Here is a 50,974-nt window from a genome sequence, read left to right on the forward strand (position 1 = left end):
CCCCGGCGAGTGATCGCCGGGGCCGCGTCTCGTTTTTCGTGTCGCGGAGAGGCCGCGCGCGAGGAGAGACCCCAAGGAGATTCAACGCGGGACCAAGGGCGCGGTGCGAAGCAATCCCTCACGTCGCTTTCTCCCGCCGCAATGGAGGAAAACAACCTTGCCTGCCGGGAAGGGGTGCTCTACAATGCAAGAGTTGGCCGGGTGCGCGCGGGTGCGTTTGACGTTCACGTAAACTCGTTAGACGGAGAAACCTGTATGTCCAGATTTTTTCGCTTCACGCACGCGGCTGTCGTGACGGCAGCCCTGTTCTCCGGCGTTTTGGCGGCGACCGGCAAACCTGCTCCGTTGAACGCGCAGATCACGTGCTGGGTGTGTGTCTGCGACGGCTCCAGGTGCACCTGCGAACAGGTCAGGTGTCCGGACCCTCAGGCGCAGTAGGAGAAGAATCGCGGCTGGACGTTTTCTGCTCCAGGATCTGACCGGCTCCGCGTGCACCCGCTGCAGGCCGGCCGAAACCGTTTCGATCCCCTCATCGTCCGCATCCGGCTCACCATGATGATGCAGAGACCTTCGCCATTTCCGGTGTGTGCGGCTCTCGGTGCCGCACTCCTGAGCTGTGCCTGTGGCGACGCCCCTGGCGATCGGGCATTGGCCGGAGGAGCTCCAGTCGTGGAAAGCAGGGCACCGCGCCAGGCTGGGGGAAACGGCTGGGCCGTGTCGCCATCGCCGCTGCGTGAGATCGGCGGCGCGGACGAAGGGGGGGCGTACCACTTCACCACCGTGGCGGGCGCGGTTCGCCTGGGGGATGGCCGCATCGTCGTGGCCGACAAGGGCTCACAACGCCTGCACGTGTTCGATGCGGACGGGACCCACCTTCGCGGCATTGGCCGGGAGGGCGGCGGACCCGGCGAGTTTCGCGGACTCGACGGCCTGGTGCTGCTGAGGGGGGATTCCATCGCCGCGTGGGACTCGCGGCTGCGGCGCGTTTCGGTCCTCGATCCCTCAGGCCGGCTCGCGCGCGAGGTTACGCTGGATGGGCTCGGCCTCTTTCCACGCTTCAAGGGCATGCTCGACGACGGCTCCTTCGTGCTGGCGGCGGGCCTTCGGCCCGGCGCCGCCGCGCCAACCGGAGCGGCCGCGCGGCGCGATTCCGTCACCTATCTCCGCTTCGGGCCCAATGGTGCGCTGCTCGATACGGTGGGACGCTTTCCGGGCGCGGAGATGGTCACCCTGCCGTCCACCGGCGCCATGACGATGGAGCAGGTGGTGTTCGGGCGGGACTTTCACCTGGTCGCCGGACAAGACCGGTTCTATGCCGCCGACGACGACCACTACGAGGTCACGGAATACCGGCCGCCCAACACGCCGGTGCGGCGGATCCGCAAGCCGCACGAAGAAGTGCGGGTGTCAGCCGGCGACCTTGCACGCGTTCGCGAGCAGTCGCGAGACGTTTCCGGCGTGCCGCCGCAGCTTCGGGCGCAGCTGGCCCGGCGCAACCCGGATGTCCCGCACCGGCCTACGCTTCCCGCGTTCGAGTCGCTTCTGCTCGACGCGGAGGGATACCTGTGGGTCGAGTACCCGCGCGTGACGCGCGCTGAAGCCAGCCGGTGGGACGTGTTCGACCGGGAGGGCCGGTGGGTGACCACCGTGGCGACCCCCGGCGGGTATCAGGTGCTTCAGGTCGGGCGTGACTTCGTTCTCGGCACCGCGCGCGATTCGCTCGACGTGGAGCACGTCCGGCTCTACAGGCTGGCCCGTTCGCCGTAGCATCGCCCTACTCCGCGTCGGGAAGCTCGTCGGGCGCGTTCTCTTCGATCCACACGGACTTGATGTTGACGAACTCGTGGATGCCGAAGGTGCCCAGCTCGCGCCCGTACCCCGACTGCTTCACCCCGCCGAAGGGAATGCGCGGGTCGCTGGCGACCATGGCGTTCACGTACGTCATCCCCGCCTCGATCTCGGTGACGAAGCGGCGGCGCTCGGCGTCGTCGCGCGTCCACACGCTGCTCCCCAGCCCGAACTGCGAGTCGTTGGCCAGCGCGATGGCCGCGTCCACGCTTGCCACGCGAAAGAGCGACGCCACGGGGCCGAACACCTCTTCGCGGTACGCCGGCGCGTCTTCGGGGATGTCGGCCAGGATGGTGGGGGGATAGAAGAAGCCCGGCCCGTCCATCCGCCGCCCGCCCGTCAGCAGGCGCGCGCCGGCGGCGATGGAGGTGCGCACCTGCTCGTCGACCTCGTCGCGGATGGCGGCGGTGGCCAGCGGGCCCACGTCCGTGCCGTCGGCCATGGGGTCGCCGACGTTCAGCGCCTCCATGGCCGCGACGAACAGCCGCTCGAACCGGTCGGCCACCTCCTGGTGCACGATGAAGCGCTTGGCGGCGATGCAGCTTTGCCCGTTGTTGATGCAGCGCGCCCTGGCCGCCGTCCGCGCCGCCCCCTCCAGGTCCGCGCTGGGCATGACGATGAACGGGTCGCTGCCGCCCAGCTCCAGCACCGTCTTCTTGAGGTTGCGCCCGGCGCGCTCGGCCACGCTCTGCCCGGCCGGCGTGCTGCCGGTAAGCGTGGCCGCCGCCACCCGCTCGTCGTCCAGCATCCCCGCCACGGCGTCGCTGCCCACGAGCAGCGCCTGGAACACGCCCTCCTCGAACCCCGCGCGGCGGAGCACGTCTTCGATGGCCAGCGCGCACTGGGGCACGTTGGAGGCGTGCTTCAGCAGCCCCACGTTGCCCGCCATCAGCCCCGGCGCGGCAAAGCGGAAGACCTGCCAGAAGGGAAAGTTCCACGGCATCACCGCCAGCACCGCGCCCACGGGAAGAAAGTGCACCTCGGCGCGCGCGGTGCCGCCCACGTCCACGATCTGCGGCGCCAGCATCCCCGCCGCGTGGTCCGCGTAGTGGCGGCACACCCACGCGCACTTCTCCGCCTCCGCGCGGGCGGCGCCCAGCGTCTTGCCCATCTCCGTGGTCATCAGCCGCGCCAGCCGGTCCTTTTCCGCGTCCAGGATCTCGCCCGCGCGCCGCATCTTTTCCGCGCGCTCCGCCAGCGGGGTGCGGCGGTGCCGCTGAAAGGCGTCGGCCGCGCGCTGCAGCTTCTCATCCACCTCCGCCGCCGTCAGCGCGTCGAAGGTCCGGAGCGTCTCCCCGGTCGCGGGGTTGAGGGTGGCGATGGGCATGGGATCGTCTTTCCTGATGCGCGGTGCGGCGTTGGGGGCGGCCGGTGGTGGATTGTCGGATGTCGCGGCCGTCCGCAAGAATGAGGCGCCGAACAGCGTCCGGAAGAATTAGCACGGTCCTGCATCAGACCCTGCCAATCACGGTGTTCGCCGCCAGGAGCGAATGAATTCGGAAATATGTACTAGACGCACACCCGTCCCGAACAGGACTTTAGGGATTGAATTGAATCCGGATACAGCCGGACACCGCCGGATATAGCCGGATTTGGCGGCCCCGAAACGGTCCAGACGCGAGACTCTTGTGATCCCGAATCGACCGTTTTCGATCCGCCCTATACACTGAATCGTGCATAAATATGTTGGCAGGCACTAGGCGCCCGGTTACTATGACTCACCTTCCCCTGCGCGGCGAAAAAGCGGAACTGGAGTTGATCCCCGCAATTGAGGTAGAGCCGACTATCCACACGCCGCGAGATAGACGTCCTCTAGCATGCCTGTTCGTGCGGAACACGCGCCAAGGAAGCATAGAAGACTGTGAGGGAGAAGTGGTTGCTGCCTATGGCGTAATCGATGGGGAGCGCGTCCCGCTTGAAGGTCCGCCGTTCCTGCTCAGATGGGGTAAGACGCATACCGCCGATCCCCACAACCCCAAGCACTCGTTGGCGAAGTCTGCGATTCTGGAGGTTGCCAGAGCCGATTGCAATTGGGGCCGTTGCAGCCTGCGGTTACTGTCCTTCCATCCCGAGCGCATCGTTGCCGGGCGTCATGAAACCGGCGACCACTTCTTGCCCGAGCACACGCGCTACGTGCTGGACATCGAGGTTTCCGCCCGGAATACTGCTTCGGTGCGGAAGGAGTACCACGTTGAGGTTGGGTTTCCGGAGGACCGGGGGAAGCCTGATGGGGGAGGCGGGTGGACAGGTGGACAACGGGCGGAGTTGCTCGCGTTTGAAGTTCTCACGACGCCCGAAAGCCCGCACTCCCAAGACGGTGTGAAAAAGAAGTGAGTGGAGCGAGGGGGACGGCACATGAGCCGCCCCCCTTTTCTATTTCAGCCACTCCGGCGGGCTCCGTGTCGGTGCCAGACCCCACGCACGCAGACGGTAGCGATCCGCACGCTTTGGCACTATCCTGTCTGGATAGGTGACTTCATGCGTTCGCCCTTCTGCCACCCCCCGGAAAGTGCCTTCACAGCCGCGCCAACACCGCATCCCGCCGCCGCCCGCCGCGCTGGACCGCCTGCGCGTTCTTGAACAGGTAGAGAGCACGACAGGGCTTGTGCTCTGGCGTGCGCTGGTGGACGTGCGGCTATGGGCCGCCGCACCAGACGAGCGGCGCATTCTGTTCCACGCGCCAAACGCGGACGTGCGGGAGCGGTACGCACTGGCGCGTGCCGAAACTCCAGAACTGGCGCCTGCGCTGGGGACATTCGGCCTGCTTCTGCAAGCGCCTGACTTGCTGGACGCGGCGCAACTCGCGGAAGCGTGCGCCTTGGTCCACGAGTGGGCCGATGGCCGCGGGCTCTACATGACTTCCCTCCTCTTTGCCGAGGCCGCCGCATACGCAGAGCCGGACAACCCCGCGCGCGCCAACCTCGCGGCGCGGACTGCCCGAATGGTGATGGAGTACGACCGTGTTAGCGCGTGGCACCTCCGTGCCCACAAACTGTCCGTGCGCGCCAAGAACGACGGCGAGAAGGTTTCAGCGTTGATCGGATACGGTGCCATGATGAAGGCGACCGGCAGATACGCCGAAGCGCGCCGTTTCTTCCAGCGGGCTGCGAACAAGGCGACGGAGACCGGGCGGCGGAAAGAGGCGGGCATGGCGCATCACGATTTGGCGAGCATCGCGGTGGAGGTAGGCGACTTCCGGTTAGCGGAATTGCACACAAGCGCCGCGCTCCCGCTCTACCCGAACGACCATGCGCGCATTCCCGCGCTTGCGCACGACTTCGCTTTCGCCCTGATCCGTCAACACCACTACACCGCCGCGCTGTACCTGCTGGAACGCGTGGTGCCGCTGATCCGCAGGCCAGAGGAGCAGGCCGTTGTTATTTCGTCGTTGGCGTGGGCGGCAGCCGGAGCCGGGCGGCTAAACCGCCTTGCCGAAGCAGAGCGCACGGCGGCTGAACTGGTGGGCATCTTTGACGAATACGGCCCGGCGGTGTTCATCCACTTGGCGGAAGGCTGGCGCGCGTGCGCCGAATGGGAGCGCGCGGACCGTTACGCCGATGCCGCGTTGCGCGCAGCCGAACGGCGAAAGGAAGCACACCTAGCGCGCGAAGCGGCCAACCTGCGCGAGACGATCCGGCAACGCGGAAGACCGGAGCGGGATACGCAGCCGGGGCCGCGTACCAGGGCCGTGCTGCGCGACGTGTCGGCACGGCTGGGCAGGTGGAAGCAAGCTCCGGGCTAACCGCCCGGAGCTTGCCCGCATTCAGCCGCCGGAGCCGAGCGTGTGCCCGCCGCCGCGCTGCGTGGTGTCGCCCTGCGTGGTCGTGGTGCCGGGGGTGCCCCCGCCGGAGCCCAGCGTGTGCCCGCCTCCGTCGTAAGAGGGACCGGCGGGAGATAGGGGGGCGGAAGTGTCCCCACCGCACGCGGCGGCGCCAACAACCAGCGCCAAGCCAGCAACGATTCGCCTTGCTTTCACGATTGCCTCCGGAATGAGAGAGTAGGGGTTTTCGGGTAACGCACCCCTAATCTAGCCACGACACACCAAATCAGCCACGAATCCAGACTAACCCAAACCCGCCAACAATCCAAGTTACAGATGGTGCGAGCCGACATTAGCGTTGCTCGCATGGATACCAATAACCCTGCGGACAAGCCCGCACAGAGCCCGGCGGCCCCGCCGTCCGAACCGGAGCAGGCGCCGCCGCTCCCGCCCCTTTCGTCCGTCAACGTGACGCTGCATCCGATTGGCCGGTACTACAACGGCGGTTTCTTCGGTAGCGGCAACTAATGGCAGACAGGGATGCGCGCCGCATGGTTCCGGGACGGCATACTCTGGGCAGTCTGCCGGAGTCGGTGGGACGGCTTGACCCCGCAAATCTGCCCGCCCTCCCGCCCATCGTGCCCGCCGCCGAAGACGTGACGGACGGGGCCGAACCGCTCCACACGATCTACGTTGCCACATGGTACGCGGCGCGCGAGCGGGCGCCCGATGCGGGCCGCGTACTGGTGGACTTGATGGACCGTGTAGAAGCGGCGTGGCCCGCCGTGCGTGACCTGCAACAATGGTTCGAGGCGAACCATACGCGCTCGCGAGAACGGGACGCCTACGGGCACCTGCTGGCCTTCATCGGCGCCGATCTGGTGGACATGTTCCGCGAAGTGGCGGGCGGGGTGACGGACCTTGTGCCCGGCGGGCACAGGTGGGAAGCCGATGCCGATCCGGACGATGTGGCGGGGGACGTGGACACCTTCGTCCGCTACCTTGCGCTTCTGCACCTTGCGGTGCAGAAGGCACCAGTGCCGGAGCCGTTTGCCCTGTTGATTTCGTCCGTCGCGGAACGGCTCCGGGGGTGGAGTGACGAAGTGGTCGCGCTGGTGACGGCGTGCGCCGGGGATGAGTGAAGCGGGCGCGGACGCTCTGTTGGACGCTCTGGTAATGGGCTTAGCACTGTGGGTGTGCCACCGAACGCTTATCCACGACTTCGACCGACTGTACGAGGACGCGCCGCACAGGCGGGTTGCGCTGGTGCTCTGGTGGGGGCTGGCGGCGGTGTGTGCGGGGGCGCTTGCGGACGCGCTGCTGCGGCTGGGCGCGGCCCTGCGGTGAAAGGCGCACTGGGAAGTGAAGCCGAAGACGCTTGGGTGGCCTTGTTGGTGCTGGGCAATATCTGCCCCAGCCGCGAGACGGCGGGGCGCGACTTCCTGAACCTGCTTGAGCGGGAGTTTCAAGCGAGCGGAATGCAGGTGCCGGAGTGGATAGAGGAGTTGCGGAGCGGCTACCATAAACGAGCGGGGCGGCTACTTAGCCGCCCCGCTTCACGTCTACTGACCCGCCGTCCCATTCATGGGTGGGATCGGGGACGAACAAGGTCGTTTCATAATTCCCCAGCAGTACCAGCCAGCCACCGGGGACAGCCGCGCGATAGTAGTGATGCGTTCTTTGATCCTGCTCATAGGTCAGTTCCTCAAACCGGAGCGGAGGCCGTTCATCAGTCACGTTGACGCGCTCTCCCTGCCCGTCTGCCGCCCGTTCCCCGGGGCAGGTTTATGACAGGTGTTTCCGCGGATGCGGTATGCTTGGGTTTTCTGGAGACACGAGACGGGGCCGCCGCATCGCGCGACGGCCCCGTCATCATCCATCCACCAGCCGTTCAGCTCAGGAGTTCGCGGCGGCGGCCTGGGCGGACTCGGCGACGTCGCGCAGCTGGTGCACGGCGACGGCGTAGGCGGCCAGGGGGCAGTCGCCGCCGCGCAGCTCGCCCAGCAGCTCGCGGTAGGCGCGCACCTGCCGCGGGTGCTCCTTTTCCACCTGGTCCAGCGCGCGCTTCCCCTCGCCGCCGTTGTGCGAGAGCACCGCCTGCACCAGCAGCCGCTGCGCCCGCTGCACGTCATCGCCCAGGGCGGCGGCAAAGCGGCGCTCCCACGGGTCGCGCCCGGCCGTGCGCACCACCGCCTCGCGCAGCCGCGCCGTGCCAAAGCGCTCCGACACCGCGTAGAACGCCCTGGCCGTCTTTACCTCGTCGGTGCCGGCGCGGCGGGCCACCTCCACGATCTCCAGCAGCTGCGGAAGGAAGCGCAGGGTGATCAGCCGCTCGCCCAGCGTGCGGTCCACGCCCAGGTCCTGCAGCTCGCCGAGCCGCGCCATGAAGATGCTTCGGTCCTCGCCGCTCACCACCTTGGCGAAGCTGCCGCGCAGCACCGACAGCCCGCGGCGCGCGTCCTCGATGAGCGCGTCCGTCGCGCCGTCGCCCGGCACGTTGGCCAGGATCCACGCCGTGGTGGCCTCGAGCACGCGCCCCAGCCCGCTCAGCCAGCGGTAGATGGTCTCGACCGGGTGCTTGCCCTCGAGCGCCGCCATGTCGGCGCGGATTTCGGGCGCGCCGCTGATGCGGCTGGCCACCAGCCACGCCCGCACGATGTCGGGGATGGAATTTCCGCTGTCGCGCGACAGGCGGTGCAGGAAGCTGCTCCCCATCAGGTCCACCAGGTCGTTCACCAGCTGCGTGGTGACGATCTCGCGGCGCAGCCGGTGGGCGCGCAGCCGCTCGGGCCCGGCCGCCTCCACCGCCTGCGGCGGAAAGTAGTTGACCAGGTACGACTCCGTCGCCGGGTCGTCGGGCACCTTGCTGGCCAGCAGCTGCGCCTTGGCGAACATCTTGGCGTGCGCCAGCAGCACGCACAGCGTGGGGCGCGACAGCCCCTTGCCCTCCGTGCGCCGGTCCGCCAGCTCGGCGGCGCCGGGGATCCCCTCCTTCTCGCGGTCGATCAGCCGGTCGCGCTCCAGCGCCGTGATCAGCGCCAGAAAGTCGTCCAGCGACTCCGCCGAGCGCCGCTCGTCCAGCGAAACGGCCAGCGACTGGCTGACGTTGTCGTGCAGCACCAGCCGGCTCACCTCGTCCGTCATCTCGCGCAGCAGGGCGTTGCGCGACTCGGCGTCCAGGTCGCCGTCGCGGACCACCGGGTTCAGCAGGATCTTGAGGTTCACCTCGTGATCCGACATGTCCACGCCGGCGCTGTTGTCCAGCGCGTCGGTGTTGATGCGGCCGCCCTGCAGGTGAAACTGGATGCGGGCGCGCTGGGTGAGCCCCAGGTTGCCGCCCTCGCCCATCACCTTGCAGCGCAGGTCCTCGGCGTTCACCCGCACCGGGTCGTTGGTGGGATCGCCCACCTCGGCGTGCGTCTCTTCCCGGTCCTTGAAGTAGGTGCCGATGCCGCCGTTCCACAGCAGCTCCACCGGCGCCGTGAGCACCGCGCGGATCAGCGACTCGCCGTCCAGCACCGTCACCTCGTCGCCCAGCCCCAGCGCGCGGCGGGCCTCGGGCGTAAGCTCCACCTCCTTGGACCCGCGCGGCACCAGGATCGCGCCCGCCGACAGCTTCGACCGGTCGTAGTCCTCCCAGGAAGAACGGGGGAGGTTGAAGATGCGCAGCCGCTCCTCGAACGACGTCGCCGGGTCGGGATCGGGGTCGATGAAGATGTGGCGGTGGTCGAAGGCCGCGATCAGCCGGATCTGCTTCGACAGCAGCATCCCGTTGCCGAACACGTCGCCGCTCATGTCGCCGATGCCGGCCACGGTGAACGGCTCCTTCTGGATGTCCTTGCCCATCTCGCGGAAGTGGCGCTTGACGCACTCCCACCCGCCGCGGGCCGTGATCCCTTCCTTCTTGTGGTCGTAGCCGTTGCTTCCGCCGCTGGCGAAGGCGTCGTCCAGCCAGAAGCCGTACTCCGCCGCCACCCCGTTGGCCACGTCGGACAGGTGCGCCGTCCCCTTGTCCGCCGCGACCACGAGGTACGGATCATCCCCGTCGTGCCGCACGACGCCGGGGGGCGGCACCACCTTGCCGTCCACCAGGTTGTCGGTGATGTCGAGCATCCCCCGCATGAGGGTGCGGTACTGGTCCGCCGCCTCGGCGCCCATCCGCTCGCGGTCGTCGAAGCGCTTGCGGGTGATGAAGCCGCCCTTGCTGCCGTTGGGCACGATGACGGCGTTCTTCACCATCTGCGTGGTCACCAGCCCCAGGATCTCGGTGCGGAAGTCGTCGGGCCGGTCGCTCCAGCGAATGCCGCCGCGGCTGACGGGGGCGCCGCGCAGGTGCACGCCCTCCATCCGCGACGAGTGCACGAAGATCTCGTACAGCAGCCGCGTCTTCTTGAGCTCGTCCACGTCGGCCGAGCGCAGCTTGAACGACACGTACGGCACCCCGCCGCTGCGCACCTGGGGATCGGCCCCGCCGGTGCGGAAGTAGTTGGTGCGCACCGTGCCCTCCATCAGCGCCAGCAGGCGGCGCAGGGCGCGGTCGTCCGCCAGCGAGGCGACGCCCTCGAGGCCTTCCATCAGCCCCGCCCGCACCTCGGCCTCCGTTTCCTTTCCCGCCTGCGGCCCGAAGCGGGCGTGGAACAGGGCCACCAGCCCCTTGGCCACCTGCGGATACGCCGCCAGCGCGCGCGAGACGGCGATGCGGCTGGGGATGGCGCCCACCTGGAAGGCGTACTCGGCGTAGGCGCGCAGCAGGTCGGCCTCGCGCCAGCGCAGCCCGGCGGCCAGGGTAAGGCCGTTGAATGGGTCCTCCACCGCGTCGCCGGCGCGCACGGCCAGCAGCGACTCGGCGAGGACCGGCGCCACGTCGTCGGGGATCTGCGTGCCCTCGCGCGTCTGCACGGCGAAGGAGTAGATCATGAACCCCGCCCCGGGGGTGCGGACGGTAAAGGTGTCCACCTCGATCACCCGGACGCGCGCATCCTCCAGGATGGGCATGAAGTCCGAGAGCACCAGCCGCTCGCCGCGCAGGTACAGCTTGAGGAGCGAGCACCCCGCGGGCGCGGTCTCGCCCTCCAGCGGCTGGCGCAGCTGAAGCCCCACGGCCTCGCCGCGGCGGTCCAGCGCCTCCATGTGCAGCACGTCGTGCACGGCGGCGGCCGGCGAGACGGCGGCGCGGTACTCGGCGCTGAACGCGGGCCCGTAGGCGCGCCCCAGCCGCAGCGCCTCGGCGTCGTCCTGCACCATCTCGCGCAGCGCGTCGTCCAGCCGGTCTTCCCAGGTGCGCACCAGCCCCGCCACCTCGCGCTCCAGCGCGCGGGCGTCGGGCACCTGCGCGCCGGGGGCGGTGGAGAGGTAGAAGTGCAGCCGCGCCCGGTCGCCCGCGTCCATGGCCACGTGCGAGCTGAGCACCTGTCCGCCCACCTGCTGGGCCAGCCGCTCGCCCACGATGCGCCGGGCCTCGCCGCTGAACCGGCCGCGGGGCAGGATCACCATCACCGCCGCCTCGGCGCGCGCGCCGTCGGAGCGCACGACGACCCGCAGCTCCTCGCTGAAGAGCGAAGCCAGCGCCGCCTTCACCTCGTCCGACAGCTGTGCCTCGGAGGCCTCGAACAGCTCCTCCTTGGGCATGCTGTTGACGATGGTGACCATCTCCTTGTAGTCGTGCCCGCCGGGAAGCGCGCCGGACGAGTCCAGCACCCGCTGCAGCTTGCCGCGCAGGATGGGGATGTCCTCGGCGGCGGTGGCGTACGCCTGCGAGGTGAACAGCCCCAGCAGCCGCCGCTCGCCCCGGATGCGCCCCTGCTCGTCCAGCGTCTTTACGCCCACGTAGTCCATCCGGGCGCGGCGGTGCACGGTGGACTCGCGGTTGGTCTTGCTGACCACCAGCACCGGCCCGCCGAACAGGCGCGAGCGCACGTCCTCGTCCACCTGGCTCACCGGCACGCCGTGCCCGTACGCGGACGACGACGTGTCGCGCAGAATGCCCAGCCCCGAGCCGGGGCGCACGGCCAGCACGGCGTCGTCGCCCTCGCCCTGCACCACGTATTCGCGGTAGCCCAGGAAGACGAAGTTGCCGTGGCCCAGCCAGCGCAGCAGCTGCGCGTCCTCGCTCAGCACCTCGGCGCGGCCGGGAAAGCGCCGGGCGTACTCCTCGACGGAGCGCGCCAGCTCTTCCGCGGTCTGCACCATGGCGGCGAAGTCGCTGGTGGCCTCGACCACGTCGGCCAGGCTGCTGCGCACCTCGTCGCGGATGGCGTCGCGGCGGGCGGGGTCGTGCACGCGCGCCACCTCGGCGTGCGTCAGCGCCTCCAGCGTCCCCTCGTCGCCGCCCACCTCCACGATCTCGCCGGCGGCGTCGCGGCGAATGCGCAGCACCGGATAGACGTACTGGTGGATGGCCAGGTCCTGGCCGGCCAGGTACTCGCGGATGGTGTCGACGATGAAGGGCCGGTCGCCCACCTCGGCGCGCAGCACGGTGACGGGGGCGCTCCACCCCTCGTCCTCGGGGTTGACCACCTGCACGTTCACCTGGTCGGGCCGGGCGTTGCGCAGGAACTCCCACGCGCCCAGCGTCATGGCGGCCAGCTGGTCGGGGCCGCGCTCCTCGAGCAGGTGCCGCGGCGACTTGGCGAAAAAGGCGCGGGCGAACTCGCACAGGAGCGCATTGTCGGCCCGGGCCAGGCCGGTGAGGTGCGCGCAAAGCTCATCCACCGTGACGGCGTGGGCGGGCTGGGTCAGCGTTGTGCTCATGCAGCGTGCGTGCGTTGCTTTGTGCCGGTTGCATTCGCCGGGCGGTCCGGCGGGGGTGGCAATGTAATGGGTGGGTGGGGATTTGGCACGCGGGGAGAGGTTACAGGGGACAGGGGACAGGTTACAGGGGGATAGGGAATAGGGAACAGGGAATAGGGAATAGCCTGCACGATGTGGATGGAGGGCTCGCCCCGGACCCTGCCGCGACGTTGATACCCTCTCCCGCTGCGAGCTTGGGCGTGCGGGTGAGGGCCCCGCCGCGCGGCGGAATCCGTCCAGGCGCGTGCCCGCTGTCCCCTGCAACCTGTCCCCTGTAACCTATCCCCTGAAACCTCAGGCCCCGCTTCACGGTACAACCCATCCGCATCCCTGCAGCTGGCCCGCTCGTTGCCACCGAACGCATGCGCCTATTGACGCGGCGGACGTTTTCGCCAATCGTCGTGGGTTGAAGAACGCTGTACACCGTCCAGGAGTCACGCCGATGTTCTCGCAGGTTCACCGCTTCCGCACGCTGGGGATGGCCGCCCTGGCTGCGCTCGGCCTTGCCGCACCCGGCCTTGCCGCGCAGGCCCAGCCCGACACCGTTCCCGTGGACGAGCGCCCCAGCGGCCTGGTTACGCGCGAGGAGCTGATGGCCGACCGTCTGCGCCGCATCGGCGTCGACAACCCGGACCCGGCGCCCACCGCGCCCCGCAACCGCGCCGACAGCGTGGAGTGGATCCGCTGGCGCCGCGCGGCCAACGCGGCCACGGGGCGGCGCATCGTGGTGTCCATCTACGACCGCAAGCTGTGGCTCATCGACGGGCGCGACACGCTGCTCGAGGCGGTGGCGGGCGTGGGGATGGGCGTGGTGCGCGGGCCCAAGGGCATCGGCATGCGCGACTTCAGCACGCCGCGCGGGCGGCGCACGGTGCTGGCCAAGCAGGCGGACCCCAAGTGGACCCCGCCCGACTGGCACTACGAGGGGCTGCACGACGGTCCGCTGCGCCAGTTTCCCGCCGGCGGAATTCCGCTGGAGGACGGCACGCGCGTGGTGCGGCGCGGGCAGCACCTGGGCGTTCAGCGCGGCGCGCAGTTCGACACCATCCCCGCCGAGCGGCCGCTGGTGTACGGCGGGGTGATGTACATTCCCCCGTTTGGCACGGTGAACCGGCAGATCCCCGACGTGCTGGGCAAGTTCAAGCTCGACACCGGCGACGGCATCCTCATCCACGGCACCAACGACCCGCTGGCCGTGGGGTTCTGGGGCACGCACGGCTGCGTGCGCCTGTTCGACGACGACATCGAGTTCGTCTTCGACAACGCACCCGTGGGAACACCCGTCTTCATCTACTGACGACTTCAGTAGATGGAGGATGGATGACGGATGACGGATGATGGATGATGGATGACGAGAAGCCCCGTCCGCGGCAGCGCGGACGGGGCTTCTGTGTTTGCGGCGGGGGGCCGCCTCGGGCGAATGAATTCGCGGCTGGACCACGCGATGCCGGCCTTCGCCGGCGGTTTTTCGCCGCACGCCCACCGCGGTGCGCCGTTGAAGCCTCGCGCGGTTTGCGAGGCTTTCCGCTGTCGTTGCGGCGAGTTTACTCGCTCTCGGAGATGCCGGTCGGCGGCGCTCTCCCCTCCATTCCGCGGCGCCCGCCGCCCAGGCGAATGAATTCGCGGCTGGACAACGCGATGTCGGCCTTCGCCGACGGGTGTGCGCTGTTGAAGCCCCGTTCGGCGCGCGCCAGCGAGCCGGGACGGGGCTTGTCGCTTTTCCAGCAGCGGGTTTACCCGCTCATGGATCGCGAGGCGAGTCGGCGAGCTCCTCCATCACCCCCCCCGCCTCGGGCGCCAGCTGGATGGACTGCATCACGCGCTCGGCGGTGCTGTCGGTCTGGGGGTTCACGGGGCCCAGCACCTGCACCTGCCACAGCGTCTGGCCGCGCAGCACGGTCAGCATCTCGCCCATGGCGGCCTGGCCGCGCACGTCGAAGCGCATGGAGGTGCGGACGGAGGGCGCGCCGGACGTCTGCACCCGCGCCTGCGCGTGCGTGAACTTTTCGATGGCGGGGTTCTCACGCACGGCGTTCAGGGCGCTCTGGGCGGAGCTCTCGGCGCTGAGCACGGCTTGGGGGCGGTAGATGACGCGCGAGACGCGAATCTCCGTGTCGTCGATGGTCCGGCCATAGCTGTCGATGCGCTGCACCATCTCGCGCACGGCGGGGTCCAGGGCGGCGGGCACCTCGGTGGTGATCTGCAGCAGGCGCCCCGGCGTCGCCAGCGTAATGCCGGCCACGGTGACGGGCCCCCACTGCTCGCGCTTGGCCGCGGTGCGAGGGCGGTCGCAGGCGGCCAGCGCGCACAGCACGGCCAGCGCGGCGGGGAAGGCTCGGACGGATCTGGTCACGGTGTGGGGCCTGGATGTGAAAGACGCCCGCGCCGCGGAGTGCGGGCTACGCGGCGTCCAGGTCGCGGACGATGAGGATTCCGCGCTGCTCCGAAGGCACGTACGTCATCGACACCTGCACCAGCCGGTCACCGCCCGCGAAGCGGAATACGTAGCGAAAGCGCGCCACGGCGGTGGCGTTCGCCTGTACCATCTCCCGGTAGCGCCCCTCGAACTCCTTTACCGAGGTGCAGGGCGCCACGTCGCGAAAGAAGCTGCGGCCCAGCACGTCGGGGGCGGCCAGCCCGCTGTAGCTGCTTTCGAACGCGTTGAAGGCCAGGATCACCCCGCCGGGATCGATGGTGATGAACCCGAACGGCAGGCGGTTGGACGCGCCGGCATCCAGCTCCAGCAGGTGTTCCACGGGCAACATGCGCAACTCGGCGGCGCAGGTGGCGCAGAAGCCGATGGGCGGGCCGGCGTGGGGCCGGTCCGCGGGGAACGATCGGTCGCAGAGCACACAGGTGCCCCGCGCGGACAGCGGCGAGGTCTCCATGCCGCACAATCTACAGCGTCCGCCGTCGTCAGGGGAGAGCCGCCGGCGTCTGCTCGCCGGCGGAGGGAGGGTGAAGGGGTGAAGGGGTGAACGGGGAGGGACGATCGGCGCGGGTGAAACGTGGGAGGGCATTCCGCCGGTCGGTCATCCCTGGTGGCGGGTTCGGTTGCGGCGGGGTGCGGGGCGCACGATCTTGTCGAATCACGACAGTTTCTCCCACGTACGTCCTGGATGACTTTCCTCTCCGACCCGCCCCGGGCTTCGGGCGCGCGCCGGGACCGGGCCATTGCCCGTGTTCCGCTGCGCGACCAGGTTCACCACGCCATCGTCGACCGCATTCTGCGCGAGGAGCTGCGGCCGGGCGCGCGCATCAGCGACACCACGCTGGCGCGCGAGCTGGGCGTAAGCCGCACGCCCATCCGCGAGGCGCTGCTGCGGCTGGAGCGCGAGGGGTTTCTGGAGGCGGACGTGGGCCGCGGCTTTTTCGTAAAGCCGCTGAGCGTGCGAGAGGTGCGCGAGGTGTACCCGGTGCTGTGGACGCTGGAGGTGGCCGCGCTGCGCGGCACCCCGCCGCTGACGCACGAGCGGCGCGCGGAGCTGGACCGCATCAACGCGGCGCTCGAGGGCGAGCAGGACCCGGAGCGGCGGATAGACCTGGACGAGGCGTGGCACCGCACGCTGCTGGAACCGTGCGGCAACGCGTACCTGATGGGGCTGATCGCCACGCTCAAGACGGTGATCCGCCGCTACGAGTACGCCTACATGCAGAACGCCGGCTACATCCCCGTCAGCACCCGCGCACACGAGCAGATCGCGGAGCTGCTCTCCGCCGGTGACGTGGACGGCGCGGCGCCGCTGCTGGAGAACAACTGGCGGTTCACGCTGGAAAGCCTGCTGAAGTGGCTGCGCGAGGTGGTGTGAACCGAGGAGCGGGGGTCGTGCGCGTCGGCGGGCCTCTCTCCGGGACCGGCGTTGCCGCGGACGGTGGCGCGGGTTCGCCCCAGGAGCGAATGAATTCGCCGCTGGAAACGCGCAAAGTCGGCCTGCGCGGACTCGGCGGCCCGGCGGTGTGCGGCGGCCCAGGCGCCTGCGCGTCCGCAGCCGGTAAGGCCGCGCGGCGGCCCACCTCGTACATGTGCTCACGCCCCGGACTGTCATTCCGAGCGAGCGCCGCCCCGCACCTTCCACCTACCCCGCACCCGGCGCGCGACCGAGGAATCTACTGTCGGCCTCTTCCGCGTTTGTCGTAGCGCTCTGATCTCGCCCCACAGGTCCGTCACTCAGCGGGTATCGCTCACATTCCCTGAATTGACTTCCTGAGGGAGGCGCCGCCCCGTAACGCGCTTGTACACTGCACTTTGACGCCGACCGAAGGACCTTGCCGGCAGAAAAGAGGGGCCGGCTCCACGTCGTGAAGCCAGCCCCATGGTGCCGCGGAGTAGATCCTTCGGTCGCGCGCACTCGGTTGTGTGACGTCCGGTTGCACGTGGTGCGCTCCCTGAGAGCGTGTTTAAGAATCCGACGCTGCGCATCCAGGCCGATCGCAGATCTACCAGCGCTGTCATTCCGAGGCACGGCCACGCCGTAGCCTGCTTTCACACCAGAGGGTGCAGGGTCGAGGAATCCCCTGTCGGATTGCTGGAGGGCAGACGCGGTAGCCCGTGCTTCCCTTGCGGCTGCGACACGGGCGGACAGGGCCAGTGCCGGAGCGGTGCGGCGGGGCACCAGCAGCAGACAGTAGATTTCTCAGTCGGCGCGCCGGAATTTCGTGCGAGCCGATGGTGCGGTGTGGCGCCTCCTTCGAAATGACAGACCGGCGCGACCGCAGGGATTCTTGAACACACTCTCAGCCTCAGGAAGTCACGCGTTGGCATGATATCCGGAGGCCTCTCACGTGCGGGGGAGGATGGCGAGGATGCCCATCAGGCTGTTCCTGCTCTCGCGGCGCCGACCGGGGACGTGCAGCGACGAGGGCGTGGAGCCATCCAGGTACAGCCCGTCGCCGCAGCGCAGGCGGTCGCGAAAGAAGAGCGCCAGGTGCGCCCGCGTCAGCGGATCGTCCGTCTTTACCAGGTACACGGAGCGGCCGTCGACACACACGCCGTTGCGCACGACCCGCGTACCCGCAAGCATGCTCGCTGGCGTGGCGCCCGCGGCCGGGCCGGCGAGCGCGCCGTCCAGCAGGAGCGCGGGACCGGATTGCGTCGCCTCGGCCATCTCGGGGATGCGCGCGCGGGCGGCGTTCGACTCCACGATCTCCGCGCGCCCGGCGGACGTCACGAAGAACACGGCGTTGGGCTGCTCGTAGAAGTTGCCGCGCCCTTGCCGCAGGTTCAGCGGCGCGAGCACGCGGCCGCGCTCCACGTGCAGCCCGTCCGGCGCCGTGAATCCAAAGATCCCGGCGTTGCTCGCGGCCAGCAGCGTCTCGCCCTGCGCGCGCAGGGCGGTGGCGAGGCGCGCCTGGCTACCGTAGCCGCGCCCCGCCGCGTCGCGCCAGTACAGCTGGATCCGCGTCCGCGCGGGGTCGGCGCGGACGATGGCGAACCGCACGCCGTGCCACGTCTCGGTGCGATACTCGAATCCCTCGGGCTGGGCGTGGCCGCGGCCGGGCGCCGCCCGCACCGCCGCGGCGGCCAGCGCGACGGCGGCCAACGCGAGCAGCGATCCGATTCTACGCGATTGCATGATCGGCCTCCCGTGATGGGGAACGGGCACGGCAACTCTGGCGCATGCCCCCATCCTGGTTGGATGTGCTGCCCGGCGGCCTTTTCTCATCCCTCACCGCCGCACGGTGATGGGGCGCCGCGCGGTGGCGGGGGGCTGGCCGGGGGCGCGCACCGTCACCTCGAGCGTGTAGTCACCGGGGCGCAGGTCGGCGGGGATTCCGACGGCCAGCGACCGGCCGACGACCGGCCCCGCCTCGACCCCCTCGATCCACCCCAGCCGCATGGTCCGCGCGGCCTCGACGATGCCGATGGCCTCCAGCCGACGCCGCCCCCACACGGCGGTGCCGGGGATGAGCCCCACGCGCACCTCCAGCGAGTCGCTGGCCTGCACCCGGTACATCTCCCAGAACACCCCCACCCGCTCCCCCGGCGCCACCACCGCCGAGCCGCGGGCGAAGCGCGCCGCCTCCATCAGCTCCGTGGGGCGCGCCTCGGCGTGCGCCAGCAGCAGCAGGTCCGACACGCGCGCGTCCGGGTCCCACGCCACCGCCTGCCGCTGGCGCGCCACGGAACGGGTGGAATCTTCCCGCAGCTCCAGGCTGACCACCGAGCCGGAGCCGGGCACCTCGACGATCAGCGAGCCGCTGGAGGCCGTGGGCTGCCAGGGCGAAGACGCGCTCCGTCCGCCCGCGTCGTCCATCGCCACCAGCTCGGCGTGCAGGCGCGGGTCGGGCGGCAGGCTGTCTTCCGAGAGCGCGTATCCCGCCACCACCATCGCGCCGCCGGGGCGGGGAAAGGCGGCCATCTGGTGCGGCAGCGTCATGATGTGCCGCGCGTACTCCGGCGTGTAGCGCGTGACCGTGGGCTCCGGCTCCGAGAGCGGCCATTCGTCGCCGCGCAGCCGGGCGGGGTCCGCCGCGGTGGCCAGGGGCGGGATGAACTCCCAGCTGCGCGGCGCGTTGTAGCCGATGGCCGAGGTGTTGTCGGACGAGGCGTAGAACAGCGGCTCGTAGCGCTCCCACGCGGTCAGCCAGCCGTAGCGCAGCAGCAGCACGCGCAGGTCGTCGGCCCAGCGCACCTGGTCTACCCGGCGGGCGCGCTGCAGCACGTGGTGCATGGTCCAGCGCGCGTAGTGCTCCGTCAGCCGGTCGTTGCCGGGCCGCGACCACAGCGGGTCCGCCAGCCACCAGACGCGCCGCGCCAGCCGCTCGCGCTCCTCCGGCGGCGCCACGCGCCAGGCCCGCTGGTCCTCGGGCTCCAGCAGCACCTCCACGTCCGTCCAGCGCGCGCGCTCCTCCGCGTCCATCTCCCGCAGCGCGGCGTCGAACGCCTGCTCCGCGTCCGGGAACCGCTCGGCCATGTGCAGCGTCAGCCCCTCCAGCGCGGCGCACCACCACCGCTCGGCCCTGCACTCCCGCGCGGCGGCGACGGCGCCCGGCTCGTCCCCCGCCTCCAGCAGGTAGCGAATGCGCTGCCCGGCGATCCACCCGTCGCCCGGCAGCGCGGTGGCCGCCCCGGCCAGCGTCGCCACCAGCTCCAGGCGGCGCTGCGTGATGGCGGGCGGCTCGGCCGGCGGCTCGTCGCCCTGCTCGTCGTCGCTGAACCGGTAACAGAAGCGGCCCACGGTCACGTCGCACTTGCCCCCGCCGCGGGCGTGGGTGCGCGGCAGGCGCTGAAAGCGAAAGCGCTCGAAGCCCGCCTGCGCCGCGCGCGCCTGGCCCAGCACCGCGGCGGAATCCCGCCGCGCTTCCCTGGATGCATCGACCGTCACGCGCTCCGTCTGCGCCTGGCCAACGGTGGGGAGGATGAGGACGATGGAGCCGGCGGTGACCGCGAATCGAACGAAAGCAGGAATCATAGGCGCGCTCCGGTACGTGGGGAGAGCAGAAGGGGTCAGTGTCCGTGCCGCATGGAGCGGACCGCGCGCACGAATCCCCCGTGCAGCGGGTGCGCGGGCTGCGTAGATTGCGGATGACGTACAGGGTTCGCCCAACGTGGGCATCCCCCCCACACGCTCCACGGCCACCATCATGAACAACGATCGACCGCGGCAGATCTGCAACGTCGTCTTTGCCGTGGGGCAGGCGGCGGCGCCGGCCATCACGCCGATGCTGGGGCTGCCGCAGGTGGGCAGCGTCTCCGACCGCTATCCCACGTACGTGGTTCCCGCGGGCTACGCCTTTTCCATATGGGGGCTGATCTTTGCGCTTTCCCTTGCTTACGCGGTCTGGCAGGTGCTGCCGGCGCAGCGCGCCAATCCGCTGCTGCGGCGCGTGGGGTGGCTGACGGCGGCGGCGTTCGCGGGGAGCACGGCCTGGGAGTTCGCCTTTCCCGCGGGGATGTACGGGGTGAGCGTGGTGCTCATCGTCATCACCCTGGCCTCGCTGGCCGTGGCGGTGGCGCGGCTGGCCGCGTGGCGTACGCCGTTCACGGGCACGGAGCGCGGGCTGGTGTGGACGACGTGCGGCGTGTACCTGGGATGGATCACCGTCGCCACCATCGCCAACGTGGCGCAGGCGCTGAGCGCGGCGGGCGTGGTAGAGCTTGGCCTTGGCGGTGAGGCGTGGGGGATGGTGATGCTGGCCGCCGCCGCGCTCATCGCCGTCTTCGTCACGCGGGCGACGCGGAACGCCGGGTTCGCGCTGGCGGTGGTGTGGGCGCTGGTCGCCGTCTTCGTCGCCCGCCGCTCGCCGCCCCTGCTGACGCAGTCCGCCGCCGTCGCCTACACCGCCCTCGCCGCCGCGGTCGTCGTGGGAGCGGCGCTGGTGCTCAGCCGTGGCCGGCGGGCGCGCACCGCGTGATCCGGCACCGCATCGCGTCTCCTGCTGAATCCGCGGAAACACCTGTCATTCTGAGGAAGCGCCCACCGCAGGCTCTCGGGAAAGCCGCGAAGCCAGTGGCGCGACCGAAGAATCTCCTTCCCCTCGCGCGGAACCTTCCCCCGGGCATCGCCCGGGAACACACCGTGACGGAAAGATCCTGCCGCCCAGATGGAGATTCTTCGGTCGGCGCCACGCTCTTGGGCGGGAGGAGAGCACCGTGCGGCGCCTCCCTCAGAATGACAGGCTGAACAAAAATCGAGGAAACACCTGTCATTCTGAGAGAGCGCCCCACCCCAATCTTCCGGAAAAGCTACCGAGCCAGTGGGCGCGACCGAAGAATCTCCTTCCCCTCGCGCGGAACCCTCCCCCGGGCATCGCCCGGGAACACAGCGTGGCGGAAAGATCCTGCCGTTCCCGACAAAGATTCTTCGGTCGGCGCCACGCTCCTGGGCACACGGAGAGCACTACGCGGCGCCTTCCTCAGAATGACAGGTTAAAGAAAAATTGAGGAAACACCTGTCATTCTGAGGAAGCGCCCACCGCAGGCTCTCGGGAAAGCCGCGAAGCCAGTGGCGCGACCGAAGAATCTCCTTCCCCTCGCGCGGAACCCTCCCCCGGGCATCGCCCGGGAACACAGCGTGGCGGAAAGATCCTGCCGTTTCCAACAAAGATTCTTCGGTCGGCGCCCACGCTCCGGGGGTAAAAGGAGAACACTGCGTGGCGCCTCCCTCAGAATGACAGGTTTGGTTGGATGATTTATGAATAAACGTTCATAATCATCCGGTACCACCGACGTTGCGGTAGCCGGAGGCGAAGACCAGGGCGACGAGGACGATGAGGATCATCCCGTAGGCCGCGGCGCCGCCGAAGTCGAACGCGCGCAGCTGCGACAGCATCTCTACGGAGATGGGCCGCGTGCGGTGCGTGTAGAGCAGGATGGACGCGACGAACTCGCCCAGCGCGGTGACGAACGCCAGCAGCGCGCCGGCGGCCAGGCCGGGAAGCACCAGCGGCAGCACCACACGGCGCGCCGTGGTCCACCGCGACGCGCCCAGCGACGCGGCGGCTTCTTCGAGCGAGGGATCCAGCTGGCGGAAGCTGGCGAGCGCGGCGCGGGTGACCAGCGGGATGTTGCGGACGAAGTACGCCAGCGGCAGGATGGCGAAGGTGCCCACGAGGACGAAGCGGCCGGCCAGCGGCTGGTTGACGTTGAAGGTGTACGCCAGCGCGATGGCCAGCACGGTGCCCGGCAGCGCCCACGGCAGCGCCACCAGCGCGCCGATCAGCCATCCCCCGCGCACCCGCCGCCGCGACAGCAGCCACGCCGCCGCGTACGCGAACACCACGTTGGCCACCGTGGCCACCGTCGCCATCCGCAGCGAGTTGATCACCGGCACCAGCCGCTGCGAATCGCTGAAGATGCGCGTGTAGTTCTCGGTGGAGTACTCCGGCGGCAGCGCCTGGATGGTCCACGTGCCCTCGGGGACGAACGACACCAGCAGCACCGTGGCGTGCGGCAGCAGCAGGAACCCCACGAACGCCGCCGCGGCCAGCCCCACCAGCCATCCCCGCCCGCCGCTCTCGCGCCGCCCCGCGCCCAGCCCCTTGCCCGCGCCCGTGTACTCGCGCCGCGACTCGTAGCGCTGCAGCAGGAACAGAAAGAGCAGCGACGCCAGCGCCAGCACCACCGCCTCCACCGCCACCAGCCCGTCTTCGCCGTTCAGCTTGCTGTTGTACAGCTGCGTGGTCAGCACGCGAAATCCGCCGCCGAACACGTACGGCGCGCTGAACGAGGCCATGCTGGTCATGAACACCAGCAGCGCCGCGCCGCCCAGCGCGGGCGCCAGCATGGGCAGGGTCACGCGGCGCAGCGTGGTCCAGCGGTCCGCGCCCAGCGCCGCCGCGGCCTCGGCGTAGCCGGCGTCCAGCCGCGACAGCCCGGCCGAGACGAAGAGGTAGAAGTACACGTACATGGTGTACGCGTGCACCAGCAGCACCGCCCACGCGCCCGAAAGGCGCCACGGCGCCTGCTGCAGCCCCAGCAGCGTCTGCACGCCGCGGGTAAAGAACCCGCTTTCGCCGTACAGGAACATGAAGCTGATGGTGCCCACCAGCGGCGGCAGCAGCACCGGCATGGCCGCCAGCGCCCCCAGCACCCGCCGCCCCGGGAAGTCGCGCTGGGCGAACAAAAAGGCCAGCGGCACCCCGATCAGCGCCGAAAGCACCACGCTGGCCAGCGAGATCCACACGCTGTTCCACAGCGCCTCGCGCTCGCTGCGGCTGCCCAGGAACTGTGCGTAGTGCTCCAGCGTGAAGCGGCCGCCGTCCAGCACGCTGTCCGCCAGCACGAAAAGGTTGGGATACAGCACCAGCCACAGCAGGAGGACGAGAACGATCCCCGTCAACACCCACGGCGTACGCCCGGACTGCGTCACTCCGCCACGGTCAGCCATCCATCCTCTCCGCGCGATCTTCCATTTTCAGCCGATTGGTGCGATGGTTGTTGCCCGCGCGGCGCCCGGCCTCGCGACCCCGTTCCCCTCCCAGGAGACATCCCCATGAAGAGCTCGCTGAGCCTGGCGCAGCTGGAAGTAGAAAGCTTCGAGACCGCCGGCGACGATGCAGATCTGGAGATCCCCACCGGGTGCACCGTCGCCGAAAGCTGCGCCTTTCCGCCCGCCTGCCCCTGGCTGGGCTAGCCGTCTCCGGACCCGTACCGAGAGCACCCGCGCGGCATCCCGCCGCGCGCATTCCCCTCCTCACAGGAGATTTCCCGATGAAGAAGAGCTCGCTGGACCTGACCCGCCTGGAAGTCGAGAGCTTCGAGCCCGTGGGCGAGGTGGCCGCGTTCGGCCGCGTGGGCCAGGGCACCGCCTGCTTCGAAACCTGCAAGACCGACCCGACCAGCGATCCCGACGTGGAAACCTGCGGCCCCCTCGGCTGCGACTGACCCATCCACCATCATCCTGACCGGAAAGAACACGATGCGCAAAGCCAAGCTGAGCCTGGACACGCTCCGGGTCGAGACGTTCGAAGTGGCAGCCGCCGGCGAGGGCCCGCGCGGCACGGTGCACGCGAATGCAGGAACGTTTTACGGCACCTGCCAGGGCACCTGCGTGAATACCTGCGGCGGGCCCACCTGCGAGTATCCCTGCCAGACCGCGGACACCTGCTACCTGACCTGTCGTGACGCGTGCGCCTGGACGAATGGATACCAGGTTTGCAAGGAGACACCCTGAGCCGGGTTCCGCAAGTGACGCCGCCACTCCAGACCCGCCGGAGCGGCGGCGTTTTTCGTTCAGTGCGCGGGCTCTTCCGCCGCGTACGCCACGGGCTCCGCGCGGCCGTGCAGCGCCAGGCGCACGGTGTCGCCGGGGTTGGCCTCGTGCGGACGGCCCTGCACCAGCACCTCGGGGCCGCCCTCCGTCTGCACGCGGTAAAAGGTGGCGGCGCCGGCAAAGCGGCGGTCCGCCACGCGCGCGGCGATGGCGTCCGCCGCGCCCTCCGGCGCCAGCTCCAGCGCCTCGGGGCGCACCATCAGCCGCACCGCCGCGCCCGCCGTCCGTGGCGCGTCGCCCGCCAGCCGCGCGCGCCACACCCCGCCGGCGGCCAGGCGGCAGAGGGCGTGCTCCCCCTCCACCGACAGCACCGTGGCGCCGAAGAAGTTGGCGCGGCCCAGAAAGCTGGCCACGAACGCGTTGGCCGGCGCGCCGTACAGCTCTTCAGGAGTGCCCAGCTGCTGAAGCCGGCCCCGGTTCAGCACGGCCACGCGGTCGCTGAGCGCGAACGCCTCTTCCTGGTCGTGGGTCACGAAGACGGCCGTCATCCCCAGCCGCTTGAGCAGCGCGCGCAGCTCGTCACGGGTCCGCTCGCGCAGGGCCGCGTCCAGATTGCTGAGCGGCTCGTCCAGCAGCAGCAGCGGCGGCTCGGGCGCCAGCGCGCGGGCCAGCGCCACGCGCTGCTGCTGCCCGCCCGAAAGCGCCTGCACCTTGCGGCGCGCGTAGGGCCCCAGCTCCACCAGCGCCAGCGCGCGCTCCACCGCCGGCGCCAGCGCGTCGCGCCGGTCGCCCCGTGACTTCAGGCCGAACGCCACGTTCTCCCACACGTCAAGGTGCGGGAACAGCGCGTAGTTCTGGAACACCATCCCCACGTCGCGCTTTTGCGGCGGAAGCGTGCTCACGTCGCGGTCGCCCACCACGATGCGGCCGGACGTCGGCGTCTCGAAGCCGGCGATCATCCGCAGCGTAGTGGTCTTGCCGCAGCCGCTGGGGCCCAGGAGCGTAAGGAACTCGCCCGCGGCCACGTCCAGCGACACGCCGTCCACCGCCACCGTCTCGCCAAAGCGGCGCGTCAGGTTTTCGAGCCGGAGCATCTACAGAGTGCGAGAGTGCGTGAGTGCGTGAGTGCGATGATGCCGGTTGATCCGCCTGACGGCGGCGCGACCCGCGGGAGGCCCTTCCCCGGGCCTCGCTCCGCTCGTTCCTTGCGGAGAGAGGAGGTGTGGATCCGCCGGCAAAAAGCGAACTTCCGGCTGCGGACGCGCAGGTGCCTGGAACGCCGCACACCGCCGGGCCGCCGAGTCCGCGCCGGCGGACTTTGCGCCGTTCCAGCGGCGAATTCTTCGCTCCTGCGGGCGGTCTGCACGGTGCCCTTCTGAGCCGCGAGCGTCTCGTCCGCCATCAGGCCCTCACTTGGCGCCCTGGTTGCGGACGTGCTCGTCCCAGTAGCGCATCCAGGCGGGGCCCTGCTGCTGCAGGCGCGACCAGTCGATGGGCTCGGGCTTGATCTGGCCGCGGATGGCGCGCAGCCGCTCGGGCAGCGAATCCGGCGGAACGTCGTTGCGCGCGGGAAGGCGAAAGAAGTCGCGCGCGGCCGGCACCAGCGCCGCGTTGCTGCCGATGAACTCCACGAACTGCCGCGCCAGCTCGGCGTTGGGCGCGCCGCGCACCACCGCCACCGCGTCCACCAGCAGGGGCGTGCCGCTGCGGGGGATCACGTAGTCGATGGGATAGTTGTTCTGCGCCTTGATCATCTCGATGTCGGGCAGGTCCCACAGCGTCACCACGCCCTCCTGCCGCGCCAGCTTCTGGTACAGCATCGTGGGATTGAGGACGTACTCGCGCGTCTGCCCGTCCAGCCGCCGCAGCCAGGCAAAGCCCTGCGCCGTGTCGCCCGTGGCGCGCAGGGAGCGGTCGATGATCATCCCGAAGATGGTGCGCATCGTTCCGCTGGCCATCGGGTCGCGGATGATCACCTTGCCCTTCCACTGCGGGGCCAGCACGTCGTCCCAGTCCTGCGGCGCCTGCGCGGCGGGGATCACGGCCGAGTTGTAGGCGATGACCTCGGGCGTCAGGTAGTTGCCGTGCCACAGCCCCTGCGCGCTCCTGGCCTCCGCGGGCAGCCCGCCCGCCCAGGTGGGGACGAAGCGCTCCAGCAGCGAGTCGGCGGCCGCCTGCTCGAAGAGCGGCGCCGGCGCGCCCCACCACACGTCGGCCTGCGGGTTGGCGCGCTCCGAGCGAATGCGGTCGTAGACTTCCTGCGAGCCCATGTCCAGCGCCTGCACGTCCACGCCCGGGTGCAGCGCCTCGAACTGCTTTTCGAACGCCTGCAGCATCTCGCGCCCGTGCGGCGAGTACACGGTCACCACCTGGCTGGCGTCTCCCCCGCCGCCGCACGCCGCCGCCAGCGCCAGCCCCGCCAGCGCGACCAGCCTGCCCCGTCTATTCAGCATGTGCCTGTCTCAAGGATGTTGATGCCCCGGGTTGCCGAGGCTCGGCGGGGTGCCCCTCCCCCGGCCCCTCCCCGTTCGTTCCTCACGGAGAGGGGAGAATTCGATCGCGCTCCAGACGGCTTCGTGCGCGTCCGCCGGCGCCCCCTCCGCTCGCTTTGGCTCGCACCTCCCCCAAAACCCCTGGGGGAGGTTGAACTGCGATCGCGCTCCGGATACCTGGACTCGCGTCACCTCTCTCTCTCGCCGTTTGCGGGGGAGAGGCCGGGAGAGGGGGCCTCTCTCCGGCGCAGGGCGATGCGATTCGCAGCGCATCGAACCCGGCTTCACCCCAACCTCCCCCAGCAGTTTTGGGGGAGGTGGGCGAGTAATGCGAGCCCGGAGGGGGCGCCCCGCCCCTCGCGCCGATCCCGAGGAAACGCCAACTCTCGGGCGCCGCCGGGGAGGGCCCGGCGGGCCTCACGCCGCCGTCAGCAGGATCGGCTTGCCGCGGGTGATGACCAGCGTCTGCTCGTAGTGCGCGGCCAGGCCGCCGTCCGCGGTGCGCACCGTCCATCCGTCGCCCGACTCCACCCACTGGCCCGTCGTTTCGCCGATGATGGGCTCCACGGTGATCACCAGCCCCTCGGTGAGTGGCTGGTTCATCCGCGCGTCGTAGTAGTTGGGAACGCTGGGCTCCTCGTGGATCGTCCGGCCGATGCCGTGGCCGTTCAGGTCGCGCAGCACGCGAAAGCCGCGGCGCCGCACCTCGTCCTCCACCGCGCGGCCGATGTCGTTCACGCGGTTCCCCACGCGCGCCACCTCCATCGCCCTGGCGAACGCCGCGCGGGCGCAGTCCGCCAGCCGCTGCGCGCGCTCCACCACCGGGGGCACGGCCACGGTGACGGCGGCGTCGGCCATGTAGCCGTCCTTTTCCACCGTCACGTCCAGCTTGACCAGATCGCCGGGCTGAATGACGCGCGCGCCCGGAATCCCGTGCACCACCTCGTCGTTCACGCTGATCAGCACGTCGCCGGGAAAGCCGTACACCATCTTCGGGGCAGAGCGCGCGCCCTGCGCCCGCATCACCCGCCCCCCGACCTCGTCCAGCTCCGCGGTGCTGATGCCCGGCCGCAGCGCCTTTTCCATCGCCCGGATGATCATCCGCACGATCTTGCCCGCACGCTTGAGGCCTTCCAGGTCCTTCTGGTTCTCGATCGACATGAACGGCAGGGGACAGGTTACAGGGGATAGGTTACAGGTTACAGGGGACAGGTTACAGCCAGCCTGCGATTCCGACCGGCACCGTGCCGGCCCGGCCTGCGATCCGAATGAATTCGCCGCAACAACTACACAAAGTCTGGCTGCGCGGACTCGGCGGCCCGGCCGCGTGCGGCGTCCAGGGCGCCTGCGCGTCCGCAGTCAGGCCACCCCCGCGGCAACGCCGCAGAGCTGTCGCCACGCGTATACGCTCTCCCACTCCCGCACTCCCGCACTCCCGCACTCCCGCACTCCCGCACTTCCATCCGCTACTTCGCCCCCAGCGCCAGCAGGTTCGCGAACAGGCGGTACGCGCCGGGGACGCCGGCCGGGAACTGGCGAAAGAACGCCAGGCCGGTGTAGACGTACGTGCCCTGGCCGTGCTTCGCGATCAGCAGGCCGCCGCGCAGCGGGGTCTCGCCGGGGTCTCCGGTCTCCAGCAGAGGCGTGTACGCGGGGTCCCACGTCTGGGCGAAGTACAGGCCGCGCTCCTGCACCCATCCCGCCCAGTCCGCCTCGCCGATGCGGTTGGGCGTGGTGAACACCGGGTGGGCGGGGTCGATGATGCGCACGGGCGCGCCCTCGTCCGTCACCCGGCCGTGCGGGCGCGCCATGGTGATGGGAAAGGGCGTAAAACCGCCCTCCACGATCTCGTACTTGTTGTACTGCACGATCATCGTGCCGCCGCGCGCCACCCAGTCCAGCAGCCGGCGGTTGTGGGCGATCAGGTCGGTGCGCACCTCGTACGCACGGCTCCCCGTCACGATGACGTCGAAGCGGTCCAGGTCGCCTTCGGCAAGGTCGTCCGCGTCCAGCAGCTCCGGCGTGATCCCCAGGTTGGCCAGGAACCCCGGCCCCTCCTCGCCCGCGCCCTCCACGTACGCCACGCGCAGCCCCTGCGGCACGCGCAGGTCGATGGCGCGCACCACCGAGCGCGCGTCGTGGTACAGCGGACGGGCGCGCACGTGCGGGTAGTCGATCATCTGCACCCCGCGCGTGAACCGCTCGCCGCTCTCCGCCACGAACACCGCGGAAACGGGATGGTCGCCCGCCGCCGCGCCGGCCGCGGGCGTCACGGTGAAGCGCACCTCGCGCACCTCGCCCTGCCCGGCAAAGCGGACGGGGACGGAGGCCGGCTCCACGCGCCAGCCGGCCGGCGCCTCCAGCCGAACCTGGCCGGCGATGCCGTCCCGCTGCTCGGCCGCTAGCCGCACCGTGTAGTCGATGGGCCGCGGCGCCGCGGTGGAAAGCACGCGCACGGGCGGGTCCAGCAGCACCGAGACCGCCGGCACCACCATCACCGGCCGGCGCAGCTCGCCCTGGCGCGGGTCCACCTGCCGGTAGGTGAGGTCGGTGCAGAAGTTGAGGGCGACGCCGTTCACCTGGCCGTGGCCGCACGCCGTCAGCGGGTCGGGCCCGAACGGCTCCGCCAGGGGCTCGCCGCCCCGGTCCGGGTCCCAGGTGTACAGGTCGCCCTGGCGCCGGTCCAGGAGAAAGTACGGCTCCGTCACCCGGGCCTCGCGCGGCACCTGCAGGCGCCACCGCCACGCGGACAGCGCCCCCGGCGCCACCGTGCCCGACGGCGCCGCGTTCTCCGGCAACGACGTGGCGGACCACTCGCGGCCGTCCGTCGTGGCGAGGCCCACGTTCTCGATCCGGAGCGAGTCCGCGCCGCCGTTCCACACCGAGAGCTCCACGTCCACCTGCTGCCCGGGCGCCAGCCGCGCGTCGCTCGCCAGTCCGTCCACCACGATGCCCAGCGCCGACAGCGCCGCCTCTTGCACCTGCGCCATCTCCGCCTCGATGTCGCCGGCGAGTTCGGCGACGCCGTTGGTGCGGGGCAGGGAGTCCTGCGCCAGGCGCAGCGTCCCCAGCGCCTGCAGCAGCTCGGCGGCGCTGGCGCCCGGCTGCAGCGGGTTGAACCGCGCGCGGACCGCCTGCACCTGCTGCTGGTACCGCGCCAGGGCGCGCGCGGCCGTGCTTTCTCCCGGCTCTCCGGGAGCCAGCGTGGTGTCGATGCCGGCCCAGATGGACGACTCGGTGCCCGTGCCTGCGGGAAACACGCGGCCCAGCGTGCTCCAGCGCGGACCGGGGAGCTCGGCCTGCCCCATGTCCTGCGAGCGGTGCAGCGAGCGGCTCGCCATCGCCAGCTGATACGGCGAACGGCCGAGGAGCGGGTCCAGTGCACCGGTGGGCACGCGCACGGTGGCGCCTTCGGTGTTGCCGCGGAGGGACTGGTACAGCTTGGCCACCTGCCAGGGGCGCAGCATTCCGGGAAAGCGCGCCGGGTCGGCCGCGGCCGTGAACGCCTCCTGCGCCAGCATGGCCGACACCTGGTGCTGGCCGTGCCCGTCGCGCGGGGTGCCGCTGAACACGGTGACGATCACGTCCGGCCGGTACTGGCGAACCACCCACACCACGTCGCGCAGGATCTCTTCGCGCGGCCAGTGGCGAAAGGTTTCTTCGGCGCTCTTGCTGTAGCCGAAGTCGTACGCGCGGGTAAAGAACTGCCGCGCGCCGTCCACGCGGCGGGCGGCCAGCAGTTCCTCGGTGCGCAGCAGCCCCAGCCCCTCGCCCAGCTCCGGCCCGATGCCGTTCTGGCCGCCCTCGCCGCGGGTCAGGGACAGGTAGGCCACGTCCGCGCCCTCCCGCAGGGCGAAGTGGGCCAGCAGCTGGGTGTCTTCGTCGTCGGGGTGGGCGCCCACCATCAGCACGCGCTTGGTGGTGCCCAGCTTGCGCAGCTGCAGTCCCAGCGCGGCGGCGCCGCGGTACTCGCCGCCCCCGTCCTGTGCGCGGGCGGGGGCGGGCGTGCAGGGCAGCAGCAGCGCCGCCGCCAGTCCGATTGCGAGGCGTCTACGGTTCATGAGATCCAAGCTATGTTGGGCGTTTCGGGCGCACAATCTCCTGCCCCCGTCGCCACGGGGTCGCCACGGGCTGAAGCCCGCGGCTGAAAGGGCCACAAGCCCGGTCTCGGCTCGTTGCACTCGCCGAACCGGGCTTCAACACCAACCTGTCCACCGTCCTCGGACCGTGCCCACGCGAGCGGGGCTTATGGCATTTCTAGCCCCGGGTTTCAACCCGGGGTGCCCGTCCGTGGCGCCCAGCCCGGGGTGCCCGACCCGGGACGGCCGCCCGCCCCATTCCCGCGACGCGTGGCCATCTCCGGTGTTTACCAGAGGGCGCAAAGACATTAGAATGAAAGCGCTTCACCCTCCCTCCGCCACCCTCCCATGCCGCGATCTCCCATGCCTCCGACCTCCGCGTCCCCGCCCGTGCCGTCGCTCAGGGAGCAGATGGTGCGCGAATCGTGCTCCATGGTGCGCCACCTGGTCACCAACGGATCCCGCCTTCCGCCCACCGTCATCCAGTCGACGGACCAGTTCGAGACCGCGCTGGCGCAGAACCAGCCCATCGACGTTACGGCGCTCGCCAGCACGCACGAGCGGCTGTCGCGGCTGGTGTCGCCCGCCCGGCCGGGAACGCTGTACCTGCTGGACCATGCGCAGCAGCCGGGAAGCCGGTCCAGCTCGCTGGGGCCCGTACGGCTGGTGCAGCAGCTGGTGCGCGTGGCCATGGTGTGCGTGGGCATCTTCATCATCCTCAGCGTGATGGCCATGGCCGACGCGCACCCCACCGTGCAGCTGTTCAAGCGCGACCTGCTGGTGGTGGAGATCATCATGCAACGGGTGTTCTGGCTGTCGGCCGCGGGGATCGGCGCGTCGTTCGCCATGCTGTTCCAGATCAGCGAGCAGATCATGGCGCGCACCTACGATCCCGACGAGACCGCGTCCACCTGGGTAAAGTTCTTCCTGGGCGTGGTGGCGGGCTTCATCCTGGTGGCGCTGGTGCCGTTCGACACCACGGCCGACACCGGCGCCGAGGCGCTGGGCCCGCCCACCATCGCGCTGCTGGGCGGGTTCTCGGCCTCGGCCGTGTACCGCATCCTCACGCGGATGGTGGAGGCGCTGGAGTCGGTGTTCACGGGCGGCGCGCGGGAGCAGGCCGCCGCCGCGGAGAAGACCGCCATGACGCGGGCCGCCGAGGAAAGCTCGCAGGGGCGCATGGCGGTGGCCGGGCAGCTGGTCGAGATCCAGCAGCGGCTGGCCGCGGGAGAGGCGCCGGAGCGTGCCGCCGCGCAGCTCCGGCAGGTGGTCGCCGCGCTGGTCCCCTCGTCGTCCGAGTTTCCCAGCGGCGCGACTGCCCCGGAGCCGCGGCGCACGCCGACGGACGAGGCTCCCGACAAGGTGCCGGCCTTTGCCGTGGTCTCGGCGCCGCAAGACGCTGCGGCGTCGGTGGATGCGTCCGCCGCGGCGGATTCCGCCACGCACCCTGAGGGAACGGCCGCCGCATCGGGGTGAAAACCAGCCCTTGACAAACGCACGGGGAGTCGATTACACTCCCCGCCCTGGGAGTCGCGTCCCTGATGTTACCGGCCTTCGCACCGCCTTTGCGGGTTTGATGCGGAACGCCGGCCCCGGACCACGGAGCACCGTGGACCGGAGGCATCAGGACGCGGCTTTTTTGTTTTGCGGCGGGATCGGCTTTCCCGCCATCGGCTCACACGCTTCGACTGACAGAACGAACGACGATGCAGCGACCCATCCACAACGCCCGACATGCGCAGCCGGAGGCCTTCATGGCCTGCTCCGGTACGGCGCCGTCGTGCGCGGTGGAGCCGCGAGAGACAATCGGGATCGTCGTCCTGGCGGGTCGTGGCACGCGGGCGGGATGGGCGGATTGCGGGCTGGCGAAGCCTGGCGTCCAAGCGCATACGGGCAGTCTGGCGGGGCGGGACCGGCGGATTGGGAGGGAGTGGTACAGGCAGCGCGGGAGGACCGTGGCACGCCCCTGATTTGGGGCGTGATCTCACGAGCCACAGGGAGCGACGCACCATCGCCCCGCCCGCGCACCGACGCAGGCGGGGCGATTTTCGTTTCACGACAGCGCGGGAGGTGGATGGGATGATTCACGAGGGCAGTCCGCGGTAACACGCGGGGCCGGCGGGGCGCGGAGCCCTGAAGCGGGTGGACAAACGCGACCCCTCGTCAGAAGGGCGAAGCGTTCCCGCCGGCCCGAAGAGCAGGAACGAGGTGCTGGGTGATGGTGGCCGTAGCTCAACGGATAGAGCGCCGGATCGTGAATCCGGAGGCGGGGGTTCGACTCCCCTCGGCCCACCCCAGCGCACCGCAGGGATACAGGAATGCCCGTAGCTCAGCCTGGATGGAGCACCGAGCAAAACGGCTTCCGCCGCACACTCGTCCGCCTCGCGCGGGCCGATGGTGGACGCTTAACGGGACTCGGCGGACGCGGGTTCGAATCCCGCCGGGCATTCCGGAAACGCAGGGTAGGGAATAGGGAACAGGGAATAGGGAATAGCCGGATTTTCGCTTCGAAGGGCCGTCGGCGCGTTCATGGAGCGGCGGACGGAGCAGGATCGTGGGCCTGTAGCTCAGCGGTAGAGCGCCACCTCGCCGGACCTTGTCCGCGCCCAGCCGGCGCGGGCCGATGGCCGAGGATTACCGACTGTCAATCCAACGGGGTCGCGGGTTCGAATCCCGCCGGGTCCACTGCGGGAAAGATAGGGAACAGGGGATAGGGGACAGTGGGATTTGATGGGCTGGATCTTTCCACCCCTCGACGCGCGCGGTTGCGAAGGGAGGGAGGCGGGGGCGCGGGTGGGTCGAACAGTTTCGGTTATCGCTCCAAACCGACCCCGGAACAAGCGACCCGGGGGCCGAGCTGATTCCTTATCCATCCGTGCCGGCTTTTTCATGGAAGTCCATTCATCACACGCGGCCCGGGCGGGTCGCACGGCTCCGGTTATCGCAGACGTACCCCCGGAACAACCCCGCGAGGGCCGGGAACCGGACCGACCATCATCCGCCCGGGCCGCGTTTGAAAGCACACGAGGAGCCGCGTCCGGCGTGCACCCTCTCCGTCCCTTGCCCGCCGCGCGCGGGCCGAAGGTGGAGGGTTACCTGGTCGCACGGGTTCGAGTCCCGAACCGGCGCGCGCTCCACGCAGGTCCGGCCCTCCGGGTCGATTTCGTCGGATTATCGTTCACAACCACCCCGCTACGCAGTACAGGGGAGGAAAACGCCGGCGACAAAACCTTATCCGGAAGGCCGGAAACCCCGCCGCGGCGGCGGGTCGAATCGAAACGGGTTATCGGGCCTGGTGCAGTGTGAAAAGCTGTCCTGGTCAAACCCGGCGAAGAGGATCATCCGCCGCCGCGGCACATTCATCCATCTCAGCCCGGAAAGGAGGGCGAGAAGAACATGCTGGATTTCACGAAGCACTTCGCGACCCGCGTCCGGGCGATGCTCACGCCGCAGTCGGAGCCCATCCCGGGCTCCGGGCAGGTGCCGAACTCGGCGGGCGGGTACGCCTGGGCCATCAACCACTGGGACCGGCTGGACCGGTTCCTCGTCCTGGGAAGCGAGGGCGGCACGTACTACGTGACCGAGCGCGCGCTTACCCTGCAGAACGCGCACGCCGTGGCCGAGTGCCTGGCGCAGGACGGCCCCCGCGTGGTCGCCCGCGTGGTGGAGATGAGCGAGGGCGGCCGCGCGCCCAGGAACGACCCCGCGCTGTTCGTGCTGGCCATGGCGGCCGGCCTGGGCGACCCGGACACCCGCGCCGCGGCGCTGGCCGCGCTGCCCCGCGTGGCGCGCACGGGGACGCACCTGTTCCACTGGCTGCGGTACGTGCGCGGCTTTCGCGGCTGGGGCCGCGGCGTGCGGCGGGCGGTGGCGGGGTGGTACACGCAGAAGCCGGCGCGCGACCTGGCGTACCAGCTGTTGAAGTACCCGTCGCGCGACGGGTGGAGCCACCGCGACGCGCTGCGGCTGGCGCACCCCCGCCCGTCCACCGACGAGCAGCGCGTGCTGTTCGCCCGGGCGGTGTCGCGGACCCGTGAGCCGGTGGAGGGCGAGGGCGCCGCGCTGGCGCTGGTGCGCGCGGCCGACCGGCTGCACGCCGAGGAGATGGATCCGCGGCAGGCGGCGAACGTCATCCGCGACAACCGGCTGACGCGCGAGATGGTGCCCACCCACCTGCTGGCGCACCCCGTGGTCTGGGAGGCGCTGCTGGAGGACATGCCCCTGACGGCGCTGATCCGCAACCTGGCCACCATGACGCGCGTGGGGCTGGTGGCGCCGGGGAGCCGCGCTTCGCACAAGGTCGCGGAGCGGCTGCGGGACGCGGACGCGCTGCGGCGGACGCGCGTGCACCCGGTGCAGGTGCTGTCGGCGCTGCGCACCTACGCCTCGGGGCGCGGCGTGCGCGGAAGCGGGACGTGGGAGCCGGTGGCCAAGGTGGTGGACGCGCTGGACGCGGCGTTCTACCTGGCCTTTGGCGCGGTGCAGCCGGCGCGCAAGCGGATCATGCTGGCGCTGGACGTGTCGGGCTCCATGGGGGCCGCCCGGGTGCTGGGGATGGAGCACCTGAGCTGCCGCGAGGCCTCGGCGGCGATGGCGCTGGTGACGGCGGCCACCGAGCCGGAGCACTTTTTCACCGCGTTCACGGCGGGGAGCCATCCGTCCATGCACCGGGGGCTGAACACCGGGCTGTCGGCGCTGGACATCAGCCCCCGCCGGCGGCTGGACGACGTGGTGCAGTCCATCAGCAACATCCCGTTCGGCGGGACGGACTGCGCCCTGCCCATGCTCGAGGCCGAGCGCAACCGGTGGATGGTGGACGTGTTCGTGGTCTACACGGACAACGAGACCTGGGCCGGGAGCATTCACCCGTCGCAGGCGCTGCGCCGGTACCGGGAGCGCACGGGCATCGCCGCCAGGCTGGTGGTGGTGGGGATGGCGTCCAACGGGTTCAGCATCGCGGACCCGGACGACGCGGGCATGCTGGACGTGGTGGGCTTCGACGCCGCCGCGCCCCAGCTGATCGCCGACTTCGCGCGGTAGAGGGCACGGACCGGGACGCCGGTCCGCGCCCCTCCGTGGGGGCCGGACCTTTTGATCCTGGAACGTGAACCTTTTGCGGGGCCGCGGCTGAGCGCCGCGGTCCCCTGATCTACCGAACGAAAGACGGAACCCGTATGAACACCGTGAAGCACAAGGAGGAAACGCCGGACCCCCGGCCCGGGCCGGGGGACTACTACATGGTGATCGCGCAGTACAGCACCTGGTACGTGTCGCCGGCGACGGCGGCGCAGCTGGGGCGCGCGCTGGACCGGCGCTGGCGGCCGCGGTGGCTGAAGTTCGTGGACATGAGCGGAAGCCGCGCGTGGGTGCGCACCGACAGCATCGAGTGCATCAGCGAAAGCACCGAGCGTCAGCGCACGGAAGATCGCCAGTTCCAGTACCTGCGCCGCAAGGAAGAGCGCACCGACCGCCGCTGGGACGACGACGAGTACTGAGTGGAGGAGGGCGGGTGCCGGTCGAGAAGCCGGCACCCAGCCCGATTGGCAGAGATCGTGATGGATGCGGCGGCCTCGTCGCGCGCCGGCCCAGGAGCGAATGAATTCGCCGCTGGAATGGCACGAAGTCCGCCTGCGCGGACTGCAATCGGACATCGGGTTGGCGACCTATGCTCTGTCTGGAGTGCGGCAGGCAGGTACGGAGCATCAACTACCGGCATTTGCGCGCGTGCTGCGGCTTGAGCCCGGGCGAGTACCGGGCCCGGCATCCGGACGCCGAGCTGATGGACCCGGACGTACGGAGCTCTATCAGCCGGCCGATGGAGCAGAACCCGCGATGGAAGGGACGGACCGGCCGCAGGTGCACGGGGTGCGGAAAGACGCTGTTCCGAAAGTCGCGCGGCGATCGCTGCGTACAGTGCCGCGACCGCTCGGGCGAGGCGAACCCGTTTTTCGGAAAGCGGCACGATGGGGAAACGCGTGCACGGATGAAGAAGGCGGCGACGCTGCGAGATCCATCCACCTATCGCGGTGGGCGTGCGGATCCCGCGTTGCTGAGCCGGCGCCGCAGCGAGGAGTGGGCGCGGCGCTCGCCCGAGGAAAAGGCGCGGCACCTGGAGGCGTTCATCGCCGCGGGGCAGCGACACAACAAGAAGAACCAGAAGACGCGGATCGAGTCGCTGGTTGCCGCGATGCTGGACCAGATGGGGGTCGACTACCGTCAGAACGTGCAGATCGGCCGCTACAACGTGGATTTCATGATCGGCTCGACGATCATCGAGTGCTACGGCGACTTCTGGCACTGCAATCCCGCGCTGTGGCCGGCCGAGCGATACAACGGATCGCTGCACCCGACGGCGGGGCAGAAGTGGGCGCGGGACGCAGGCCGGCGCTCGACGCTGGAGCAGCAGGGCTATCGATTTGCTGAATTCTGGGAAACGCAGATCCGCGACGCACCACGCGAGGTGGAGCAGGCGATCCGGACGTTACTGGGGATGGGAGACGAGGACGATGTATCAGCGACTGAATGACAAGACCATCATGTTCGGCCAGCACGAGGGGACGGCGATCGACCAGATCGTCAACGTCTCGGCCAAGGCGGAACGTGCGGCGCTGCTCGCGGACGGGCACGTTGGCTTCACGATGCCGATCGGTGGCGTGGCGGCGTACGACAACAAGGTGTCGGTGGTCGGCGTCGGCTTCGACATCGCGTGCATCGCGGCGGGGACGCCGGTCACCACGGCCGACGGCTACAGCGTGGCCATCGAAGACGTGCGAGACGAGCACCCGGTGGTCTGCTGGGACGGTGCGGCCACGCGGCCCGTTTCCCCGCACATGGGCGCGGTGCCGCGCGGAACGCGCGAGGTGCTGGAGATCGCGCTCGCCAGCGGACGCACGCTGCGCGCGACCGGCGACCACCAGATCCTGACCCGCTCCGGCTGGAAGCAGGCGGACGAGCTGGGCGCGGACGACGCCGTGGCGTGTGCTCCGTACGTCGGCCTGCCGTTCCAGGCGCAGGGGTGGGAGGTGGCGGTGGACGTGGCGAACCCGCGTGCACGCGAAGAGCTCGCCGGTCGCGGGCTGCTCCCGCTGCGCGGTGACGATCCGCGGCTTCCGGCGCTGGTCCGCGTGCTGGGCTACGCCAGCGGCGACGGGCACCTGACCGGGAACGGCAAGCGCGTGTCGCTCTACGTCTTCAACGACCAGGACGCCGCGGAGCTGGCCCAGGACATCCGCCGGCTGGGCTTCGAGCCGCGCGAGCACCGCCGGCTGCGTGGCGAGGGCCGGCGCGAGGAGATCAACCTGTACGTGGATTCCATCGCGCTGCACGCGCTGCTGGCCGGCCTGGGTTCGCCCGTGGGGAAGAAGGACTGGGCGGAGTCGCCGATGCCGTGGCTGGTGCAGGCGGCGCCGTGGGTACGCGCGCTCTTCCTTTCCGCATTCAGCAGCGCGGAGGTGACGACGCCGCGGGTGCACCGCAACGGCACCATCCCCAACCTGCAGCTCAAGCAGGCGGGGACGCACCAGCACGCCATCGAGTTCATCGCCGGGCTCCTGCGCTCGCTGGACTTCCAGGTCTCGGTCGCGGAGAGCGGGCCGCGCCGGGGTGACCGCATCACGTCGGTTCTCCAGATCCTGGGCGGGCAGGCGGAGCAGCTGCGCTTTTTCCGCGACGTCGGTTTCTGCCGCTCGGTCGAGAAGCGGGTCGCGATGGCGGCTGCGGCGAGCGTGGCCTGGCAGGGCGAGCGGTACGCCCGCAATCGGGACGCGGCCAAGGAAGAGGCTCGCGCGCGGAAGGCGGCCGGTGTGGGGTGGCGGACGGTGACGGCGGACGTGTCGGCGGAGTTCGGCGTGTCGCCGGGCTTCGTCTACCACTCCATCTACGACCAGCGCGGCCGCTCGCGGCGGCTTCCGGGCGAGGCGGTAGTCCCGGACGCGGAAGGCGAGATCTGCTGGGTGCCGGTGGAGCGGGTGCGGCGGGACGGGACCGCCGCCGTGTACGACGTGGTGACGGGAGACCCCGCCCAGTGCTTCATGGCCGGGGGCGTGGTGGTGCACAACTGCGGAAACGCGGCGATCCGCACGGACCTGACACTGGCGGACATCACCAAGGGCGGGCTGACGCTGGACGAGATCAAGCGCAACCCGCACCGGCTGGCGCAGGACCGCACGGCCAACCGGCTGGCGGACGAGATCCAGAGCACCATCAGCTTTGGCATCGGCCGCAAGAACAACGCGGACGACGCGCCGGTGGACCATCCGCTGTTCCTGGACCCGGCATGGTACGCCATCCCCAACACGGGCGGCTACCGCGACACGCTGCAGGACAAGGCGCGCCGCCAGCTGGGCACGGTGGGCAGCGGCAACCACTACGTCGACGTGTTCGCCGACGAGAACGGCGCGGTGTGGGTGGGCGTGCACTTTGGCAGCCGCGGGCTGGGGCACACCATCGCCAGCGACTTTCTGGCGCTGGGGCAGGGGCTGGACTGGGGCCGCCGTGCGCCCGAAAAGGAGGTGCTGCTGGACCTGGCGCAGCCGCTGGGGCACGACTACTGGCAGCTGATGGAGCTGGCGGGCCAGTACGCGTACGCCGGGCGCGAGTGGGTGGCGCGCAAGGTGGTTGAAATGCTGGGCGGCACCGAGCTGGAGCTGGTGCACAACCACCACAACTTTGCCTGGAAAGAGACGCACGCGTCGCCCCGGGGCGAGGAGCGCGAGTACGTGGTGGTGCGCAAGGGCGCCACGCCGGCGTTTCCGGGGCAGAAGGGCTTCATCGGCGGGTCCATGGGCGACGACGCGGTCATCGTCCAGGGCGCCACGCCGTCGGACGACGAGACGGCGGCCCTGCAGCGCGAGGCGCTGTTCTCCACCGTCCACGGCGCGGGCCGCGTGATGAGCCGCACGGCCGCGGCGGGCAAGGTGCACCGCAAGACGGGGCGGGTGATCACCCCGGGCCGCATCAACCGCGAGATGGTGGGCGAGTGGCTGGGCAAGAAGGGCGTGATCCTGCGCGGCGGCGGCCTGGACGAGGCGCCGCAGGCCTACCGGCGCCTCACCAAGGTGCTGGACGCGCAGGGGCCGACCATCCACGTGGAGCACACGCTGCATCCGCTGATCGTGGTGATGGCCGGCGCGGGCGAGATCGATCCGTACAAGGATTGAAGGGAAGTGCGGGAGTGCGTTAGTGCGTTAGTGCGTGAGTGCGTGAGTGCGTGAGTGCGTGAGTGCGAAAGTGCGAAAGTGCGAAAGTGCGAAAGTGCGAAAGTGCGGGAATACGGGAATAGAAGAGACCCGGTACTTCCGTCTCGCACTCGCCTGCTCATCAGGTGGCGCGGAATGGATCGGCGGCATTGTAGGGTGTCCGGGCGGGGATTACCTTCGCCTCGCCCCACCCGTACCGCGCCGGCCCGTCCGGCGCGATCCATTCTCCCTGTCACACGCCGGAGACGGTTGCATGAAGCGGATTTCTTTCATTCTGGCGGCGCTGCTCGCGACGTGGGCCAGCCCGGCCCGCGCGCAGCAGGGAACGCTGCTGTACTGGTGGACGCAGGCCGGCGCACAGGGCGAGTGGCTGCTGCGCACCGTCTATTCGGGTGGCGCCTCGTGCCCCGCGCCGGCGGCCGTGCGCGCCATGCCGTCGGACAGCTTTCCCGTGCTGGTGTGCCAGCAGCGGCTGGGCGCGACGCCGGTGCAGCTCCCCGGAATGCCGCGCCCGGCCGCGGCGCCTCCCACGCGGGTGCAGCGGGTGGTGGCCATCGGCGACACGGGGTGCCGGGCCAGCGAGCAGGACTGCACCGATCCGGCGGCCTGGCCCTTTGCCGCGGTGGCGTACCACGCGGGCCAGGCGAAGGGTGACCTGACGCTGCACGTGGGCGACTACATCTACCGCGAAACGTTGCGCGACTGCGGCGGAAAAACGCCGTGCGGAGACAACTGGGCGGCGTGGAACGCGGACTGGTTCGCGCCCGTGGGCGAGCTGCTGGCGGCCGCGCCCTGGGTGTTCGCGCGGGGGAACCACGAAGACTGCACGCGCGGCGGGCGCGGATGGTTCCTGTTCTTCGATCCTCGCGACGTGCCCGCGGGCGGGTGCGCCGGCACCACCGACCCGTACGCGGTGCCGGTGGAGGGCGTGGGCACGCTGCTCATCATGGACACGGCGTGCGCGCCCTCGTACTCCACCGGCTGCTGGCCGCTCAACGGGCAGAACGACCCGTCGAAGGCGATCCCGGCGTACGCGGGGCAGTACCGGCGGCTTTCGGGGCTGATCACGCAGGGGCAGCCGGCGTGGCTGGTGACGCACGTGCCCACCTGGGCGCGCGACTATCCTAACCAGGCAGACTCGGCGGGCTCGTACATCCTGCAGGCGGCGCTGCGGCAGGCGCTGCCCGGCGGCGAGCTTCCGGCGGGGGTGGGGCTCTCGCTGGTGGGCCACGTGCACGCGTGGGAGGCGCTGGACTTCGCGGCTCCGCGCACGCCCATCCTGGTGCTGGGCGACGGCGGCACGTCCGAAAGCGAGGGGCTGCCGGCCACGCTGGGCTCGCCGGCCGGCGGGGTGGCGGTGGAGGGATACTGGCCGGGCTTGGCGTATGGATACACGGTCCTGCAGGCGGCGGCGAACGGGTGGACCGTCACGCTGGTCCCTCTCGCCGGCACGGGCACCGGCGCCAGATGCACGCTGTCGAACGGCCAGCTGGCCTGCTGAACGACGGAGTGCGTGAGTGCGTGAGTGCGTGAGTGCGGGAGAGACTGATCATCCACTCCCGCACTAACGCACTAACGCACTAACGCACTAACGCACTAACGCACTAACGCACTAACGCACTAACGCACTAACGCACTTCATCCCTCCGCCAGCACGCGGCGCAGCGTCGCCAAGCCGTACGCCAGCCGCGACTTCACGGTGCCGATGGACAGGTCCAGCACGGCGGCGGTCTCGTCCAGCGACAGGCCGTCGATGTAGTGCAGGGCCAGCACGGCGCGGCTGGCGGGGGAAACGCGCTCCAGCAGGCTCGGAAGGCGCGGGAGCAGGTCGTCGGGCGCCGCCGGGGGATCGGCGGTGTCGGGCAGGTCGGGCGGAAGCTCGTCGTGCAGCTGCTGATGCGCGCGCAGGCCGCGCAGCGCGCGAAAGATCTCGCGGCTGGCGATGCGGCGCGCCCACGCGGCGAACGCGCGCGGCTCGCGCAGGGTGCCCAGCTTTCGGTAGATGAGCAGCAGCGCATCCTGCAGCACGTCGTCCGCGGCGTCGGCGTCGCGCAGCATGAGCATGGCGAACGGGCGCAGCAGCGCGTCCGCGTGCGCCAGCAGCGCCTCGAGTGCGGCGCGGTCGCCGGACTGCGCGCGCAGCACCAGCCACACGGTGCCGCGCGCGTCCTGCTCCGATCGGGGCATGGGGATGCGGAGGGCTACGCGTCGGCCCGCCGCTCGTCCAGCAGCTGAATGGCGTGCAGCAGCCGCGCATCCGCCGCGCCGGCCCGGGCGGCGATGGCGGCCAGCCCCAGCCCCAGCGTGCTGTACACCAGGATGCCGGTGATGAAGATGAGCAGGTGCGTGTCGTTGTCGAAGTCCATCACCATCAGCGCCAGCCCCAGCAGCACCACCTCGATGAGCGCGGCGGCGTAGAGGGCCGTGCGGCTCATGCGGTCGCGGCGGTCGGCGGCGGCCAGGGCGGCGTGCACGGCGGTCGGTCGGTCGGTGGTCATGGGAGAAGTCTCCAGTGTTTGTGAATGCCGGTTCAGGATCAGCCGCCGCGGGCGCGCGTGATCATCACCAGCGCGATGATCGCCGCCTCCACAATGACGAAGGCGATGACCGCCCACTTCTGGATCCGTACGTCGCGGTTGGTCATCAGGCCGATTCCGGTGCGGGTTCGTCGGCGGCGCATCATCCCAATCGTGCGCCGCCACACGACTGGAGGGGATGTGGGGCCCGGGTGTTCGAAACGGACGGAAACTCTTTGAGCGGAGGGTGTGACGATGGGAAAGAAGAAGACCAGCCAGCAAGGTTCCTTTTGAGGTCACCAGCAAGCGCCGGCGCGGCTACCCGTCCGAGACCAGGGTAAAGCGCGGCGTGCGCATTGTGCACGGCGACAAGGAACTGCGGGAGAAGCTGGGGCGCAACGACCTGTGCCCCTGCGGCAGCGCGAGGCGGTTTCAAGAAGTGCTGCATGAAGTCCGGCGGCCACGACGGCTCCAACCGCCACGACTACTTTCAGGGAGTGATCGTGCCGGACCTCCCGCAACGATCTCCCGAGTCTGGCGGCGCTCCGCGCATGCTGCTGGATGAAAACGAGGATCTGTCATTCCGAGGCCCGGCCACGCTGCACCCGGACGATCACTCCACGGGTTGCAGGGCCGAGGAATCTGCTGTCGGCTCGCGCGAGGCCGGACGCGGTAGTCCCGCGCCATCGCCGCGGCGGCGAAACAGCCAGACGGGGCCCGTGTAGGGGCGTCGCGGCAGGCCACGAGGAAACGGAAAGCAGATTCCTCGATCGCGGCCGCGCCCGGAGTGGAGGATGGTTCCGCGCGGCGCTCTCCCGGGAAGTCACGTCCGAGCGAATCGTGGGGCTGAACCGGCTCCGAGGCTCCGACAGTAGATTCCTCAGTCGGCGCCAGGGTCCGGGGCGGAGAAAGGTACCGCGCGGTGCCTCCTTCGGAATGACAGATCGCGATTCGCGTCGGCTTTCATCCTCCGCCGTTGGCGGTCGCGCGGAGAGCCGGAACGTCACCGCGATGATGATGCCCGTCGCGGATCTGATCCGGTGATCGCCAGGTGCGGACGCGCAGGTGCCTGGGAAGCCGTAGATAGCCGTGCCGCCGAGTCCGCGAAGGCGGACTTTGCATTTTCCAGCGGCGAATTCATTCGCTCCAGCGGGCGGACGGCACGTTGCCGGATTCGAATCGCAACGAGCAGTATCTGCCGCCTGGGCGGCCCTGACGCAACACTGATCATCGGTTCATGCTCCTGACCATCCGCACCACGCACCGGCCGGCGACGGACCTGGGATACCTGCTGGGCAAGAACCCCGCGCGAACGCAGTCGTTCGAGCTGGGGTTCGGGGAGGCGCACGTCTTCTATCCCGAGGCCGACGAGTCCGCGTGCACGGCGGCGCTGCTGCTGGACGTGGACCCCGTGGGCCTGGTGCGCGGCAAGGGCGGCGGCGAGGGCGCGCTGGACCAGTACGTCAACGACCGGCCGTACGTGGCGTCGTCGTTCCTGTCGGTCGCCATTGCGCGGGTGCTGCGCAGCGGGCTTACGGGCGCGTGCAGGGAACGCCCGGAGCTTGCGCAAACGGCCATTCCGCTGGAGGCGCGCCTGGCCGTGCTCCCCGCGCGTGGCGGCGAGGACGCCGTGCGCCGCCTGTTCGAGCCGCTGGGCTACGCCGTCGCCGTGCAGCCGCACGCGCTGGACGCCTCGCACCCCGAGTGGGGCGACAGCCGCTACTTCACGGTGACGCTGGCGGCCGTCACGCGCCTGTCGGAGCTGCTGACCCACATCTACGTGCTGGTGCCCGTGCTGGACGGCGCCAAGCACTACTGGGTGGGCGACGAAGAGGTCGAAAAGCTGGTGCGCCACGGCGAAGGCTGGCTTTCCGCCCACCCGGAGCGCGAGTGGATCGCCGCGCGCTACCTGAAGCACCGCCGCAGCCTGGTGCGCGACGCCATCGCCCGGCTGGAGCCGCTGGAGGCGGCGGACGACGAGGCGGAGGATGCGCCGGCTGCGGGTGAAGAGGGCGCGCTGGAGGAGCGCGTGAGCCTGAACCAGCAGCGGCTGGCGACGGTGCTGGCGGCGCTGCGCGGCAGCGGCGCCCGGCGCGTGGTGGACCTGGGATGCGGCGAGGGGCGCCTGCTGCGGATGCTGCTGGACGAGCCCGCGTTCACCGAGATCGTGGGGATGGACGTTTCGCACCGGGCGCTGGAGATCGCGGCGGACCGGCTGAAGCTGGAGCGCATGCCCGAGCGCCGCCGCGAGCGCATCCGGCTGATGCATGGCTCGCTGATGTACCGCGACCGCCGGCTGGAGGGCTTCGACGCGGCCGCCGTGGTGGAGGTGGTGGAGCACATGGACCCGCCGCGGCTGGCGGCGTTCGAGCGGGTGCTGTGGGAGCACGCGCGGCCGGGCACCATCGTGCTCACCACGCCCAACGCCGAGTACAACGTGCGCTGGCCGTCGCTCCCCGCGGGCGACTTTCGCCACCGCGACCACCGCTTCGAGTGGACGCGCGCCCAGCTGCAGGCGTGGGCCGGCGGCGTGGCGGAGCGGTTCGGCTACACCGTCCGCTACGCGCCCGTGGGTCCGGACGACGCCGAGGTAGGCTCGCCCACGCAGATGGCCGTCTTTACGCGGGTGGACTGACCGGCCGGGTCCGGTCCGCGGAGGTGATCAGCGGTTGCGGACCAGGCCCACCACCAGCCCCGCGACCCCGCCCGTCAGCACCCCGCCGCCGATGAACACCGGCACGGCGAGTCCGCACATGGAATCGCCCGACCGGCAGTTCTCGTCGAACGCGAACAGCGCCGCCGACGCCAGCACGCCCGCCAGCGCACCCGCCCCGGCGCCGACGGCGGTGTGTCCCATGACGGAAAGCCGGCGCTCCGTGACCGCCTCCCGCCCACCAGGGGCGGCGGGCCGCAGCGCCGGCGGCAGGCCGCGGTTCGCCGCCAGGACGCCGGGTGCCATCTCCGCGGCGGGCGCGGGCGGGGCGTGCGCCACGGCGCCGGGCGCGACGTCGGCGATGCGCTGGGCCCGTGCGGGCGTGGCGAACGCCATCGCCAGGCAGGCGAGGGCGGTGAGCAGGGTCTTCATCAGCTGCGGCGGGTTCGGTGGATGCGATGCGTTGCGGAAGATTCCGGCAGCGCGTGATACAGATGTTCCGTGAAAGAAGGTCCGCCGCGGCGGATCTGGAGGGATACGATGTCGAAGAACCTGCACCTGATCCTGCCCGTGGGCACCCAGGTGGTCACGCGGCGCGCGGTGGCCACGGGGGCCGGCGTGCCCATCTGCCCCGCCGGCGCCGTGGGCCAGGTGGTGGGCGCGCCCGCGGACTACTCGCACGCGTACCGCGTCCGCCTTCCCGACGGCGTGGAGGTCTCGCTGCGCCGCGACGAGCTCAGCATCCGCAAGCAGGAGCAGGCGGGCGTAATGGGCGATCCCGGCGAGGTGCTGCGCGACCACGACCTGTACGCGCACGTCGTCTACCGCTGCGTGGTGGGGTCGCGCGCGTACGGATTGGAGAACGACGCGTCGGACGTGGACCTGCGCGGCGTGTACCTGCCGCCGGCGGAGCTGCACTGGTCGCTGTACGGCGTTCCCGAGCAGCTGGAGAACCCGGCCGCCGAGGAGTGCTACTGGGAGATGCAGAAGTTCCTGGGGCTGGCCCTCAAGGCCAACCCCAACATCCTGGAGTGCCTGTACACGCCGCTGGTGCAGCACGCCGCGCCCGTGATGCAGGAGCTGCTGGAGCAGCGGCACCGGGTGCTGTCGCGGATGGTCTATCAGACCTTCAACGGCTACGTGCTTTCGCAGTTCAAGCGGCTCGAGGCGGACTTTCGCGCCAGCGGCGCGCCGCGGTGGAAGCACGCCATGCACCTCATCCGGCTTCTGCTGGCCGGCATCGCCACGCTGCGCGAGGGGCACGTGCCCGTGCGCGTGGACGAGCACCGCGACCGGCTGCTGCGCATCAAGGCGGGCGACGCCGCGTGGGACGAGGTGAACGCGTGGCGGCTGGCGCTGCACCGCGAGTTCGACGCCGCGTACGCATCCACCGGCCTTCCCGAGCGGCCGGACTACGAGTGGGCCAACGACTTCCTGGTACGCGCCCGGAGGAGCGCGGTCCGGTAAATCATGTGAATTGAAGGGCGGGGAACGATGAAGATGATGATGGATTCCGTGTTGATGGACGAGGTGCGCGCGCACCCGTATCCACTGCTGTTCGCCACCGTGAGCGGGGCGCACCTGTACGGCTTTCCCTCGGCCGACAGCGACTACGACCTCCGCGGCGCGCACCTGCTGCCGCTGGACCACTTCGTGGGGCTGGAGCCGGGCGCCGAGACGGTGCAGACGTCGCGCGTGCGCCAGGGCGTTGAGGTGGACCTGGTCACGCACGACGCGCGCAAGTTCCTGGGGCTGCTGCTGCGCAACAACGGCTACGTGCTCGAGCAGCTGTACTCGCCGCTGGTGGTGCACACCACGCCGGAGCACGCCGAGCTGCGGCGGATCGCGGCCGGGTGCATCACCCGGCGGTGCGTGCGGCACTACGTGGGCTTTGCGGCCAACCAGTGGCGGCTGTTCGAAAAGGAGCAGCCCCGGCGGGTAAAGCCGCTGCTGTACGTGTACCGCGTGCTGCTTACCGGCATTCACCTGATGCGCACCGGCCGCGTGGTGGCCTCGCTGCCGGAGTGCAACGCGCACGTGGGGCTGCCGTACGTGGACGAGCTGATCGCCCGCAAGACGGCCGGCCCCGAGCAGTCGGTGCTGGCCGACGCGGACGTGGAGTTTTACCGCGCCGAGTACCTGCGGCTGAACGAGGTGCTGGTGGACGCCGCCGAGCGCAGCCACCTCCCCGACGAGCCGGCCGCGCGCGCGGCCCTGCACGACCTGCTGCTGCGGATCCGCCGGACCCCCGCCGCCATCGCCTGATGGCGGCGGCGGGAACGGCCTGGTACACGACGGAGCCGTTCGCGGCTGTGCCGGCCTGGAGGACGAAACCTCCGCGCGTCGCCCTCTGTCATTTCGAAGGAGGCGCCGCGCGAACCCGTCCTTCGCGCCAGTCCCTGGCGCCGACTGAGAAATCTACTGTCGGAGGCTCGTGGCAGGCTTTCGACGCGACGTGGGTTGCGGATGGCCGGCTCATCGGTGGTCCCAGCCACCCACACGCGTTGACTTCCTGAGGGAGGCGCCGCGTGTGCCTTTCTGGTACGATGGAGCCTGCGCGCCGACTGAAGGATCTCGCCGGCACAACGGCGGGGCCGGCTTCAACGCTCGGATCCCGGCCCTGCGCGGGGCAGACGAGGTCATTCGGCCGCGCGCAGGCGGTTGTGTGGAATCGGGTTGCACGTGGTGCGCTCCCTCAGGACGTCATCGCTTTCGTTGTGAGTTCGGGGTTTGGCAACACCCGTGGCCTGCGCGCAGAAACTCCAGGGTGCAGTCCGCGCAGGCGGACGTTGCGTTTTTCCAGCGGCGAATTCAGTCGCTCCTGGAGGCGGGCGGCACGGCTGCCCGCCTTTGATGATGAACCACGCTCCACATCCGATGACCGATACGACCCAGGAACACGCCGAGTCCCGCGCCACGCCGCCGCGCACCCTCAACATCCCCGCCCTTTCGCTGGTGGTGATGGTGGGCGCGTCGGGGTGCGGCAAGAGCACGTTCGCGCGGCGGCACTTCCGGCCCACCGAGGTGCTGTCGTCGGACTTCTTTCGCGGCATGGTGGCGGACGACGAGACGGAGCAGTCGGCCACCACCGACGCCTTCGAGACGCTGCACTTCGTGGCGCGCAAGCGGCTGCGGGCCGCGCGGCTGACCGTGGTGGACGCCACGAACACGCAGTCCGCCGCGCGCAAGCCGCTGGTGGCGCTGGCGCGCGAGACGCACGTCATTCCCGTCGCCATCGTGCTGAACGTGCCCGAGCGCGTGTGCCAGGCGCGCAACCGCGAGCGCACCGACCGGCAGGTGCCGCCGCACGCCATCACCAGCCAGACCCAGCAGCTGCGCAAGTCCATCCGCGACCTGCGCCGCGAAGGCTTTCGCCACGTGTTCGTGCTGGACGAGGCGCAGGCGGACGCGGTGGAGTCCATCGTCCGCGAGCCGCTGTGGAACGACCGGCGTCACGAGCACGGCCCGTTCGACGTTGTCGGCGACGTGCACGGCTGCGGGGACGAGCTGGACGCGCTGCTCGACGCGCTGGGCTACGTACCTGGCGACGACGGCGTCCGCCGGCATCCTGACGGCCGCAAGGCGGTGTTCGTGGGCGACCTGGTAGACCGCGGGCCGCGCATCGTCCACGTGCTGCGGACGGTGATGGCGATGGTGCAGGCCGGCAGCGCGCTGGCGGTGCCCGGCAACCACGACGTCAAGCTGGTGCGGGCGCTGCGCGGGCGCGACGTGCGCATTACCCACGGGCTGGACCGCTCGCTGGCGGAGCTGGAGGGCGAGGCGCCGGACTTCCGCACCGCCGTCGCCGAGTTCCTGGACAAGCTGGTGAGCCATTACGTGCTGGACGGCGGCGCGCTCGTCGTCGCGCACGCGGGGCTCAGGGAAGAGCTGCAGGGGCGCGGCTCCGGCGCCGTGCGCGAGTTTGCGCTGTACGGCGAGACCACGGGCGAGACGGACGAGTTCGGCCTGCCCGTGCGCCACAACTGGGCGGCGGAGTACCGCGGCCGGGCCACCGTCGTCTACGGCCACACGCCCGTCCCCGGGCCGGAGTGGCTCAACCGGACGATCAACGTCGACACCGGCTGCGTCTTTGGCGGCCGGCTTACGGCGCTGCGCTGGCCGGAGCGCGAGCTGGTGTCCGTCCCCGCGGCGCACACGTACGCCGAGCCCGCGCGCCCCTTCCTCCCCGCGGAGGCGGCGGCGCCGGCGCTCACCGCGCAGCAGCGGCAGGACGAGCTGCTGGACCTGGACGACGTCACCGGCAAGCGCATCGTGCAGACGCGCCTGGCCGGCCGCGTGACCATCCGCGAAGAGAACGCGGCGGCGGCGCTGGAGGTGATGAGCCGCTTCGCCGCGAATCCCCGGTGGCTGGTGTACCTGCCGCCCACCATGTCGCCCTCGGCCACCACCGCGGAGCCGGGCCTGCTGGAGCACCCCGCGGAGGCGTTCGCGTACTACCGCAACGAGGGAATTCCCGCGGTGGTCTGCGAGGAAAAGCACATGGGCTCGCGCGCGGTCGTGGTCGTCTGCCGGGACGAAGAGGCGGCGCGGCGGCGCTTCGGGGTGGTGGATGAGGGGATCGGCATCGTGTACACCCGCACCGGCCGCGGCTTCTTCGACGACGGGGCCATCGAGGCGCGGGCGCTGGGGATTCTGCGCGACGCCATGACGGCGGCGGGGTTCTGGGACGAGCTGCGGACGGACTGGGCCGTGCTGGACTGCGAGCTGATGCCGTGGTCCGCCAAGGCGCAGGAGCTCATCCGCGGCCAGTACGCCGCCGTGGGCGCCGCCGCCCGCGGCGCGCTGGGCGAGGTGGCCGACGTCCTCGGTCAGGCGGCGGCGCGCGGCGCGCCGGTGGACGGCCTCCGCGAAAAGTTCGCCGGGCGGCAGGCGCTGGCGGCGGACTACGTTCAGGCGTACGGGCGCTACTGCTGGCCGGTGGAGTCGGTGGACGACCTGCGGCTGGCGCCGTTCCACGTGCTGGCCACGGAGGGCGCGCTGCACGCGGACCGCGACCACCTGTGGCACATGGACGTCATCGGCCGGGTACGCGCCGCGTCGGACCGGCTGCTGTACGCCACCGGGCACCACGTGGTGGACGTGACGGACCCGGACAGCCAGGCGCGCGCCATCGCCTGGTGGGAGGAGATGACGGGCGCGGGCGGCGAGGGGATGGTGGTAAAGCCGCTGCAGTTCACCGCGCGCGGCCGGCGGGGCGTGGTGCAGCCCGCGGTAAAGTGCCGCGGCCGCGAGTACCTGCGCATCATCTACGGCCCGGAGTACACCCTGCCGCAGAACCTGGAGCGGCTGCGCAGCCGCGGCCTGGGCGCCAAGCGCTCGCTGGCGATGCGCGAGTTCGCGCTGGGCATCGAGGGGCTGGAGCGCTTCGTCCGCGGCGAGCCCCTGCGCCGCGTGCACGAGTGCGTGTTCGGCGTGCTGGCGCTGGAGTCGGAGCCGGTGGATCCGCGTTTGTGAAGGGGTGAACGGGTGAACGGGTGAACGGGGTGGCGCGCTGCGACGTGAATCGAACTGCGTCCGCCGGGGTGCCCCTCCCCCGGCCCCTCCCCACTCGTTCCTCGTGGAGAGGGGAGACTTCGATCGCGCTCCGCAGGTTTTCGGCTCGCGTCACCTCTCCCCCTGCAGTTTAGGGGGGAGAGGCCGGGGGAGGGGGGCGTCGGCGGGCGCCAGTTCGATATCTGCCGTCGCGCCCAATCCCCTCCCCGCTCGTTCCTCTCGGAGAGGGGACTTCGATCGCGCTCCGCGGGTTTCGGCTCACGTCACCTCTCCCCCCTGCAGTTTAGGGGGGAGAGGCCGGGAGAGGGGGGCGCCGGCGGGCGCCAGTTCGATATCTGCCGTCGCGCCAATCCCCTCCCCGCTCGTTCCTCTCGGAGAGGGGAGACTTCGATCGCGCTCCGCAGGTTGGGCTCGCGTCACCTCTCCCCCCTGCAGTTTAGGGGGGAGAGGCCGGGAGAGGGGGGCGCCGGCG

Annotated in this window: 38 protein-coding genes and 3 tRNA genes; 26 read left to right on the top strand and 15 right to left on the bottom strand. The window is 70.5% G+C overall.

The window, feature by feature from the left end; all coding sequences use genetic code 11:
* The first annotated feature begins 669 nt into the window (after positions 1–669).
* On the top strand, positions 670–1,767 hold the full coding sequence (locus VGC13_RS17635) for a 6-bladed beta-propeller (RefSeq protein ID WP_331126600.1): 1,098 nt from the start codon (positions 670–672) through the stop codon (positions 1,765–1,767).
* A 7-nt stretch (positions 1,768–1,774) separates the two neighbouring features.
* Here VGC13_RS17635 and VGC13_RS17640 read toward each other — a convergent pair whose 3' ends face one another.
* Positions 1,775–3,175 (bottom strand): NAD-dependent succinate-semialdehyde dehydrogenase, encoded by a 1,401-nt coding sequence (locus tag VGC13_RS17640; protein WP_331126601.1) that lies wholly within the window; start codon positions 3,173–3,175, stop codon positions 1,775–1,777.
* 500 nt (positions 3,176–3,675) lie between these two features.
* Between VGC13_RS17640 and VGC13_RS17645 the strand changes: the two genes are divergently transcribed.
* On the top strand, positions 3,676–4,182 hold the full coding sequence (locus VGC13_RS17645) for a hypothetical protein (protein ID WP_331126602.1): 507 nt from the start codon (positions 3,676–3,678) through the stop codon (positions 4,180–4,182).
* Between the two features lie 175 nt (positions 4,183–4,357).
* Positions 4,358–5,590 (top strand): hypothetical protein, encoded by a 1,233-nt coding sequence (locus VGC13_RS17650; protein WP_331126603.1) that lies wholly within the window; start codon positions 4,358–4,360, stop codon positions 5,588–5,590.
* 21 nt (positions 5,591–5,611) lie between these two features.
* Here VGC13_RS17650 and VGC13_RS17655 read toward each other — a convergent pair whose 3' ends face one another.
* Entirely contained in the window at positions 5,612–5,824 is a 213-nt protein-coding gene (locus VGC13_RS17655; RefSeq protein ID WP_331126604.1) for a hypothetical protein, read from the bottom strand.
* A 150-nt stretch (positions 5,825–5,974) separates the two neighbouring features.
* Between VGC13_RS17655 and VGC13_RS17660 the strand changes: the two genes are divergently transcribed.
* The 3 genes from VGC13_RS17660 to VGC13_RS17670 all read left to right on the top strand — a co-directional run bounded on the left by VGC13_RS17660 (position 5,975) and on the right by VGC13_RS17670 (position 6,955).
* Complete coding sequence (locus tag VGC13_RS17660) at positions 5,975–6,136, top strand: hypothetical protein (RefSeq protein WP_331126605.1); 162 nt, start codon at positions 5,975–5,977, stop codon at positions 6,134–6,136.
* A gap of 110 nt (positions 6,137–6,246) precedes the next feature.
* Positions 6,247–6,750: a hypothetical protein gene (locus VGC13_RS17665; protein ID WP_331126606.1), complete on the top strand. Its 504-nt coding sequence runs from the start codon at positions 6,247–6,249 to the stop codon at positions 6,748–6,750.
* Between the two features lie 19 nt (positions 6,751–6,769).
* Positions 6,770–6,955 carry a hypothetical protein gene (locus VGC13_RS17670; protein WP_331126607.1) on the top strand — a complete coding sequence of 62 codons (186 nt, stop codon included), beginning with the start codon at positions 6,770–6,772 and terminating at the stop codon, positions 6,953–6,955.
* Positions 6,956–7,504: 549 nt separating this feature from the next.
* Here the strand turns inward: VGC13_RS17670 and VGC13_RS17675 are convergent.
* A complete protein-coding gene (locus VGC13_RS17675) occupies positions 7,505–12,358 on the bottom strand; it encodes an NAD-glutamate dehydrogenase (protein WP_331126608.1) in 4,854 nt (1,617 codons plus the stop codon).
* Positions 12,359–12,839: 481 nt separating this feature from the next.
* Here VGC13_RS17675 and VGC13_RS17680 point away from each other — a divergent pair, with 481 nt between their 5' ends.
* Positions 12,840–13,694, top strand: a complete 855-nt coding sequence (locus VGC13_RS17680) for a L,D-transpeptidase (protein ID WP_331126609.1) — start codon at positions 12,840–12,842, stop codon at positions 13,692–13,694.
* A gap of 444 nt (positions 13,695–14,138) precedes the next feature.
* Here the strand turns inward: VGC13_RS17680 and VGC13_RS17685 are convergent, their stop codons facing one another.
* Positions 14,139–14,750: a hypothetical protein gene (locus tag VGC13_RS17685; protein ID WP_331126610.1), complete on the bottom strand. Its 612-nt coding sequence runs from the start codon at positions 14,748–14,750 to the stop codon at positions 14,139–14,141.
* Positions 14,751–14,796: 46 nt separating this feature from the next.
* Complete coding sequence (locus tag VGC13_RS17690; RefSeq protein WP_331126611.1) at positions 14,797–15,162, bottom strand: PAS domain-containing protein; 366 nt, start codon at positions 15,160–15,162, stop codon at positions 14,797–14,799.
* A gap of 354 nt (positions 15,163–15,516) precedes the next feature.
* On the opposite strand from VGC13_RS17690, the gene VGC13_RS17695 reads away from it, so the two are divergent.
* Positions 15,517–16,206 carry a GntR family transcriptional regulator gene (locus tag VGC13_RS17695; RefSeq protein ID WP_331126612.1) on the top strand — a complete coding sequence of 230 codons (690 nt, stop codon included), beginning with the start codon at positions 15,517–15,519 and terminating at the stop codon, positions 16,204–16,206.
* Positions 16,207–17,175: 969 nt separating this feature from the next.
* Here the strand turns inward: VGC13_RS17695 and VGC13_RS17700 are convergent.
* Together VGC13_RS17700 and VGC13_RS17705 are read right to left on the bottom strand one after the other, a co-directional pair.
* Positions 17,176–17,970, bottom strand: coding sequence for a phosphodiester glycosidase family protein (locus VGC13_RS17700; RefSeq protein WP_331126613.1), 795 nt, complete (start codon positions 17,968–17,970; stop codon positions 17,176–17,178).
* Between the two features lie 93 nt (positions 17,971–18,063).
* Positions 18,064–19,809: an FF domain-containing protein gene (locus tag VGC13_RS17705; RefSeq protein WP_331126614.1), complete on the bottom strand. Its 1,746-nt coding sequence runs from the start codon at positions 19,807–19,809 to the stop codon at positions 18,064–18,066.
* 172 nt (positions 19,810–19,981) lie between these two features.
* On the opposite strand from VGC13_RS17705, the gene VGC13_RS17710 reads away from it, so the two are divergent.
* Positions 19,982–20,752: a hypothetical protein gene (locus VGC13_RS17710; RefSeq protein ID WP_331126615.1), complete on the top strand. Its 771-nt coding sequence runs from the start codon at positions 19,982–19,984 to the stop codon at positions 20,750–20,752.
* A 797-nt stretch (positions 20,753–21,549) separates the two neighbouring features.
* Here VGC13_RS17710 and VGC13_RS17715 read toward each other — a convergent pair.
* Positions 21,550–23,226 carry an iron ABC transporter permease gene (locus tag VGC13_RS17715; RefSeq protein WP_331126616.1) on the bottom strand — a complete coding sequence of 559 codons (1,677 nt, stop codon included), beginning with the start codon at positions 23,224–23,226 and terminating at the stop codon, positions 21,550–21,552.
* A gap of 105 nt (positions 23,227–23,331) precedes the next feature.
* Here VGC13_RS17715 and VGC13_RS17720 point away from each other — a divergent pair, with 105 nt between their 5' ends.
* The 3 genes from VGC13_RS17720 to VGC13_RS17730 all read left to right on the top strand — a co-directional run bounded on the left by VGC13_RS17720 (position 23,332) and on the right by VGC13_RS17730 (position 24,012).
* Positions 23,332–23,472, top strand: a complete 141-nt coding sequence (locus tag VGC13_RS17720) for a hypothetical protein (protein ID WP_331126617.1) — start codon at positions 23,332–23,334, stop codon at positions 23,470–23,472.
* Between the two features lie 77 nt (positions 23,473–23,549).
* Entirely contained in the window at positions 23,550–23,723 is a 174-nt protein-coding gene (locus VGC13_RS17725; protein ID WP_331126618.1) for a hypothetical protein, read from the top strand.
* Between the two features lie 34 nt (positions 23,724–23,757).
* Positions 23,758–24,012 carry a hypothetical protein gene (locus VGC13_RS17730; protein ID WP_331126619.1) on the top strand — a complete coding sequence of 85 codons (255 nt, stop codon included), beginning with the start codon at positions 23,758–23,760 and terminating at the stop codon, positions 24,010–24,012.
* Between the two features lie 59 nt (positions 24,013–24,071).
* Here VGC13_RS17730 and VGC13_RS17735 read toward each other — a convergent pair whose 3' ends face one another.
* From VGC13_RS17735 to VGC13_RS17750, 4 genes are all read right to left on the bottom strand, one after another.
* Positions 24,072–25,145, bottom strand: coding sequence for an ABC transporter ATP-binding protein (locus VGC13_RS17735; RefSeq protein WP_331126620.1), 1,074 nt, complete (start codon positions 25,143–25,145; stop codon positions 24,072–24,074).
* A 315-nt stretch (positions 25,146–25,460) separates the two neighbouring features.
* Positions 25,461–26,504 (bottom strand): extracellular solute-binding protein, encoded by a 1,044-nt coding sequence (locus VGC13_RS17740; protein WP_331126621.1) that lies wholly within the window; start codon positions 26,502–26,504, stop codon positions 25,461–25,463.
* A gap of 456 nt (positions 26,505–26,960) precedes the next feature.
* Positions 26,961–27,704 (bottom strand): type I methionyl aminopeptidase, encoded by a 744-nt coding sequence (map, locus tag VGC13_RS17745; protein ID WP_331126622.1) that lies wholly within the window; start codon positions 27,702–27,704, stop codon positions 26,961–26,963.
* Positions 27,705–28,009: 305 nt separating this feature from the next.
* A complete protein-coding gene (locus VGC13_RS17750; RefSeq protein ID WP_331126623.1) occupies positions 28,010–30,604 on the bottom strand; it encodes a PIG-L family deacetylase in 2,595 nt (864 codons plus the stop codon).
* A gap of 381 nt (positions 30,605–30,985) precedes the next feature.
* On the opposite strand from VGC13_RS17750, the gene VGC13_RS17755 reads away from it, so the two are divergent.
* From VGC13_RS17755 to VGC13_RS17795, 9 genes are all read left to right on the top strand, one after another.
* Positions 30,986–32,098 (top strand): hypothetical protein, encoded by a 1,113-nt coding sequence (locus tag VGC13_RS17755; RefSeq protein ID WP_331126624.1) that lies wholly within the window; start codon positions 30,986–30,988, stop codon positions 32,096–32,098.
* A 745-nt stretch (positions 32,099–32,843) separates the two neighbouring features.
* A tRNA-His gene (locus VGC13_RS17760) sits at positions 32,844–32,919 on the top strand.
* Between the two features lie 21 nt (positions 32,920–32,940).
* A tRNA-OTHER gene (locus VGC13_RS17765) sits at positions 32,941–33,071 on the top strand.
* A gap of 107 nt (positions 33,072–33,178) precedes the next feature.
* A tRNA-OTHER gene (locus VGC13_RS17770) sits at positions 33,179–33,307 on the top strand.
* Between the two features lie 711 nt (positions 33,308–34,018).
* Positions 34,019–35,662 (top strand): TROVE domain-containing protein, encoded by a 1,644-nt coding sequence (locus tag VGC13_RS17775; RefSeq protein ID WP_331126625.1) that lies wholly within the window; start codon positions 34,019–34,021, stop codon positions 35,660–35,662.
* 134 nt (positions 35,663–35,796) lie between these two features.
* A complete protein-coding gene (locus VGC13_RS17780) occupies positions 35,797–36,117 on the top strand; it encodes a hypothetical protein (protein WP_331126626.1) in 321 nt (106 codons plus the stop codon).
* Positions 36,118–36,605: 488 nt separating this feature from the next.
* Positions 36,606–37,148, top strand: a complete 543-nt coding sequence (locus VGC13_RS17785; protein ID WP_331126627.1) for a hypothetical protein — start codon at positions 36,606–36,608, stop codon at positions 37,146–37,148.
* Positions 37,129–39,780, top strand: coding sequence for an RtcB family protein (locus tag VGC13_RS17790; protein WP_331126628.1), 2,652 nt, complete (start codon positions 37,129–37,131; stop codon positions 39,778–39,780). The genes VGC13_RS17785 and VGC13_RS17790 overlap by 20 nt, the downstream gene beginning before the upstream one ends.
* Positions 39,781–40,072: 292 nt before the next feature.
* Positions 40,073–41,320 (top strand): metallophosphoesterase, encoded by a 1,248-nt coding sequence (locus tag VGC13_RS17795; protein ID WP_331126629.1) that lies wholly within the window; start codon positions 40,073–40,075, stop codon positions 41,318–41,320.
* A gap of 137 nt (positions 41,321–41,457) precedes the next feature.
* On the opposite strand, the gene VGC13_RS17800 is transcribed toward VGC13_RS17795, so the two are convergent.
* Both VGC13_RS17800 and VGC13_RS17805 read right to left on the bottom strand, forming a co-directional pair.
* Positions 41,458–42,006: an RNA polymerase sigma factor gene (locus tag VGC13_RS17800; RefSeq protein ID WP_331126630.1), complete on the bottom strand. Its 549-nt coding sequence runs from the start codon at positions 42,004–42,006 to the stop codon at positions 41,458–41,460.
* Between the two features lie 14 nt (positions 42,007–42,020).
* A complete protein-coding gene (locus VGC13_RS17805; protein ID WP_331126631.1) occupies positions 42,021–42,317 on the bottom strand; it encodes a hypothetical protein in 297 nt (98 codons plus the stop codon).
* Positions 42,318–42,693: 376 nt separating this feature from the next.
* Here VGC13_RS17805 and VGC13_RS33480 point away from each other — a divergent pair, with 376 nt between their 5' ends.
* Together VGC13_RS33480 and VGC13_RS17810 are read left to right on the top strand one after the other, a co-directional pair.
* Positions 42,694–42,900, top strand: coding sequence for an SEC-C metal-binding domain-containing protein (locus VGC13_RS33480; protein WP_349264236.1), 207 nt, complete (start codon positions 42,694–42,696; stop codon positions 42,898–42,900).
* 672 nt (positions 42,901–43,572) lie between these two features.
* Positions 43,573–44,970 (top strand): 3' terminal RNA ribose 2'-O-methyltransferase Hen1, encoded by a 1,398-nt coding sequence (locus VGC13_RS17810; protein WP_331126632.1) that lies wholly within the window; start codon positions 43,573–43,575, stop codon positions 44,968–44,970.
* Between the two features lie 27 nt (positions 44,971–44,997).
* Here VGC13_RS17810 and VGC13_RS17815 read toward each other — a convergent pair whose 3' ends face one another.
* Positions 44,998–45,420, bottom strand: a complete 423-nt coding sequence (locus VGC13_RS17815; protein ID WP_331126633.1) for a hypothetical protein — start codon at positions 45,418–45,420, stop codon at positions 44,998–45,000.
* Between the two features lie 108 nt (positions 45,421–45,528).
* Between VGC13_RS17815 and VGC13_RS17820 the strand changes: the two genes are divergently transcribed.
* The 3 genes from VGC13_RS17820 to VGC13_RS17830 all read left to right on the top strand — a co-directional run bounded on the left by VGC13_RS17820 (position 45,529) and on the right by VGC13_RS17830 (position 50,463).
* Positions 45,529–46,455 (top strand): nucleotidyltransferase domain-containing protein, encoded by a 927-nt coding sequence (locus tag VGC13_RS17820; RefSeq protein WP_331126634.1) that lies wholly within the window; start codon positions 45,529–45,531, stop codon positions 46,453–46,455.
* A gap of 33 nt (positions 46,456–46,488) precedes the next feature.
* Positions 46,489–47,253 carry a nucleotidyltransferase domain-containing protein gene (locus VGC13_RS17825; protein ID WP_414683002.1) on the top strand — a complete coding sequence of 255 codons (765 nt, stop codon included), beginning with the start codon at positions 46,489–46,491 and terminating at the stop codon, positions 47,251–47,253.
* Positions 47,254–47,865: 612 nt separating this feature from the next.
* Complete coding sequence (locus VGC13_RS17830) at positions 47,866–50,463, top strand: polynucleotide kinase-phosphatase (protein WP_331126636.1); 2,598 nt, start codon at positions 47,866–47,868, stop codon at positions 50,461–50,463.
* Positions 50,464–50,974 lie beyond the last annotated feature (511 nt).

Origin of the sequence: Longimicrobium sp., from assembly GCF_036399255.1 — a bacterium.
In the GTDB taxonomy this organism is placed as follows: Bacteria; Gemmatimonadota; Gemmatimonadetes; order Longimicrobiales; family Longimicrobiaceae; genus Longimicrobium.

Excerpts from the sequence above, each read along its gene's own strand:
- VGC13_RS17640 (WP_331126601.1), bottom strand. The coding sequence starts at position 3,175 with ATGCCCATCGCCACCCTCAACCCCGCGACCGGGGAGACGCTCCGGACC.
- VGC13_RS17660 (WP_331126605.1), top strand. The coding sequence starts at position 5,975 with ATGGATACCAATAACCCTGCGGACAAGCCCGCACAGAGCCCGGCGGCC.
- VGC13_RS17675 (WP_331126608.1), bottom strand. The coding sequence starts at position 12,358 with ATGAGCACAACGCTGACCCAGCCCGCCCACGCCGTCACGGTGGATGAG.
- VGC13_RS17680 (WP_331126609.1), top strand. The coding sequence starts at position 12,840 with ATGTTCTCGCAGGTTCACCGCTTCCGCACGCTGGGGATGGCCGCCCTG.
- VGC13_RS17690 (WP_331126611.1), bottom strand. The coding sequence starts at position 15,162 with ATGTTGCCCGTGGAACACCTGCTGGAGCTGGATGCCGGCGCGTCCAAC.
- VGC13_RS17695 (WP_331126612.1), top strand. The coding sequence starts at position 15,517 with ATGACTTTCCTCTCCGACCCGCCCCGGGCTTCGGGCGCGCGCCGGGAC.
- VGC13_RS17700 (WP_331126613.1), bottom strand. The coding sequence starts at position 17,970 with ATGCAATCGCGTAGAATCGGATCGCTGCTCGCGTTGGCCGCCGTCGCG.
- VGC13_RS17705 (WP_331126614.1), bottom strand. The coding sequence starts at position 19,809 with ATGATTCCTGCTTTCGTTCGATTCGCGGTCACCGCCGGCTCCATCGTC.
- VGC13_RS17710 (WP_331126615.1), top strand. The coding sequence starts at position 19,982 with ATGAACAACGATCGACCGCGGCAGATCTGCAACGTCGTCTTTGCCGTG.
- VGC13_RS17715 (WP_331126616.1), bottom strand. The coding sequence starts at position 23,226 with ATGGCTGACCGTGGCGGAGTGACGCAGTCCGGGCGTACGCCGTGGGTG.
- VGC13_RS17720 (WP_331126617.1), top strand. The coding sequence starts at position 23,332 with ATGAAGAGCTCGCTGAGCCTGGCGCAGCTGGAAGTAGAAAGCTTCGAG.
- VGC13_RS17725 (WP_331126618.1), top strand. The coding sequence starts at position 23,550 with ATGAAGAAGAGCTCGCTGGACCTGACCCGCCTGGAAGTCGAGAGCTTC.
- VGC13_RS17730 (WP_331126619.1), top strand. The coding sequence starts at position 23,758 with ATGCGCAAAGCCAAGCTGAGCCTGGACACGCTCCGGGTCGAGACGTTC.
- VGC13_RS17735 (WP_331126620.1), bottom strand. The coding sequence starts at position 25,145 with ATGCTCCGGCTCGAAAACCTGACGCGCCGCTTTGGCGAGACGGTGGCG.
- VGC13_RS17740 (WP_331126621.1), bottom strand. The coding sequence starts at position 26,504 with ATGCTGAATAGACGGGGCAGGCTGGTCGCGCTGGCGGGGCTGGCGCTG.
- map (WP_331126622.1), bottom strand. The coding sequence starts at position 27,704 with ATGTCGATCGAGAACCAGAAGGACCTGGAAGGCCTCAAGCGTGCGGGC.
- VGC13_RS17750 (WP_331126623.1), bottom strand. The coding sequence starts at position 30,604 with ATGAACCGTAGACGCCTCGCAATCGGACTGGCGGCGGCGCTGCTGCTG.
- VGC13_RS17755 (WP_331126624.1), top strand. The coding sequence starts at position 30,986 with ATGCCTCCGACCTCCGCGTCCCCGCCCGTGCCGTCGCTCAGGGAGCAG.
- VGC13_RS17775 (WP_331126625.1), top strand. The coding sequence starts at position 34,019 with ATGCTGGATTTCACGAAGCACTTCGCGACCCGCGTCCGGGCGATGCTC.
- VGC13_RS17780 (WP_331126626.1), top strand. The coding sequence starts at position 35,797 with ATGAACACCGTGAAGCACAAGGAGGAAACGCCGGACCCCCGGCCCGGG.
- VGC13_RS17785 (WP_331126627.1), top strand. The coding sequence starts at position 36,606 with ATGAAGAAGGCGGCGACGCTGCGAGATCCATCCACCTATCGCGGTGGG.
- VGC13_RS17790 (WP_331126628.1), top strand. The coding sequence starts at position 37,129 with ATGTATCAGCGACTGAATGACAAGACCATCATGTTCGGCCAGCACGAG.
- VGC13_RS17795 (WP_331126629.1), top strand. The coding sequence starts at position 40,073 with ATGAAGCGGATTTCTTTCATTCTGGCGGCGCTGCTCGCGACGTGGGCC.
- VGC13_RS17800 (WP_331126630.1), bottom strand. The coding sequence starts at position 42,006 with ATGCCCCGATCGGAGCAGGACGCGCGCGGCACCGTGTGGCTGGTGCTG.
- VGC13_RS17805 (WP_331126631.1), bottom strand. The coding sequence starts at position 42,317 with ATGACCACCGACCGACCGACCGCCGTGCACGCCGCCCTGGCCGCCGCC.
- VGC13_RS17810 (WP_331126632.1), top strand. The coding sequence starts at position 43,573 with ATGCTCCTGACCATCCGCACCACGCACCGGCCGGCGACGGACCTGGGA.
- VGC13_RS17815 (WP_331126633.1), bottom strand. The coding sequence starts at position 45,420 with ATGAAGACCCTGCTCACCGCCCTCGCCTGCCTGGCGATGGCGTTCGCC.
- VGC13_RS17820 (WP_331126634.1), top strand. The coding sequence starts at position 45,529 with ATGTCGAAGAACCTGCACCTGATCCTGCCCGTGGGCACCCAGGTGGTC.
- VGC13_RS17825 (WP_414683002.1), top strand. The coding sequence starts at position 46,489 with ATGATGATGGATTCCGTGTTGATGGACGAGGTGCGCGCGCACCCGTAT.
- VGC13_RS17830 (WP_331126636.1), top strand. The coding sequence starts at position 47,866 with ATGACCGATACGACCCAGGAACACGCCGAGTCCCGCGCCACGCCGCCG.